This is a genomic window from Amphritea atlantica (assembly GCF_900111095.1).
Lineage (GTDB): Bacteria > Pseudomonadota > Gammaproteobacteria > Pseudomonadales > Balneatricaceae > Amphritea > Amphritea atlantica.
Genome location: NZ_FOGB01000001.1, coordinates 403,701 through 461,371, shown reverse-complemented (window position 1 = coordinate 461,371; position 57,671 = coordinate 403,701). Strand labels below are relative to the sequence as shown.

Sequence of the window (57,671 nt, the reverse complement as noted above, 5' to 3'; positions counted from 1 at the left end):
GGGGATCGCTGATGAGCATCAACCGGGTGATTGCTCCCAGGTTTGCAGTACCATATGGGTGACAATCTTAGCGCCCTGGGGTAATTTATTATCAATTTCAGCAAGAATATCGTGCAGACGCTGCATCTCTGAAAATTCGATATACACCAGAAGATCCACTTCGCCGCTAATACCATGACAGTACTTTACTTCAGGGTACTGCATCACCAACTGAACCAGCGGACGGCATTTATAACCACCGTGCTTAATTTCAAAATAGGCTCTCAGAGGCCCACTTTCGTCGGCCTTAGTCGAGGTCAGCACCTGATAGCCCAGAATCTCGCCCTGCTCCTCCATTCGTTTTATCCGTTCAGAGACGGCTGGGCGGGACAGATTTACCTGTTCAGCAATAGCGGAAACGCTCTGCCGGGCATTTTGCCGAAGTGCGGCGATTATTTTCTGATCAAAACTATCCATGGGTTAACCTGAGTATGCAAAACGTCGGCAATATAGTGAAAAACCTACAGATTGACAGTAAACCACGACGTAACGATTTTAACATCGGTCGTACACTCTACTGACACACTATACGTTATCTGGACTAAAGGATGCCTAGGCTAAATCAAACAATAACCCGCTGGCAAGGGATGGGACTGATTGCCACCACTCTGCTGGGAACCGGGGTCTTTATTCTGCCACAACTGACCATCGTTGCAGCCGGCGATAAAGCGATCTGGGCCTGGGTTATTCTGTTGCTGGGTATTCTGCCACTCACCTGGGTATTTGCCCAACTGGGACGACGCTTCACCCACGCCGCTGGCCCCGCTTATTTTGTTGAGCGGGCGTTCGGCCCCCTAGCCAGCAGGGTTATCGGGTTGCTGTTTCTGTTCTCTGTGCCTCCCGGCGCTGCAGCAGCCCTGGTGATGACATTCAAGTTTCTGGAACCCATCATTACGCTTTCACCAGAACAACAACTCTGTGGCGAGCTGCTGGTTTTTTTACTGCTGTTTTATATTAACCGTCGGGGACTACAGCTCTCGGGCCGTATTCAGATGGGACTGACCCTGACCATTCTGTTGGTGGTTGCCCTGATGCTGGCGACGACACTGATTCAGACACCCATCACCGATGCCACGTCCATCAGGTCTCAGTCTGTTATTATGGGCGATTACAGCGGCCTGATGCAGGCGATAGGGCTGGGTATCTGGAGCTTTCTGGGTATAGAAGCCGTCACCCATCTGGCGAGTGAATTCAAAGATGTGCAAAAAGATTATATCCCGGCAACCCTGACCGGCGTTTTGCTGGTAGGTCTGATCTATATCGGTTGCACCTGGCTATCGATGCAGGCCCCCGATCACCCGCTGGCAATGGTCGGCCTGTTTGAGATGCAGTTTGGCAACAGTGGTCGCTGGATTATCGGAGGCTTAGGCTTTATCAGCGGCATCGCGATGATCAATATCTATTTTGCCAGTCTCTCCCGTCTGGCCTGGAGTTTCAGTCACGATGGCATCCTGCCCCATCAGTTACGCTCACTTAACCAATACAGGGTCCCCACGACAGCACTGATCACCTTTATACTGATCTCTGCACTGATGCTGTTGCTCAGCTATCTGGCCAGAATGAACTTCACCTTGATGGCCCATTGGGTAAACGGTTCCTTTGTGGTGGTGTATTCCGCTTCAATGCTGGCCGCGTGGAAGTTACTGGATAAACGTTGCAGGCCAGCAATAGCGATCAGCCTGATAGCCTGCGGGGTGTTTATCTACTGCCTGGGCAGTGCAATGCTTTACGCACTCTTGCTAGGCTTACTGATAACAATGATCTTGCTGGGACAGCCACTATGGAAACAAACTCATCCCGCCGATGAGAACCTGAAGCCGTAAGCCTGACGCTAGCGGATTCACACGGTCCTGGTAGCTAGATCTGCTCGATAAGCAGATTAATCCATAGCAGTAATACACATAGAATCCCACCACCATACAGGTACATACGATAGAGGACTTTATTACTGGTCAGATGAACCCAGGCCTGTGCAGACCTGAAAAGAACAAACGCCCAGGCAAGTAGAAGCCCCGCCGTGTTCTCCACCCCCGATACGATATACAGCGTGCCAACCACGTAAAAAAGGCAGGGTACCTCAAACATGTTGTTGTAACATCGGCCGGTTTTAATCATCTGCTCAGGCAGGGCTTCACCCTGCATCAGTTTAAAATAGCCTGCAGGAACCTCACCGTTGCGGACGCTGGATAATCTCTCTCTGACCAGCAGAACTCCGATTAAGATTGTTAACAAGGTTACTGCCGCGATTGCATAGATCATGATTTCTAATCCTCCCAATTTAATAACTCTTGATGCTAACAAGAATCTATATATGATAAAGATCATATTTAGATATTTATGAGTAATCGTTATGCCCTATTCAAGGGAACATAAACAAAACAGCAGAGAGAAAATCCTGCAAAGCGCTTACCGGTTATTTTCAACCAAAGGCTTTGACAACGTGACGGTGGACAGGGTGATGCAGGACTGCTCATTGACCCGGGGAGCCTTTTACGGACATTTCAGAAGTAAATCAGAACTGTACAAAGAAGCGCTGAAGTTTGCCGCGTCAAACAGCAAACTGGCCGATATAAAACCTGAAGGACTCTCATCCCGGGAATGGCTGAGCGTGCTGCTGGATGGCTATCTGAGTCTTGAACATGTATATGGGGAAAGGCCCTGCCCTTTGGCTTTTCTGGCGACCGATATCGTCTCCCGGGATAAAGAGACCCATAAAACCTATGCCCAGGTATATACCAGAATGAATCAGCTGATTCTGGACTATGCCGGCAGAGATACGGTGAAAAATAGCCAGGATGTTTTCTCACTCACATCAATGATCATTGGGGCTGTAGCGGTTTCGAGAACTCTGGAGGATCAACAACAGGTACAGCAGATTTTATCATCCTGCCGTCAGCAAGCGCGGTTGATGTTAGGGGGGATATAAAAAAGCCCATTCCCCCCAATACTCAGTCATCCCCTGCCTGTTTATGTCGCGCATAGAAACGTTCCAGCTCCCGCGGTTCCGGTGTCTGCCCGGTAAAGATCTCGACATAGTCTGAGATCCGCTGCAATCGGGTGGAGATATCTTCGTCGGATTTCATCGAAATATAACCGATCTGTGTCAGATAGATAGTACGTGCGCGAACATCGGCTTTCAGCGGTTCATAGCCAAAACGGATAAACATCTGCCGTAACGCTTCCAGGCGCGCTTCATCCGCCAGACCTATCTGCTCGGCAACCTCTGCCGACTGCAATGCCCAGCTGCGAACAGCGAACTCAAACTGAGAATCAAACAGATCCTGATTCAGCCAGCAATCAAATACATTCAGGATCGCTTCCGCAATGGTCTCGGCATAGGCCTGTGACTGCGCCACCAGATTACCACTGTTCTTATCCCGCCACTTCTGCAACAGGGCATTCAACAGTTCGTCCCGATCTTTAAAAAACCAGTAAAAGCTGGTGCGGGATAGCTTCAGCTTTTTAGCCAGTGGTTGAATACGTACCGCATCAACCCCGGTCTCAACCACAGTATCGTAGGCGGCCTGCAACCAGAGGTCTGCCGAACCGCGCCAGCCACTGCCTGCGGATGTTTCGGCATTCGTTTTATCAAGTGCACTGCTCATAGGTTAGGGTTGTTCCTTCTGCTCTGCGGAATCGGATAGATTGGCCGGACAGTCAAAATGTACATAAGTGTCGAAGCTAAGTAAACCTACCGGCGGTGTTGCCGGGTTTAGGGAACAGGACTTTAGCAGTTTACCTGATACAGAGAGAAAAACATCAATGAACAATTTATTGACATATATGTACATTATGTCTATTTTTTAGCAAAACAGAGTGTAGAGAACTTATCTGTAGAGACTTATGTGTAGAGAGTTTATCTACAAAAAACTTATCCGGAGAGGCTGAAATGTCTAACGATCCACTACTGCAACCCTATCAACTCAAACATCTGCAGCTGCGTAACCGCATAATGATCACCTCTCACGAGCCGGCCTACTCAGAAAACGGGATGCCCACTGAACGCTATCGAGCCTATCACGTGGAACGGGCCAAAGCGGGGGTCGCGCTGACAATGACGGCCGGCTCTGCAGCGGTATCGCTGGATAGTCCACCGGTCTTCGATAACCTGCTGGTGTATAAAGATGAGATTGTGCCCTGGATGAAAGATCTGACCGACGAGTGTCATGAACATGGCACCGCAGTGATGATTCAACTGACCCATCTGGGGCGCCGTACCCGCTGGGATAAAGGCGAGTGGTTGCCGGCAGTCTCCCCGTCCCATCACCGTGAACCCTCTCATAAAGCGTTCCCGAAAAAGATCGAAGACTGGGATATCGATCGCATCATCAAAGACTACACCGACGCGGCTGAACGGATGTATGCGGCAGGCCTCGATGGTATCGAACTGCAGGCGTATGGCCATCTGATGGATCAGTTCTGGTCTCCCCTGACCAATACGCTGGATGGACCTTACGGTGGCGATCTGGATAACCGTCTCAGATTTACCTTTGATCTGCTGAAATCGATCCGCCAACGGGTAGGCAATGAATTTATTGTCGGCTTGCGCTATACCGGCGATGAGATGCTGCCGGGCGGTCTGAACGCTGCGGATGGCCTGTCCATCTCGCAACGCCTGAAAGACTGTGGCATGGTCGACTTTCTCAACGTCGTGCGTGGTCACATCGACACCGATGCTGGGCTAACCGATGTGATCCCGATTCAGGGGATGCGTAACTCTCCCCATCTGGATTTCGCCGGCGAGATCCGCTCAGCAACCGACTTCCCGGTCTTCCACGCCGCAAAAATTCCGGATGTTGCCACCGCCCGTTATGCTATCGCCAGCGGCAAGGTCGATATGGTGGGTATGACCCGGGCACATATGACCGACCCCCATATTGTGCGTAAGATCATCGCAGGCAAAGAGGATAGTATTCGCCCCTGTGTCGGTGCCAACTACTGCCTTGACCGCATCTATCAGGGTGGAGCCGCCTACTGTATACACAATCCGGCAACCGGTCGTGAACTGACCATGCCCCACGAGATTGCAAAAGCACCACAGCAGAAAAAAGTTGTTATTGTTGGTGCCGGCCCCGGGGGGCTGGAAGCCGCCCGGGTTGCCGCAGAACGGGGCCATGAGGTAGTCGTGTTTGAAGCTGCCAATGATGCCGGCGGGCAGATCCTGTTAACCTCTCAAAGCCCACGTCGCCATGAGATGATCAGCATCATCGACTGGCGTATGCAGCAGTGTGAGTCGATGGGGGTGAGATTCCACTTCAATACCTATGCCGAAGCCGACACGGTATTAGCGGAAGATCCCGATGAAGTGATTATCGCCACCGGTGGTCTGCCGGATACCGAGGTGCTGCAAAGCGGTAATGAACTGGTGGTTTCAGCCTGGGATATAATCTCCCGCAGTGTCAAACCCGGTACCAATGTGCTGCTGTACGATGATGCCGGTGACCACGCAGCGCTGCAGGCCGCCGAGGTCATCGCCAATAGCGGTGCCAGAGTCGAGATTATGACACCGGATCGCAGCTTTGCTCCCGAGGTGATGGCGATGAACCTGGTACCCTATATGCGTACCCTGCAGCAAAAGGAGGTTACCTTCACCGTCACCTACCGTCTGCACTCGGTGGCCCGTGACGGCAATGAACTGGTGGCGACAGTCGGCAGTGACTACGATGACGGTAGCCGCGATTTTACTCAGAGCCGCCGCATCGATCAGGTAGTCGTCAACCACGGCACCCTGCCGCTGGATGATCTGTACTTCGACCTCAAGCCCCATTCCGTTAACCTGGGTGAAGTGAACTACGATCAACTGATTGCGGGCACCCCTCAGACCCTGGAAAAAAATAGCGCGGGTAAATTCCGCTTATTCCGTATCGGTGATGCGGTATCGGCACGTAATACCCATGCGGCGATCTATGATGCCTTACGACTGGTAAAAGATCTCTGAAACGATTCGAAAAGATTAAAGGCTGGGCAGGTTTTACAGTGAGATGTAAAACCGCCCTGAACGACTGTTGAGGGGGCTCATTTTCAGGGCCTTTTTTTCAGGAGCTCATTTTCAGAAGCTTATTTTCTGAGTCTCAGACTGGCTATCTGAGCTGGCTGTCTTTACTACCGCGGCGATTAATACCAGCCGAGCTGACCTGCTGTTTTTCCAACTCCGACTGACACTTAATACAGAGACGGATGCCGGGAATCGCCTGCCGCCGTTTCTCAGGAATAGGCTGATCACACTCTTCACAGTGGGTTAAGCTTTCCGCCGCACTGGAACCCGCATTTAAACGGCTGCGCGCCAGCGCAACAGCATCTTCAACACTGGCATCAATCTGATCCTGAACGGCGCCATCACGCGCCCAGCCACCGGCCATACTCTATCCTCAACCCTTTTAGAAATAAACTGATCTGATCATCAATCAACAGACGATATAATCTGTGACTTCTTGTAAGCAGCATCCAGCCCCTCTGCGATAGCATCGGCCAGCGGTGAGGCCTGCATCGCATTTAACCCCGCCGCGGTGGTGCCCGCATAGTCAATCATAGCCTTAACCTGCTCTGCTGGCGAAGCCTCTGCCGTGGCCATGACAACCCCACTGGCATGAAAAAGCTGCCGTACCGCCCGTTCGGCTATGGCCGGATCGATACCGGTTTTAACGGCATAATTCACCATGCAATCCGCATAATAGGCGACAAACCCCGGTACCGGGCCGATCAGCGCAGTGAACTGATCGATCTGATCCTCACTGGCAACCTCATCTGTCTGACCAATCGCGTTAAACAGCGCCTGCGTCGCTTCACGATCCTCCGCCGTCACTTCACTACTGGCACACCAGGGGGAGTAAGCCAGCCCTTTTTCCGCCGCAGGATTGGACATCGCCCGGATCACCCGCTCAGCGCCGGTACGATGCTGAAGCTGCTCAATGGTAACCCCCGCGGCCACGGAGATTAGCAATCCGTGGCGAGACTCTACCCGGATATCCAGTGTCGCTGACAGTGCAGGTGGTACCGCGATAATCACGATGTCACAGTGGTCGATCAGATCCTGATTACAGGTGGTAAACTGTATCGCTGCTTTTGATTCCACTGATTCAAAGCCGGCACGATTATTTGAACGGCTGGAGATCCACAGTTTCTCAGGTGCAACAAGCCCGCTGCGAAGTAACCCATGAGCGATGGCCGCACCAAGCTGGCCAGTGCCGCCAATAATACCGATACAACGTTCTGAGATCATGTCGACACAGGCTCCATAAATTCACACAACGAGGCTGATACAGCCACAAAATATAACCACCATTCTAGCGCATCCGCACGGAGAGTTTCCTGTCTTTACGACCGATATCTGCCGCATAACGACCGGGTAACAATAGCTGAAATAAAAACAACAGGATTAAAAAGAAGTTTGAAAAAGGGTGGTGGCAAAAGAGCCATTAAGTGTAGCGAGTCTGAGAAAAGGCAGAAGGCAGCCAGAGCACGACCAGAAAGATAGCCCCGAAAACAGAGGCCCGGATAGAAAGCTCAGTACTGCCCGTTGCAGATAGCTATCAGTTATGTGATGAGAAAGTATCCCTTACTTTGCACACCAGTCCGCCTATGGGGCGGGGTTTCGGGGGAGTAACCTGCTTGTTCAGATAATCAGCCACTGCTTTTTCGGGGTCTGCTTCAGCCGTCAGTACGGCATTGATACCCCGCAGAGCCATTTTATTCACGAAATTATCTCCGGCGCTGGCACCGATCACCACATCACAATCGGCTAACGGGTGGGGCATATCATCCTTATAATAGTGAAACACCAGCTCTCTGGGCAGAGTGATCATCTCGACCAGTTTTATCTGATGTATTGCGTCCGACTGAAAAATAATCCAGCTTTTGCATTTACCGATATGTCCGGCGACCGAAATACCATCTCTGCTGGCAACTGCTATTTTCATCTGAATACCTCAATCAGCACGTTGAATTCATCATTAAACTTCAATCTGCCATTGCAAATCACGGCTCCAGTTTACTTAAGTTCAGCGATCAAACCCTGACCTGAAGCAGTGTTTGGCTACGCCAACCAAAAAAAATGCAGCCTGTGTGGCTGCATTTTCATTCTAAGGTGGTGCAGGCACAATGCTGTGCCCCATACAGTTCGTGCTCAACTCAGGGTTAATCGCGGCATCGCATCTACCGCACTTTCCATCGCTTTGTTCCAGAGTTTGCGCAGATCCCTCATATACTCATCGTCTTCGCCGAATGAACGGTAACGGCCTAAAGTAAGGCTACCATGTTGAAGAATGTAGAGTTCAATCGGAGGGCCAACGGTCAGGTTACTTTTCAGCGTCGCATCCATCGAAATCAGACCGCAGACGATCGCTCTGTCAATGGTGGTGCTTTCCTGAATGACCCGGTCTAATATCGGTTTACCATATTTTATTTCACCGATCTGCAGATAGGGTACCTGACGCGAACTGGCGATATAGTTTCCCTGTGCATAGATCATGTAGAGTCCACTGAGCGAGCCGAGAATCTCGCCAGCCAGCAGAAACGTGGCTTCAAATACCGCTCCCCCACCGGCCTTTTCCTGAACCGCAACACTCACCTTACCGATATACTCGGCAGCCTGATGCATATCCGCAACCGTCAGCAAGCTGGTCTCGGCAGTGTTCTTAATATCCCGTTCGATCGCCGCGATGACCGCCTGAGTGGTCGCCAGATTGCCCGCACTACAGATGACAAACTGACGTTCACCGGGAATACCATACCGCCACATTTTGCTATAGCTGCTAATGTTATCCACCCCGGCGCTGGTGCGGGAGTCGGAAATCATTATAGTTGCTTCATTGGTTCTGATACCCACACAGTAGGTCACGGTTCTCTCCTAAATACCCTGATTATAGGCGGCTGACATTTTATCACCGTTGAATTATTCCTGACGGCAGTACTCAGGCTTCAACGCTGCTCATTATATGAGTTTTACAACGCATACCTATTATTTATTTGCGATGTGAGAAAAAGGCGTACTCCCTATCCACTCTATAGTCTCAGGTATAACCACCGTAAATCAACGCACAAATAAATGAAAAAGCCACCGGCTGAACAGCGGATGGCTTTTCAAGATCAATACAGGGTTCTGTGAAGGTTATTTACCCGAAGTAAATTCCGGATAGGCTTCCATACCACATTCGTGAACATCCATTCCTTCCATCTCCTCCTCTTCGCTGACGCGCAGCCCCATCACTGCTTTGATGATCAGCAGGACAATGAAAGAGGCAATAAACATCCAGGCAAAGGTTACCGACGTACCGATCAACTGGGCCATAAAGGTGGCATCCGGGTTGCTGATCAGTACGGCAAAAATACCCCAGATACCGGCAGCACCATGCACTGAGATGGCTCCCACCGGGTCATCCAGTTTCAGCTTATCCAGTGTCAGCACAGAGATCACAACCACCAGTCCACCCACCGCGCCGATCAGCGATGCTGTACCGGCATCAGGCAGCAGCGGCTCAGCCGTAATTGCCACCAGACCGGCCAGCGCACCGTTGATTGTCATGGTCAGATCGGTTTTACCAAACAGGGCACGGGCAAACAGCGCTGCAACCACCATTCCGGCAGCCGCTGCAGCATTGGTGTTAACAAAGATTTTTGCAACTGCATTAGCCTCTTCAACATTGGCTATTTTCAGTTCTGACCCGCCATTAAATCCGAACCAGCCCATCCACAGAATAAACATCCCCAGAGTTGCCATCGGCAGGTTAGCACCGGGGATCGCCCGTACTTCTCCATGAGAGCCATATTTACCTTTACGCGGCCCCACCAGAATCACTGCGGCCAGAGCGGCAGCTGCGCCCGCCATATGCACCACCACTGATCCGGCAAAATCCAGGAATCCCAGCTCATCCAGGAAACCGCCGCCCCACTTCCAGTAACCCTCCAACGGGTAGATAAAGGAGACCATAAAGACAGCGAAGATCAGGAATGGCCAGAGACGCATCCGTTCAGCCACGGCACCGGAAACAATCGACATGGTTGCAGCGGCAAACACCGCCTGGAAGATAAAGTCCGCCATACTGGAGTAATACGGTGCATCATCGCCACCCGCCACCACAGCGTCTGTGCTGTTATCAGCCCCCAGAAGGAAATCCAGACCGGGAATAATTCCACTGACCGGATCAGCCGGATACATAATGTTATAGCCCACCAGCAGGTAAGCGATACAGGCGATACCATACAGCAGAGCATTCTTATTCAGAATCTCCACGGTGTTCTTGCTGCGGACCAGTCCGGCTTCAAGCATGGCAAAGCCTGCGCCCATCCACATCACCAGCACGGCACATATCAGAAAATAAAATGTATCGAGCGCGTATGACAGTTCAATTGGTAGATTACTCATCTGTTTCTCCTACAATGCAGATGCACCGGATTCTCCGGTACGAATTCTGAAAACCTGATCAAGGTCCTGAATAAACAATTTGCCATCACCAAAAGCACCCGTTCTGGCGGCCCCGGAAATCGCTTCCACAACCTGATCCAGCAGGGCATCATCGAGTGCAATTTCCAGCTTAATTTTGGGTACAAAACTGACACGGTATTCTGCGCCCCGATAAAGTTCAGTGTGCCCCTGTTGGCGCCCATACCCCTTAACTTCAGTAACTGTCAGGCCGCTCACACCAATGGACTGCAAAGGCCCTCTTACCTCTTCCAGTGTGTGCGGCCGGATAATGGCCGTTATTAATTTCATATCTCCTCCAAACTTACCCATAGGGAATATATTATTCTTTAAAGGAATATGTAATATTCATGCCAAGAATATTTTTTTATTTAAAATCATGAAGTTAGATTATCTTTGGCGGGACAACACTCACTCTGGCGCACACTCTTAGTGCGTTGCACCAGTACGAGTCACACAGGTGTGCACTGATTAGCTATCTGAAACCATGCACAGCAGAATAAAAAACCAGCAACACCGGAGGAGGGTGTTACTGGTTTTGGGGGGTGATGAAAGGTTTATCCTCTGCTCTGAGTAAGTCACTCAGGCAGCAGAAAGTTCTTCTTGCCGTGAATCTTTGCAGCTGAGACCGACTGATCCTTAAGGCTGACACCTGAACACTCCAGGCGTATCGATTCATCAATCAGCCAGATCAGTTTTTCGCTGGCCGCTTCGATACTCATTCCGGCAGGGCGGACATTGGAGATGCAGTTACGTCGGGCATCGGTCAGCCCTACCGACGGCTGGTAGGTGTAGTAGATTCCCAGGCTGTCGGGTGAACTGAGCCCGGGGCGTTCGCCCACCAACAGAATCAGCAATTCGGCGCCCAGCAGCTCCGCCACCTCATCGCCAACCGCTACCCGCCCCTGGGTGACAATGGTCACCGGAGCGATACTCAAGCCGCGGTTTGCTAAACGGCTCAGAACAGACCCTGCCATCGCAACAGCGTGATTCTGTACAGCAAGGGATGACAGGCCATCGGCGATCACCAGAGCAACCCTGACACTGTCCGGATGTTTCTGGCGGTATTGCTGCAACTGCTTCACTGAACGCATATCGAGCCGGCGTCCCAGATCAGGACGCTGCAAGTATTCTGTCCGGTCGCGGGCCCGGCTGTGCAGTTGAATGGTTTGGTAGCCTGCGCTATACAACTCCTCCGTTAAGGGTTCAATCTGCAACGCAGTATGCACCGCATCCCGGGCGCTGGCATGATCCATCTGAAATGCCAGCAGAGCGCTGGTTGGCAAACTCACACCGGTACGCCCCTGGGCAATACGGGCAGCGGTATAACGTCGCAGCGCCTGCCAGGGGTTCTCTGTAACAGGGGTTGTTTGCTGCGTTTGTTCTAGCTCATTCATCACCGAACTCCCTGCTCTTTTCTATAAGGACTTCAACAGGTTACTGAAGGTTTCCGGCATGCGCTCAGCCAATCGTCCGGAAGGCTGCGTAATACCGGCCTGCTGCAGCCAGTGATCAAATTCAGGGGCGGGCCTCAGGCCCAGAACTTCACGGATATAGAGGGCGTCGTGAAAAGAGGTGGTCTGATAGTTAAGCATAATATCGTCACCACCCGGGATCCCCATAATAAAGTTGATACCGGCCACCGCCATCTGCGTCAGCAGCATATCCATATCATCCTGATCCGCCTCAGCGTGATTGGTATAACAGATATCACACCCCATCGGCAGCCCCAGCAACTTGCCGCAAAAATGGTCTTCCAGACCCGCACGAATGATCTGTTTACCATCATAAAGGTATTCAGGACCGATAAACCCCACCACCGTATTCACCAGCAGCGGATCAAAATGCCGCGCGACCGCATAGGCGCGCACTTCACAGGTTTGCTGATCCACGCCGTGATGAGCATTGGCCGACAGTGCACTGCCCTGCCCGGTTTCAAAATACATCACGTTGTTACCCACGCTACCCCGCTGCAACTCACGCGCAGCCTGATTAGCTTCACCCAGCAGCGCCAGATTGATACCAAAACTCTCATTGGCGGCCTGGGTACCGGCAATCGACTGGAAGACCAGATCGATCGGAACCCCCCGATTGATCGCTTCGATCTGATTAGTGACATGGGTAAGCACGCAGGACTGGGTTGGGATGCCATAGTGATTAATAATATCATCCAGCATCTTCAGCAAGTCAGTCACTGCCGTATAGTTATCGGAGGCCGGGTTGATACCGATCACCGCATCACCACTGCCATACATCAGGCCATCCAGAATACTGGCTGCCACACCCGCCGGATCATCGACCGGATGGTTGGGTTGCAGCCGTGTAGATAAAACCCCTTTGCCCCCGAGTGAATTTCGAAAAGCGGTTTCATTGCGACATTTTGAGGCCACCAGAATCAGATCCTGCACCCGCATCAGTTTTGATACCGCTGCTACCATTTCCGGTGTCAGCCCCATTGCCAGCCGTTTCAGACTGGCACTATCGGCAGCATCAGAGAGCAACCAGTTACGAAAATCGCCGACCGTCAGATGTGACACCGGGGCAAACGCAACCGGATCATGGCTATCGATAATGAGCCGACTGACCTCATCGACTTCAGGGGGAATGACCTGCTCATGCAAAAATGTCTTGAGTGGCAGGTCGGCCAGCGCCATCTGCGCAGCAACCCGCTGCCGTGCCGATCCGGCTGCCAGACCCGCCAGACAATCACCGGACCGCAGTGGCGTCGCTTTGGCCAGCAGCTCTTTCAGATCAGCAAATTGCCAGCGTTGCTGGCCTGCGGTTGAGGAATAGACAGTCATTGACGCAATACCTTCACACAGACATTTTCAGATAAACATGAAATAAAAATTCCGGAGCAGCCTGAGCTGCCCCGGTGACTTTCACAATCTATAGCTTAGGCTATTTATAATCGATATAGGTGTGATTCTCATGCAATACACTGGCAACCACTGCCCCTACCGTTGCAGCCATCGCCAGCGCCAGAATAATCATCATAACGGATGGGCTGTCAGCAAAGGTGAAGTATGCTTCTGCACCTTCCCAGGTTGTAATAGGACTGGAATTCATCATCGTTCTCCTTATGCAGTTGCAGTAATTTTAGTGGCGGGAAGCTCTTCCGGGGCCGAATATGCAGGCACCGATTCTGGATAAGCCTGCAGCGGAACCTCTACAATATCCAATCCCATCTCTTCCGCTTTTGGCGGTACACGCAAGAAGTTCATCTTCGCCATCACCCAGGAGAGACCGAAGCCTGGCACAAAGCCCAGCAGCGCCATCACTGCCGCACTCATCAGTTGGCCGGAGAAAGACACAGCAGGAGCACCCTCGATAACGTTGGGGAAACCGCTGGCGAAAATACCCAGACCGATAATACCGATCAGACCACCGACACCGTGCACAGCAAAAGCGCCTACAGCATCATCAATTTTGAATTTATTGGTGATAAATTTATCTGCCAGAGGGGAAACGACACCGCCAGTAATACCCAGCAGGAACGCCAGTGGCGGATAGTATAGATCCAGTCCAGGTGCCGCACAGAAGATACCGGACAGTGCGCCGGACATCATCCAGAATGGCTGACGGGTAACAAAGTAAGCACCGATAATACCGCCGGAGAAGGCCATCAGTGTATTAAAGCTAACCGCAGACAGTGTCACCGGAGTACCAAAGATAGTGGTCCACTGAGCACTGCCAGCATAGATGATGCAGCCCCCCAGGAAACCAAAGAAACCCACGATAATCAGCATCAGACCGATAATGGTCATCGGCATACTATGGCCTTTGATATCAACTACAGTGCCATCCGCCAGGAAACGACCGATACGAGGCCCCAGATTAATAGTCACACCCAGTGCGAAGAATCCGGCCACCATATGTACACAGCCTGCTGCGCCAAAGTCGTGGAAACCCCACTCAACAGTCAGCCAGCCGGCTGGATGCCAGCCCCAGGCAGCAGCAAGAATCCAGACCACAGAACCCAGAATAATCGCCAGAATCAGGAATGAGCTCATACGGATACGTTCGATCACAGCACCGGAGAATATCGACGCAGTGGTCGCCGCAAACAGAACGAATGCGCCCCAGAAGATACCGCTGGCATTATCACTCAGGTTTGGCCCCATATTAGTCGACCAGGGCAAGCCTGCTGCAGCCGCTTCATAGTCAGGCGTAAAACCGTTGTACATCGCCAGATAGATCCACCAGCCAAAGAAAAAGAAGGTCGGGATAATAAAGGCAAATGCCAGAATGTTTTTCACACCGGACGCCAGTGCGTTTTTCAGGCGGGATGCACCCATCTCATACGCCAGAAAGCCTGCATGGATAATCACCATCAGGCCGGTACACCACCAATAGAACACCTCCATATTGATGGTGCCCGTCATCTCAATCAGAGTTTGCAACTCCGCAAGTGTAGGGGCTGTCTGCTCCATTTTGGAAACCTCTCATCTGTTAAATTTTCTATTGTTAAGCGTTAGAACTGTGACTCAAACAGTCAAACTTTTATTTATCTATGGGAAACTTTATTTCCCTTAAAGAAATGCAGATATCATACCAATCCGATTATTTATTGATCTATATCAATAAGTTAAAAATATACGCTATAGATTTACACACTTTACTGGCCGGTAAACTGACCCTGTTTGGTGCATCGCATCATTCGGGGTCAATTTATGGCTTCATCGTAGGACAGACGAAACCATCAGCCTTCGCCTTCACGGCGCTGTCCGCAGAAGAAGCCAATGCCATAATCGGATGACTGGAAGGTGATGACCGAACCTTTCGGGAAGTAGAAAATATCCCCTGCCGTTGCCACTACTTCATTGCCCTCTTCATCGGAGATCGTCATCTCGCCTTCGACGATAATCTTCATCTCATGGTAGGTGTACTCATACACCAGCGGTTCATCGGACTTTTCCATACGGAAGAAACCGCTGACGATGGTTTTGTCGGCATCATCGGACACCATTACATCGCCCAGAAAAGCGTTGCATCCCGGACGCTCCATACTCGGTTGTTTCATCTGTGACGCTTGTTTTATGTAGGTCATAGCCATGGGTATTACTCCTTCGAGTTGATAAAAAGTGAATTAACTTCTGACCCGGGTTCGTTCCGGGTCATAGAAAGGCAGCGAGGTGACGCTGACCGCTATTCGTTTACGCTGACCATCCAGCTGCCCGATCTCCAGCGTGGTACCGGGTTCAGCAAACTGAGGTTCTATGCGGCACAGTGCGATCTGACTTTTAATCGCGGGTGAATAGGTAGAACTGGTCACAACGCCCACCGGAAACCGGCCATTAAAGACAGAATCTCCGTGACTCACGGTTTCCTGGCTGTTGATTAGCAGCCCTACCAGTTTTTTCCGGCTGGCGGGGTTTTGAGCGGCTATCGCCTCTCGCCCGACAAAATCATCAGTCTTGGTTTTCAGCGGTACGGTAAAACCGATACCCGCTTCATATGGGTTGGTTTCTGCACAGAACTCGTGATCAGCAAAGATAAGCCCGGCCTCTATCCGCAACATATCCAGTGCATCGAAGCCCAGCGGGGCAATACCATATTGTTCGCCGGTCTCCCAGATACGATCCCAGACCGCGTTTGCTTTATCCGGGTGGCACCAGACCTCAAATCCCAGCTCACCTGTGTAACCGGTGCGGGAGACCATCACCGGAATACCCTCCGGACCATCAAGACGGCCGGTCATAAAGCGAAACCAGCCCAGCTCAGAAACCGGCGTACAAGACTCTCCATTCCAGATAATCTGTTGTAGCAGGTTCCGGCTTTGCGGTCCCTGCACAGCCACGTTGTGTATCTGATCGGTAGATTCCCTCACCTGCACCTGCAACCCCTTTTCAGCAGCCAACTGGCGTAACCAGATACCGCAATAGGAGTCACCACAGATCCAGCGAAACCCGTGCTGCCCCATCCTGAACAACGTACCGTCATCGATCATCCCGCCGGTGCTGTGGCACACCGCCGAGTAGACCACTTCGCCCACCGACATCCGCGCTATGTTGCGGGTCAGAGCATATTGCAGCAGGGTTTCAGCATCAGGCCCCAGCACTTCAAACTTTCGCAGCGGTGTCAGATCGATCATCGCCACCCTTTCGCGACAAGCCAGATACTCGGCTCTGGCACCATAGTTCTGATAATCTGAGGCCACCCAGTAACCGCGATACTCAGTAAACTGCTTGGTCAGGGTGGAGGTGCGGCTATGAAAACCAGTTGGCTTAGTCATACGGGGTTGTTCCTCGGGTGTTATCCGGTATCCCACTGAACGGGGAAACTCACAGGTTGCGGGGTAGATGCGGATATGGATATCGGTTGGGTTCCAGCCGTTGGCCGGATCAATATCGTCGGGACAGGCGGAAGAGGCACAGATCAAATCCCGTGTGGCCCGCAACAGCACATAATCGCCGGCACGGGACCAGGGTTCTTCGAAACCGATGGTGCCGCAGTCGCCAGCCTGGGTATTAAAAAAGAAGTTGATCGCAGGCCAGCCAGCCCGGGGAGCAATACCATAGTCACTCAGGCAGTGATTGAAATTTTCAGTACAATTCAGATGTCCGAAATAACCGCTGTCTTCGTAATATTTACTATTACAGGCAAACAAAAAGCTATCATGCCGACCCACAGTATCCTGCACGACTTCGAGCATGGTTTGCTGCTGTGCATCGGTGAGCTTCGAATGCACACCCGGTTGCGGCAGAGTCAGCCCATTAAGCGTTCGGGTGGCCACCGCATCCAGCGCAACCTCATCCCCCCGGGCCAGCGCCGCAGCATCAAAGGCGATAAAATCACTGCACTGTTTGCCCTCAACATCGATAATCTGAATCCACTCACCCGCTTTCACTTCGTAACTCTTCGCGCTGCATCTGGGCACCCGGAATTCGCAACGAGGCACAGCCAGAGGCAGTGGCAACACAGCATCAGCGGTCGTGAAATGGGCTATCTGTAACGCGGTAACCGGGGATTGCTCAACCACCTGCATATCGCGGCCACAACAGAGCACCACCAGGGTGACCGCAGCAGTAACTTCAAACTCTGGCAGTGTCTGTGCCGTAAAACAGCAGGCCCGCTGCAGTGTTTTTTCACTGACCTCCCAGGCCTGCAACAACGCCTTTAAGCGCAATCCTGAGCCTCCTGGCTGATCCAGTTGCGCCAGGGTATTCACCGCCTTACTGCACGCGTATGAAGGTGACGATGCTTCAATCACACCGCCTTCGGGATCGATAAACAGCAACTCGCACCCCTGCTGCATATCGGCTGAGGTAATACAGATTTTGTCGCCCTGCTGCAGATCAAGGCGCAGAGCCTCCTGCCCCTCCAGCCGATACAACCGCGGTATCCACTCATCCTTCACTCTATCCTCGGCAGGGTGTTGCTGAATCGTCATAGAAAAGCCTCAATTACCTTTTGACCCGATTGTCTTTCGTCTACGGCGCTATGTGAGTGCACTATCGATCTCTTCAGAACTAACTTGGTGCACACAGATCTTCGCTTTGACAGCAGAAATTAATTTCCCATTGGTTAAAAATATTTACTCATGGTGATTTGAGACACAATTCTCAGGAAGGGGTAATCCATAGGGAGTAGCCCCTCATCTATGGCACAAAAACTGCAATGTTAACTCTGGAAGAAAACCTTTCCCTGAGCGGGAAACCAGCAGTAAGGAGGTTCGAATGGCGGTTTCATTGCCACTATGGCTGCACAATTTTCCCCGGCTGTTTCGCGATCAGCCCGCACCACAGAAAGAGATTGTCTGCGCCCCAGCCCTGACACAACTGGTGGTCGATCTGGCTTGCAGCGAAGATATCCGGCTCAGCCTGGAACAGGCACTAAACCGACTGCAAAGCTATATCGGTTTCTATCTTCAGGCGCAGGTCTATCTGATCGGTATGCCGACCCCGCAGCGGGATCAGCTACTGCACGCCGCATCAATCGCCCCGCCAATCGGCCTGGCCGGTCAGTTGCGCTATCAACTGACGGAACATTGCATCAGTGACGCCAATGAGTTGCGCTATAAACTACCGGGCACAGCTCTGTCTGTTCATGCTCTGCAGTTACGCTTTGATGAACAGAGTCCGGCGGGCTGGATGGTACTCTGCTTTAAAGACAGCCTGCCGGATAGCGAGCAGATCAACCGGGTATCGGGCCCGGTTGCCGAGGCACTCAGCGGCGGGCTGAGTAGCTGGTACCGGCAGCAGTCCCGCATCAATGCCGCGATCTCATCAGAGAAAGCCGCCCATGCTGCCGAACTGCATGACTCCATGGCGCAGATTCTCGGCTATATGCGGATTAAGGCATCGCGACTGGCGGATCAGTGTAAGCGCAGATCCGAACCGGAGCTGGCGGCAATCAGTGAAGACCTGTGCCATCAGGCCCAGTGTGCCTATCGCCAGACCCGGGAACTGATCGCCTGCTCAAGGCTTTCTATCGAACAGGGACAGCTGGTTGAGGCGATCAGCCAGGCCATCAGCGAATTCGAACAGCGCAGCGCTATTGTTTTTGAACTGGATAACCGGGTGGGTGCCCAGCTGATCACCGAAGATGACTCCCAGGCGATCTTTATTATTCGTGAAGCCCTTAACAACATCGTCCGCCATGCCCATGCCTCGCATGCCCGGGTACAGCTATTACCCCTGAGTGATAGCTCAATACGGATCCGTATTGAGGATAACGGCAAGGGAATCTGTGCCGAACAGGCCCGCCAGGACAGCTTTGGCATGAAAATCATGCAGGAGCGGGCACAGCGGATCCACGCCAGCCTGTTTATTCTGCCTCGCCCTCAGGGCGGCACCCGTATAGATCTGGTGATTGCGGACACACCCCGATGAATCCAACTAAGTGTGATGATCTTATGAATGAAGTTAGCCTGACCAATGTCATTATTGTTGATGACCATCCCCTCTTCAGACGGGGGGTGGTTGAGCTGCTGAACGACAGTGGCGAGTTCAGAGTACTGGCGGATTTCGATGGTGGGCAACAGCTACTTGAAGCCCTCCCCGGCCTCTCCGCCGACCTACTGCTACTGGATATGCATATGCCGGAGCTTTCCGGGCTGCAACTATTGCAGCAACTTAAACAGCTGGGGGCTGAACAGAAGATCGTGTTTCTCACCGCATCGGATGACAGCAGCGAACTGTTTGAAGCGATCTCGGCGGGTGCACATGGCTATCTGCTGAAAGACTCTGCACCAGAACTGATCATCAGTGGTCTGAAAGGTGTGATGCAGGGCAATATCGCCATGGATCATACCGGTGTCACCATGCTGGCACACCATCTGAGTAAGGGGGATCAACAGCCCCGGGAAATTACAGAGAACAATCACTTCGATCTGACTGAACGGGAACAACAAACGCTGGAGCTAATTACCCGGGGGATGAGCAATAAACTGATCGCCCGGGAACTGGGTATCAGTGATGGCACGGTTAAGGTCTATGTTAAAAACCTGTTGCGCAAACTGAACGTCAGCTCCCGCCTGGAGCTGGCCGCCTGGGCTCATGCAAATCAGCCTCACGCATCAGAGACAGGGGGCGGTCTATGACGGTGCTCAGGCTATTCCGCCGTACACCCAGTGCAGATCTGCCAGCGCTGAGCGAAGTACTCAACAGCCTGGGAGATGCCGTTTTGGTGTTTAACAGCGATTTGCAAATCAGCTATGTTAATGCCTGTTGGAAAAACCTGACGGGGTACACCAGTAAAGAGGCCACCAATACCTGCTTCAGTGACTATATCCATCCGGAAGAGCTACAAAACTGGATCGATATCACCCGGAAAGTTAGCCGGGAGGGCGATAGCCAGTTTCTCTGGTTCCGCCTGATCCGCAAGGATAGCGAGGTACGCTGGTGTGAAATTCGCCTGCAACCGTTGCGCAGCGGTGATCCCTTTCCCCTGACGGCCACCCTTTGCGATATCACCCCCCAGGTTCGGGAGGATGAGATCAGCAAAGCCAGCCATCGCAGCCTGTCTGGATTAGTTAACCGGATACCGGGAATGCTCTATCGGGGGCGTAATGATACCCGCTGGACCATGGAGTATGTCAGTGAAGGGTGCCAGGAACTAACCGGTTACAACCGTGATCAGTTGCTCAATCAGACCCAGCTCTCCATCGGAGGACTGATCCACCCCAATGATGCGGGCAGAGTCTGGGAAACGGTACAACAGGCCCTGCAGCAGCACCGTTGTTTTGAGTTGTACTACCAGATACTCCATGCCGACGGTCAGTACCGTCAGGTGTATGAGAAAGGCCAGGGTATCTACTCCTCCACCGGTGCCGTTCTGGGTGTTGAAGGGATCATTCTCAATATCAGCCCCCCTTCAGAGTAACCCGGGTTACCCCTTTTGACTTATCCACTCTGAGGAATTTATCACCGTCCGATATCTTAATAACCTGATGAAAAGAACGTAATTATCAGGAGATTACAGATGACAAAGCGAGTAGCGATAATCGGTGCCGGCCCCAGTGGTCTGGCTCAACTTCGGGCCTTTCAGTCAGCTCAGGAGAAAGGCGCAGAGATACCAGATATGGTCTGTTTTGAAAAACAGAGCGACTGGGGCGGCTTATGGAACTACACCTGGCGCACCGGTCTGGATGAGCATGGCGAGCCAGTACACGGCAGTATGTATCGCTACCTCTGGTCCAACGGCCCGAAAGAGTGTCTGGAGTTCGCTGATTACAGTTTTGATGAACATTTCGGTAAACCGATCGCCTCATACCCGCCCCGTGAAGTGCTCTGGGATTACATTAAAGGCCGGGTAGAGAAAGCCGGAGTGCGTGACTATATCCGTTTTAACACGCCGGTCCGCAATATCACCTTCGATGACACCAGCAAGCTTTTCACCGTAACCGTGCACGATCACACCACCGATACCGTTTACTCTGAAGAGTTCGACTATGTAGTCTGCGCCTCGGGCCACTTTTCTACTCCACGGGTACCGGAATTTGAGGGTTTCAGCACCTTTGGCGGCCGCATTCTGCATGCCCATGATTTCCGTGACGCACTGGAATTTAAAGACAAGGATATTCTGCTGGTCGGCAGTAGTTATTCCGCCGAGGATATCGGTTCTCAGTGTTACAAATATGGCGCCCGCAGCCTGATCAGCTGTTACCGCACCGCACCGATGAACTACAAGTGGCCGGAGAACTGGGAGGAGAAACCGCTGCTGCAACGGGTAGATACCGATACCGCCTACTTTGCCGATGGCAGCAGCCGTAAGATTGATGCCATCATCCTCTGCACCGGCTATCTGCATCACTTCCCCTTCATCGATGAATCCCTGCGCCTGAAAACCGACAACCGCCTCTGGGCGATGGACCTCTATAAAGGGGTCGTCTGGGAACACAATACCCAGATGTTCTATCTCGGTATGCAGGACCAGTGGTACACCTTCAATATGTTTGATGCCCAGGCCTGGTATGTACGCGATGTCATTCTCGGTCGAATCGAACTGCCAGCGACCAAAGAGGAGATGACCGCCAACAGCATGGAGTGGCGTGAACGGGAACTGCCCCTGAAAACCGCCGAAGAGATGTTTACCTTCCAGGGTGACTATATCCTCGAACTGATTGAAGCGACCGATTATCCCACCTTCGATATCGAAGGCGTGCGCCAGACCTTCCTCGAATGGAAACATCACAAGAAGGAAGACATTATGACCTTCCGTGACTACTCTTTCCGCTCACTGATGACCGGCACGATGTCCCCACCGCACCACACGCCCTGGATCGATGCGCTGGATGATTCACTGGAAGCCTATCTGTCTGATAAGAGCGAAGTTAAGCAGGCAGGTTAACCACTATCCGGGCCGGTCACTGACCGGCCTTTCGTTTCATTAAAGAAACCATCAGGAAACACACTATGAATCGGGTCACAAAAATTATCAATAAAAGCGTCACCCCCATAACTGATGATCTGGAAGGTTGGGAGAAGGTCGACGGTAACCCCACCATGACCACCTGGATCGAATACACCAGCCCCGACGAGTCGATGATCACCGGCTGCTGGGCTGCCACGCCGGGCACCTACCGCGCCACTTACGCCAGCTGGGAGTTTATCCACCTGATCGAAGGCAAAGTGATTATCACCGAGGATGGGCAGGAACCACAGACTCTGATGCCCGGTGATGCGTTTATGGTCGACGCTGGCTTTACCGGCACCTGGGAGATCATTGAACCGGTGTTTAAGCACTTTGCGATTAAGTTGAAATAGAACTTTCAACCAGAGCGCTCATAAACTAAGCAGCGGAATAAAAGCTGCTTAGTTTATACCGATAAAGCAGGATGATTTGCTCTGATAACATCGCGGCAAAACATTTGTACTACGCAGGCAGAGATATCGACAATATGAAACCTATTTGTTAACCGAGTATGGGTCTTCTGCCAGCAGATAAGCCCTCAGATCAGCCTTGCGCGGGTGATCATTCAGCCACGACCTTATCTCTTTAATCTTTTCATATGACTCGTCACCAAACCGCTCCCTGTAGATATCTGCGAATGTCATTTCAGCATTCTGATCACGCAGTGCCCGCTGCCACTCAGCGGTAAAAATCTTATTTAATGAGCCCGCTAATTTCTGCTCCTTCAGATACTGCCACTCGCCTTTGTCCAGCAAGACACCGCCGACACTGGGACTGTAGTCCAACCGGTGATCACTGCTATTGGAAATTTTGTATTTATGCATCAGGGTGCCGGTCATTGGGCAGATTAATGCCTGTTTGCTATCGTCAGCTTCGAACGCATCTTCCTGAACAAAAGCGTGTTCCGGATGACGTTCCTTCCAGGCGACATAATCCTCTATCAATAGCCAGTTGCCACCGCAGTTATCGCAGGTATGTGCGCGAAATAAACCTTCCAGAAAACTGGGGACCAGATTACCTTTCTTACAGATCGGGCATTTCATCCTAAGCATTACCTCACATTGTGCTCAACAGATTAATTTTGGCAGTTAGCTAACGCAGATGCACGCCAGCCCCACTGTATAACAGGCAGGGTAACGGTAAGATTGAGAGAGGAAGTACTGAGCAGTATATCGCCATCTCCTGGCAGAAAAACGAGAATGCGGTTATGCACTCTTAACCTGGCCAGATCTCCTGCCAGCGTTTTTAACCTATCCCTTTGTTATCCTGTTGTTTTACTGACTTTGTATAAACCCTGGCAGCAAAACGGTGTTTCAGTTGCGATTATTGCAGACTAACGGCTGAGGAGTAGAAAATAAACACTAGCGTGACTATTTTGTACTTTACTATGACTCAGAACAGTCTGAATTTTCAGAGGTTAAGGCCCGGTTACGGGAATTGAATAAGTCCTTCTCATCTTCTGCTAACACAACCCGATTGCGGCCACTCTCTTTCGCTTTATAAAGGGCGCTGTCGGCGCGTCCGAGAAAACAGCGCTCGTTCTGATCCGACTCATCCAGCTCAGCTACACCGATGCTGACGGTGTAATTGAAAGAGATGTCATCCTCACTATGCATCGTTATACCCTTTATTTCTGAACGGATCCGCTCGGCTACCTGAACCGCCTGGTTCTGATCACAGGCGGTGAGCAGAATAGCAAACTCTTCCCCTCCCAGGCGGGCAACAACATCAATGTCACGGGCAAACTGATGACTAACAACAGACACATTGTGAATCACCCGGTCACCCGTCAGATGCCCATAGGTGTCATTCACCCGCTTAAACATATCGATGTCCAGCATTAACAGAGACAGCTTTTGCCCTGTGCGTTTGGCTCTGCGAACCTCCCTCGCTAACAATGGGATAAAGTAACGACGATTTCTCGCCCCGGTCAACGTATCCGTCGTCGATAACGCTTCCAACTGTCGCTCAAGCTGGTAGCGCAACAGATAGTGATGGGACTGGACTATCTGAGCCACTATCGCCAGCAATGCCGCAGGCCAGATCAGAGCCGCATATTGAAAATGCTGAAAGTTATCGGCGATCGCCAGCTCACCCGCAAGATGGGGAAGCAGCGTGGCTGACAGGGTATAAATAATATTGGTTATCAGAGAGAAGCATTGAAACACCAGCACCGCGATAAACATGCAATACATGAAACCACCGAGACCATACACAATTCCGTTATCAAGATGGTTCAGGATCAGAATAAAGTTTGCCTCCGCCGCCAGCATTCCCACAACCGTGATAATTGCCAGCCAGGCAGAGCTCTTACGGATAAAATACAGTGTCAGTGAATAGGCTAAAGCCGCCAGAAAAAGCAGCCGCAGAACCCTCGTATTATCGGCACCCACCGGATCGGTCACCCAATCCCATCCCCACAGAGCTGCCCAGAGAACGGACAGAAAAGCCGAGACAATGATGGTAAATCGCCGGTGATCTTCATACTTTTTCTGCAGAAAGTCACGATTAGGAAAAAGCAGAAATCGAAGCCCACCAATGAGAGTATCAGGAAGCTCTGCTGAGGATTTGATCACAGCTTAAACGCCTTACCAGGCAACTGCTGAGAGAGTACGTTATTCATCACATGACCTCCATCATCGCAAACCTGACCGGAGTCAGGTTAAAACTCCACAACACGACAATTATATCTGTTTTAGCTCATTAACAGACAATATAAGTAGTCAAAAGGATAAAAAGAGTTCCCATTCTGAACAGATGATATCTGTCGCCCTGGGCTGATCAAGACTGCAAGATGGCCCGGGCGCCTCAGGAGAGAAAAGTGCGCATCGCTACCATTGATGAAAGGAAAAAACCCTGTTGGTTGTAAAACCTTTTTGCCGCTGTATTATCCTGATCGGTTAGCAGAGTAATACGTTTCACCCCCTGCTCCCGGGCATAACCGATCGCGTGGTTTAACAGTGCGGTGCCGATGCCTGATCCGCGTTTTTCCGGTTCAACCACCATATCTTCCAATAAACAGACCCGGCCACCCAGCGCAGTGGAGATGCTGTATAACAGACTCACCATACCCACCAGCCTACCGGCCTCCCGGCTCACCAGAATGGTGCCGCTATCAGGCGACTCTATTATCGCTTTCAATCCCTGCCGTTGTAGCTGGATATCGGGTTTAAATTCCGACTCCTGCGCAAACAGATAGCCCAGCAAGCGACACAGCTCGGGAATATCATCCGGGGTTGCTAATGATATATTCATCACGCCTCCTGTCAGGAAGATTAGACATTAATCTGAAGATAACTATCAGTTGATGCTCTTAAGCATAACAGGAAGATCAGACTAAACCAGCGAATCCAGCAGCCCATGCATTATCGTCTGGCTCCGTGAGAGAAAAGCCTCACTGAGCAGTTGCTGTTGCGGCTGGACATATTTCCCTTCAGGCAAGCCATGGGGTTCTAGCGCCAGAAAAGCCTCCACGGTTCCGGGCTGGGCTTCCAGATGAAACTGCAATGCCCATACACGCGGCCCCAGACTGAATCCCTGGCAGGGCGTAATGCGACTGGCGGCAAAAGGCCGGGCTCCAGCCGGTAGTCTGAAACAATCTCCATGCCAGCTTAACAAGCTGGCGGTTTCAGGCAGCCAGGTCACATCAGTATCGGTTCTGATAACCGGAAACCAGCCGATCTCCACAGCACTGTTTCGATATACCTCAGCGCCGGCGGCTGACGCAATCAACTGGCCTCCAAGGCAGATCCCGATTATAGTTTTATTGTCTGCAATAGACTGACGAATCAGTTGTTTCTCTTCACACAACCAGGGATAGTCAGATTCATCATTAACACTCATCGGCCCGCCCATAATCAGCAACCAGTCAAATGAGTTTCGCCCGGGGAGTGCCTCCCCATGATCAAGGCGAATAGTCGTCAACGTAAAACCGCTCACTCTGGATGGTTCGCTAAACCAGTCATTCATTGAACCGATCCACTCACCTTCTGCATGTTGCAGTATCAACACCCGAACCATTAATCTTCCTCAGGCAAACACTTTGAGTCCCGCACCACCAGCAATGATCATGAAGATGCAACTGATTCGGATCAGACTACCGGATTCATCGAGAAACATTATCCCGTAGACTGCCAGCATAGCCGCTCCAATGCCGCTCCATACCGCATAAGCAGTACCTACAGGAATAGTGCGCATCGCCAGAGACAACAGTCCAAGACTGATAATGATCAAAGAGATACTGATTACCGAGGGCCATAAACGGGTAAAACCATCGCTGTATTTCAGCCCAACCGCCCAGAGGCACTCCAATATCCCGGCTATACAGAGATAGACCCAACCCATATTTTTCACCCTGACTACTGATTAACCATATAGAAAAACAGGGCTGCAAAACGTTTGCCCCGTAAAAACCTCAGTTTACTGGATCAAACTGCGCCAGATAATCCACGACAGTCCCGTGAAAGCGGGTTAATCCTTTGTAGTTGATCAACGGCTCCGGCAGGGTTTTCATCGCCCGGTGCATCCGCACTGCCCACTCTTTATTGGTCACCAGATCTTCAAGACTGAGCAGATAAGTACGGATGCTAAACATCATCGCATTACTGCGAGGCATCCGGTCTAACACTTGTAACTCAACCCGCAGATAGACTTTTTCACCCACATTTTCAGGCGTTACAGAGGTTCGTTCATGGCCCCATTCGTGATATTTCTCTGGTGAGGTGTCCATTCGGGCATTCACCGTCAGGGTCCAGTTAAGACGACGTACCGGTTTGCCCACAGGGATCGCAATCAGGTATTTCAGCGCCCGTTCGAAGATCCCTTCTCCGTGGGCCATCGGTACCGGACCATGCCACTCTTTAAAACTCATCCCGGCATCAAACGCCAGTGACCAGTCCGCGGGACAGGTGATAATACCCGCATCAAGGAACAGATCACCTTCGCGCTGATCCAGCAAAGCAAAATCCCCCTGCATCTGCCGACCGATATAATCCAGCGGCGGCATCGGCAACGAACTGCTATCCCCAAAGGTAAACTGATCCTTAATATTCAGTAGTTTATTTTCCCAGCTCCAGTGATCGCCGTCGCGGATCAGGCTGAAATAGTCCGGATAATCCTCTGACAGAGACACCATGATCCGTTCAACCATATCCCAGCAGGCCAGATCCATATGGGGCATCGCCAGACAGCGATGCGGCATCTCTTTTAAGACCAACTCACGCTCAGCCATTTCCGACAGATAATGCTCATCAATATCGAGAAAATGCTCATAGGCCGAACCCTCGCCCCCTTTTGGCAGGTGAGGCTCCATATTCACCGAATAACGATATTCATCTTCAGCGAAAGGAAAGGGGAAACGCTCAATCGCTTCAGCACTGTTACTGTAGGTAAAATCATCACGAAAACTCTGAATCTCTTTCGGTGCTACACGCATTGCTCTGCTCTCCTAAATATCTAAAACCAGTCGTTCGCCTGCCGCCCGGGAAACACAGGGCATCATCACCTGGCCCGACTGTTTCTCAGGCTCACTCAGATAGCTATCCCGATGTTCCACTTCACCCTCGGCCACCTTGCAGACACACTGGCCGCAAACCCCAGCCCGACAAAGGTTAGGGATCGCAATATCAGCCCCTTCAAGGGTCTCCAACAAACTGCTATCAGAAGAAACGGCCAGTTCTACCCCACTGCGACTCAGCTCCACCACAAAGGGCTGGCCCGGTTTCGCGCCAGCGAACTCTTCCCAGTGAACCGCACTGGCAGGAATGCCCATTTCGTCCGCAATGGCCCTAACAGAATCAATCAAAGATTGCGGACCGCAGATGTAAAAATGTGTACCCAGAGGCTGCTCTGACAACACCGCGGCGATATCGCAGCGGCTCCCCTGATCAGCATCATAGTTGCTACAATGGTTATCTAAGGTTTCCGCCAGTTCAGCGCTGTAGGCTCCTGTCTGTTTACTACGAAACATATAGTGCAGTTCAAACTCGGTCTCACGCTGCTGCAGTTCCGGCAAATAGGACAGGAAGGGAGTGATGCCTACCCCTCCGGCAAACAACACATGCTTTTTCGCCATCCAATCTGGCGCGAAAAGATTTGCCGGGGGTGAGATCATCAACTGATCTCCCACCGCTATCTGTTGATGCATGTAGAGTGAACCACCACGGGAATCCTCCTGAAGACGAACCGCTATGCGATACTGACTCTTATCCTGAGGGTTACTCATCAGTGAATAGGCATTGCGATAGGCTGGCTCGTTCTCAGCGCCTCCCATCGTCACAACTACATGCGCACCAGGCGAAAAAGGCACCAGCTCAGCATCGATTGCTTCGAGCGTAAACTCTTTGATCATCGGTGCGACCTGCTTAACGGCGGTCACCCTGACCGGGATTTGATCGATAACACTCATTAGCCCACCTCCCTTTTCTCTGGCATATCGCTGCTATCTTCTGCATTGGCCTGATAGCCAAAATAGGCGCTGTGTAGACGGGCAAAATGATCGGTGACTTCGAGACTCAGGCCACACCCGCTGCAGATGAAAGGTGAATAGGTCACTCCCTCCGTGATCTGGTAACAGTGACAGCAAAACAGATGTCGTTCGCGACTGACCGGTACCATCATTCTGATCTGATCAGGACGCAAACCTGCCTGCCGCGCATGGCTGGCCACCCGCCAGATAAAAGGCTCACTGCCAGCCAGGTAGAGAGTGCCTGTTAATGGCATAGCAGCCAGTGATTCAAGCAGCCGGGAATCACTGGCATCGCTGTACACAGCGCTCTCTTTATCAACACCACAGCCATCAAAAAGCGACTGCATCTCTCCGGTTACAGCCTGTTCAGCGATAAAGAGATGAAAGCTGGACTTCGGGTTTAGCTCTACCGGCGAATATGCGGGTTTGCTGACAACCCCATTCAATTGTTCTGTCTGCATCTGAGCCCTCCTGATAAGGTCCGGTTAGCATCATGATGTGCAACTAAAATTCCTGATAAGAATATTATGAGAGGCAGACAGAACCCTCAATTGTCATGAAGAGGTACTTCAAAGGGGGTAACAGGAAGAGAGTCTGAACAGTGTAAAAAGAAAACCGTACTACCAGTGCAACTTTTAACGGCTGTAAGATGGATTAAACTCCCTCTATAGGGCATATTAACCTTCATATTTCCAGTAATAACCAGGCCAGCTTATGCAGACTCTGCCAACGCAGAATAGTGGTTTCTTTGAAATTGCGCGTGAATCGTCAGATATCTCTTTTGAAGAGCTCTCTGAGAGATACCTGACCCCTGAGATACCGGTAATCATTGAGGGCGTTGGGAAAGAGTGGCACGCCCGTGAGTGTTGGAATGAACATTATCTGCATGAGAAACTATCCCAGGAACCCTCTGCATCCACCGCATCACTCTGGTACTGGATGAACCGGGATTCACTGACAGAAGACTACACCACGCCTGATTTTGTCAATCAGAGTCTGGACTCTCCACTGGTATTCCCCCGAACTCAGCATCTGCGATTATGGATTAATAAGAAGGGACATGTCTCTAGCTGGCATTATGATGGTAGCCTGGTTAATGTATTTAATGTGCAGGTAAAAGGGAAAAAAGAGTGGGTCCTTGTATCTCCGCATACCCCACTTGATTGCTATCCATATACCAGCTTTGCCATTATCAAAGGCGATGACGACAAAATGCTTAACGGCAAGGTGTTCACCCGGTTCGTTATCAATGAGGGTGATATTCTCTACATCCCCCCCGTGTGGTTCCATAAAGTTGTTGCCTGCGATGCCGAAAACATTAATCTGAACTGGTTGTTTACTAAAAAAGAAACCACGGCTACCTCAGCAACACTTAAACGAGAGGTTGAGCGTTATATAATCAATGACTACCTTAAAAATCATCGATTTAAACTCGTGAGAACGATGCTTAAACAGTTCAACAGGTATGCACCAGGGTATGTCAAAATCAGCTGGCGCTATCAGGAACTGATCAGAACGCCCTACAGCATCTCAAAAACTGATCTGGTTAAACATATCGCTAAGGAAGCCATTCTACTGGGTAAAACCCTTTGGCATCTAAATAAGATCAAAGCCTATACAAAAACGCTTTCTAAGCCGCGAAAAATACAAAAATCCCTGCCATAGCATCAACTTCAACGCGATGGCAGATACAGAGATATCCCCGCAGCTATCGCCAGAAACAGTGCCGACACCCAGAGACAGGCGGTTAATCCGGCGATCTGAAACAGGTAGCCGGACAGTACCGTACCAAGCAACCGCCCCATCGCATTGGCCATGTAGTAAAAGCCGACATCCATTGAAGCGCCATCCTCCCGAGCATAGCTGACGATCAGATAGCTGTGCAACGAAGAGTTGATGGCAAACACTCCGCCAAAGATCATCAGGCCAGCCAACAGAACGGTTTGAGGATAAAAGTGACTGCTCAGTGACACTGCGATCAAAACAGGTAATAGCAACAGGCCCAAAGCCCAGAAAAAAACCGCCCGTCCTCCGGGAATATGGCCGGAGCGTTTACCAGTGAAATAGGGTGCAACTGACTGAATAATGCCATACCCGATCACCCACAACGCCAGAAAGCCGCCAACGGACCAGTGATCCCAGCCCATAGTACTGGCCAGATAAACCGGCAGCGCCACCACAAACCAGACATCCCGCGCACCAAACAGAAACATGCGGGCGGCCGAAAGGGTGTTAACGGCGCGGCTTTTAGAAAAGACCTGACTGAACTTAGGCGAGGTTTTCGCCCGACCCAGTTCCTGTTTCAACGACACCAGGCTCAGCAACCACACCAGCGCCAGAACAACCGTCATTGCCAGTACCGCGCCCTGAAATCCCAGCAGCGTTAGCAAAACGCCTCCCAGAAAAAAACCAGCGCCTTTCAGGGCGTTCTTTGAGCCGGTGAGTACCGCTACCCACTGATACAGCGTGCCTTGCGCATTGGCTGGCACCAGCTGCTTAACTGAGCTTTTTGCGCTCATCTTGTTCAGGTCTTTAGCGATACCGGACAACGCCTGCGCCAGCATTACCCAGGGTACGGTGAGCATCGCAGCGGGAACTAACAGCATCCCCAGCGCCACCACCTGCATCCCCAGACCGATATTCATCGTCCTGTTAAGGCCGATACGCGCCCCCAGCCAGCCACCCAACAGATTGGTGACAACGCCAAAAAACTCATAGAACAGAAACAGCAGTGCTATATCCAACGGGCTGTAGCCGAGCTGATGAAAATGCAGCACCACCAGCATCCGCAACGCACCATCCGTGAGGGTAAACGCCCAGTAATTACCGGTCACGATGAGGTACTGACGCAGTTGTGGCGTCAACCGGGATAAAACAGAGGACACCACCTACTCCTGTTCTGCCACCAGCCGCACCAACTCGACCGTACGGTTGGCATAGCCCCATTCATTGTCGTACCAGAGGTAGAGTTTTAGCTGAGTACCATTGACCACCATTGTTGACAGCGCATCAACAATGCAAGAGCGGGGATCCGTCTTATAATCCACGGAGACCAGTGGCCGCTCCTCATAGCCCAGTATCCCCTTTAGCTCGCCCTCTGAAGCCTGTTTCAGCAACTGATTGACCTCAGCTTCGGTCGTGCCCCGTTGTAGCTCAAAGACACAATCGGTAATCGACGCGTTTGCCAGCGGTACCCGTACCGCATGGCCATTCAGTTTTCCCTTCAGCTCCGGAAAGATATGGGTGATCGCGGTGGCTGACCCGGTGGTTGTGGGTATCAGACTGCTACCGCAGGCCCGTGCCCGGCGCAGATCTTTATGGGGGGCATCCAGAATCGTCTGGGTATTGGTGATATCGTGAATCGTCGTCATGGAGCCATGCTTAATACCCAGATTCTCATGGATCACTTTTACAGCCGGTGCCAGACAGTTGGTAGTACAGGAGGCGGCGGTGACAATTGGATAGAGCGCTTTATCATAAAGGTGATGGTTAACCCCCATGACGATATTAAGTACGCCCTCCTCTTTCACCGGCGCAGTCACCACGACCCGCTTAACCCCCTGATCAAGATAGGGCTGTAACTTCGCTTTGCTCTTCATCACGCCGGAGGCCTCAATCACAATATCGCAGCCAGACCAGTCGGTATCTTCTATCGCCCTGTTCCGGGTACAGTGCAACCGCTTACCCTGAATAAGCATCTCACTGTTATCAGCGTTCGCTATCGCTGTATGCTTCCAGATCCCATGTACGGAATCGAACATCAGCAGATGTGCCAGCGTTGCCGCATCTCCCGCCGGATCATTGATCTGCACAAACTCCAACTCCGGCCACTCCCAGGCGGCCCGCAGTGCTAATCGTCCCATCCGGCCAAAGCCGTTAATACCCACTTTAATTGTCACCCGCTCTGCCCCCTTTGCAACGACCTTGTATGACGGTTGTTATGGTCAGTTATAGTGTTCTGAATCTGTCTGATTACGGCTGCAACCAGCCGGTAACATCAGCCTGCGTTGGAATACTACCGCTGTGTACCAGCTCTTCGTCGATCACAACTGCCGGTGTCCGCATAACACCGTACGCCATAATCACCTGAACATCGGTCTCTTTCTGCACCATCGCCTCGACACCCAGTTCGGTTGCCAGCTTCTCAATCAGCTCGGCTGTTTTTGTGCATTTAGTACAACCACTACCCAATACTTTGATATTTTTCATCACGCGCTCCTTGGTTTTATCTCCTTTCCCAACAATCACAACACCGGGAAAAGAAAATTAAAGATCCAGCCAATCAGGGTGAAAGCAAACAGCAGCATGGCAAACAGAATCGCCAGTAAACGCCACTGCATCACCTGTTTCAGCAGGATAAATTCAGGAAAACTGGCCGCCACTGTACTCATACAAAATGCCAGGGTTGTGCCGATCGGCAGGCCATTGGTAATCAGACTCTCCATCACCGGGATAACACCGGTCGCATTCGAGTAAAGCGGGATACCTAGCGCTACTGCCGCAGGCACAGTCCACCACTGCCCATCCCCCAGATTAGCTTCTATCCAGCCATCCGGTACAAAGCCATGCAACGCCGCACCCAGACCCACACCGATAATCACCCACTTCCACACCCGGCCAAAGATCTCCAGTGTTTCATCACGGGCAAACTGATGCCGTTCAGCCATCGACAGAGTCGATGCTGAAGCAGAACTGACCGGTCCGCTCTGTTTGCCTCGCTCCAGCGCTTTTGCAGCAAACGACTGCAACCAGCGTTCAGCCTTAATGGCGTCGAGGAAAAAGCCCCCGGCGATTCCAACAGCCATTCCCACCAGAATATATACAGCGGTAAACTTCCATCCCAGCAGACTCAATAGCAACAGTACCGCAACTTCGTTGATCAGAGGCGAGGTCAGCAGAAATGCCATGGTAATACCCACCGGTATCCCGGCTGACGTGAACCCGAGAAAAACCGGGATGCTGGAGCAGGAACAAAAGGGTGTCACCGCACCAAAACCAGCGCCCATCAGATAGCCTGCTCCACGATGTTTTCCAGCCAGAAAATCCCGCACCCGTTCAACATTGAGTGACGCCCTCAGAAGTGCGATCAGGTAGATCATCACCACCAGCAGGACAAAGATTTTCACCGTATCTTCAACAAAGAAGTGCAGCGCCTGTCCCATCCTGGTATCTGCTGACAAACCCGCAAGATGGTAAACAAGCCAGTCGGCTAAGCGGGTGAATATTTCGAACATGGAGCCTCCTCTGTTTAACAGAATGTTCTGTTACGGTCCGGACGGTCGCCCATCTGAGTTAAGCGCTGTTTCTCTTCAGCAATATAGCCCGGGTTTGTCACCATAGTTTCCCAGAGAATATTGCGGCACCAACCGGGAAGGTCCGGGTTGAGCCGGTAGAATACCCACTGACCGTGACGCCGATCACTGAGCAAGCCCGCTTTTTTCAGTTGCGCCAGATGGCGGGATACTTTCGGCTGACTCAGTTCTAACGCGGCGATCAGTTCACAGACGCACAGTTCCTTCTGCTGTTTAATCAGCAACACCGACTTCAGACGGGTTTCATCCGCAAGACACTTAAACAGATCAACAGGATGCATCGTACATATACCCAAAACCATATATATGTTTAATCATATATACAAAATGACCGATATTAAAGTGAAGAGTTGATGAATTCCCCCCCGAATGGCAGCTCCTTGACGCCAGTCATCATCCCAGGAATCAGTTATGCTATTCTCTGTCGCTCACACTCTTTCGGATCGATTCATGCATTCTCTGAAAAACAGCGCTGAGCAATACCTGTCTGAGCACGCTTCACCGGCAAAGGTTGCAACAGAAAAGCTAAAGCCTAATAAACCGATACAGCATCAGAGCATTCCAACGGATGAAACGCTGGTCTATCAGATTGAAAATAATCTCTATATCAATCTGACCGACCGCTGCACCCTGGCCTGCCAGTTCTGCCCAAAGCATAATGGCAGTACTGAGGTAAAAGGCTACGATCTGGCGCTGGAAGTCAGGCCTGAGGCACAACAGATCATCGATCTGATTGGGGATCCAACACAGTATGATTGTGTCGTGTTCTGTGGTTATGGAGAACCTACGTTGCGTCTTAAGCCGCTACTGGAGATCGCTCATTGGGTTAAGCGGCACGGTGGACAAACCCGGTTAAATACTGATGGCCTTGGCAATCTGGTTAATAAGCGTAACATTCTGCCAGAGCTGGGCCAGTGTATCGATGCTTTATCTGTCTCCCTGAATGCCCAGAATGAAGCAGTCTACATCCATCACTGCCACCCCATACTTCCGGGTTCATATGCTGCAATGCTGGAGTTTGTTGCCCTCGCTCCCGAGTACATCAGTGATGTCAGCGCCAGTGCAATCAACGGGTTGGACGGAGTCGATATCGACGCCTGCAGAGAACTTGCGCGACAGCGAGGGGTAACGTTTAAGCAACGGGAACTGGATATTGTCGGTTAAGAGGTGGGTAACAACGCGTCAAACTCTTTCCTGACACCACTGAACAAACTCCGCCTGGGGCATCGGTTTTCCCAGACAGAAACCCTGTGCCAGATCGCACCCCTCCTGTTTCAGCAGAGCCAGTGTTTCCATATCCTCCACCCCTTCTGCTGTCACCTCTAAACCGAGGTTATGCGCCAGATTGATGGTGGCATTTACGATGAGGGCATCACTTTCATCACGCAAAATATCGGCAACAAATGAACGGTCGATTTTAAGCTCTTTCAGAGGCAAACGTTTCAGATAAGAGAGCGATGAGTAACCGGTGCCGTAGTCATCGATAGAGAACTGAAATCCCATATCATGGATACGATGAATAATAGCCATTGCGGCATCAGGGTCGGTCATGATTGAGCTTTCGGTAATCTCCAGCGTTATCCAGGCCGGGTTGATACCAACAGCCCCTTTAATACCAGAGATAAGATCGGGCAATTCTGGATTATTGAGATCTTTAGCGGAAAGATTGATCGACAGCGCAACCTCCAGATCAGCCTGATGCCATTCGGCACACTGAGCAAAGCCTTCCTGGATCACCCACATGGTCAACCCCTGGATAAGCCTGGAGCGTTCCATCAGCGGGATAAACTGGTCCGGATAAAGTAAACCATACTTCGGATGATTCCAGCGCACCAAAGCTTCAGCGCCCAGCACCCGGTTATCCAACACGCTGATTTTAGGCTGATAAAAAAGCTCCAGTTCGCGGTTCTCTATCGCATGGTGAAGCTCACTCATCAGTGTTAACTGTTTGGGACTATGAGCATCAAACGAAGAATCGTATACCGCACTACCCTTATTAGCGTTCTGAGCCATATAGAGCGCAATCCCGGCTCGCTGAACCAGCGTATCAACATCCGTACCATGGTGGGGAAAATGCACAATACCTACATTAACCTGGGCCGCCAGTTTGATCTGCTCGATATAGAACACATCGTGCAGCACCCGGTGAACACTATCCGCCAGCTCCAGTACCGCTTTCTCATCCAGATTTTCATTCACCAGCAGACTGAAGGTGTTATTTTCCAGCCGGGCGATGGTAAACGGTGCAGGAAAGGCACTTTCAAGACGTACAGCAATCTGCTTGATCAGGCTGTCACTGCTGTTGCGGCCCAGGGTATCGCTGATCTCTTTATAGTTGGAAACCTCCACCAGAAGCACAGAAAAAACAGTATGCCTGCGGGGTGAAACGATCAGCTGTTCAACCCGATCATAAAACAGCTCTTTGTTTGGCAGATCGGTCAGCAGATCATGGGTCACACTGTGACGGGCCTGCTTCTCAAAACTATCGGCTTTATCCCGCAACTCCTGAGTCTGGTCCATCACCATAGCGCTGGCTTCATAAGCGAGTACGGTACTGGAATACTGTCCCCAGAAGGCGAATACAAAGGGGATCCCATCGAGAATCCAGAGTGCGAAGTTAGTCTTCTGAACGGCAACTATACTGGCAATGCTGATAGTACCGAACTCAAGATACGCCACGGTAACATTGGCGATAATCAGCGCCAGGAGGGCAACAGAGATCCCCTGCCAGGCGGTTTTTGACACCCGGGAACGGAATACCTTGACATTATTATGCAGAAAATCACTGGTCGATCCTTTCATCACCGCCACAACTAACTCCTTGTTGTAAAAGCCCTCTGTTTAAACAGCGGGTACCCGAGATTAGCACTAAACGCTCATCTGGAAAACTCTCAGATTGAAAATGTACGTAATCCTGTAAAGCCAAAGCATTTGCGATATGCCCCTCAACCGGCTGGCTCATATCCTGCTGAAAGAGCAAGTAGAAATAATCACGGTATTACACGAAATGGTGAACTGTTTATACCGGGAATGAGTGGCGTCTGAACGAAAAAAGCCCCTCACAGGGAGGGGCATAAAGCCGGTGATAGAAACACACTATTCCGACAGATCAACAATCCCGCGGAGAAAGGATTGCAGAGGTGAAGTATCACTGAAATATAACAGCGATACTTCACTGAGAGATCACCTGAGCAGCCGTGAGTTACTCAGATGCTGCGATCAGACTGGCGTTCCCCCCTGCAGCAGTAGTATCAATACAGAGGTGGCGTTCGAGAGTGAAACGCTCAGATGCATTACGCTCAGTAATCAGGGGGATTAATACCCCGTCACGGGACGCCAGAGCTACACGGTAAGCTTGCAGAACAGCCGTGTCGGCACAGCTGGCAACCGCAGCGAACCCGGATACTGTCGCCAAAGCCTGAGGCTCCACTAACCCACTGATCGCACGGACCGGTAAACCACCGGCGATAGCGGCCTGACATTCGGCCTCAGCCCCGGGAGCGATAACCACAACGGCATTACCCTGTGACAGAGCCAGAAGCGCATGATGCATAGCACTTTTCAGATCTGGTCCGAGACAGAGCACAGTGCCTCTGGCATGGGTGGAAAGCACATTAAGCTCCCCGGTCGGTCCGGGCATTGGCTGGGGTTCATGCTCCAGTGAAGAGAACAGGATATCTGCCCCGTTGAACAACTCTTTAAGCTTCTCAATCCGGCGGGTATCCATAGCCCACTTACTATTGTTCAGGCTATCGATGGCCGGTTGCAGGGCCCCCGCGGTAACCGCCGGAATCAGCTTAGACGGTACCGGTGCAGCAGTTTCAGTCTGCATAAAGCGCTTCACGTACTCAGGCCCACCTGCTTTTGGTCCGGTGCCGGACAAGCCTTCGCCACCAAATGGCTGGGATCCCACAATGGCCCCAATCTGGTTACGGTTAACATAGATGTTACCGACCCTGATACGGTTGCAGATCTGCGCTACACGGTTATCAACCCGGGTATGCAGACCAAAGGTCAGACCGTACCCGGTGGCGTTAATCGCATCGACCACTTTATTGATATTCTCTGCCTCAAAGGTAACAACATGCAGCACCGGTCCGAAGATCTCCTCCTCCAGTTCAGAGATACTGTCGAGTTTGATGACGGTTGGTGCGACAAACAGCCCCTGCTCGGGGATTGAGAGAGATTTCAGGACCCGTCCCCTGGCCGCATACTTGGCGCAATGAGCCTCTATCTTAGCTTTTGCAGCCTGATCGATGACCGGGCCTACATCAGTGCTCAGCAGTGCGGGATCACCCAGTCGCAACTCATCCATCGCACCGAACAGCATCTCCAGCAGGTTGTCAGCAATATCTTTCTGCAGATAGAGAACCCGCAGCGCGGAACAGCGCTGTCCGGCACTCTGAAAAGAGGACGCCAGAACATCACGTACGACCTGTTCAGGCAGTGCAGTGGAATCGACGATCATGGCGTTCATACCACCGGTTTCAGCCACCAGCGGTGCGTCAGGAGCCATATTTTCCGCCATCACCCGGTTGATCCGCTGTGCCGTTACCGTAGATCCGGTAAAGCAGACACCCGCGATACGGCTATCAGAGGTCAGCGGGGCGCCGACAGCAACACCACTACCCGGCAGCAACTGGATCACATCGGCAGGAATCCCGGCCTCATGCATCAGCTCAACGGCCCGGGCTGCAATCAAAGGCGTCTGATCAGCGGGCTTAGCCAGAACGGCATTTCCGGCAGCGATAGCAGCCAGCACCTGACCGGAGAAGATAGCCAGCGGGAAGTTCCAGGGAGAGATACAGGTAATCACACCACGCGCTTCACCGGCGGACTCATTACGCTCAGCTTCATTGGCATAGAAACGGGCAAAATCCACCGCTTCACGCACTTCGCCTACGGCATCACGCAGGGTTTTACCCGCTTCACGGGTTGCCAGTGTAAACAGTTCCGGTGCATTCTGCTCAAACAGATCAGCCACTTTACGCAGGCAATCAGCGCGTTCTGAAGCACTTTTCTGTGACCAGCTTGCATAGCCATTCTGAGCGGCGACAATTGCCGTTTCAATATCTTCAGGGGATGCAGTCACTACCTGACCGACACAGTCTTCAGGCAATGCAGGGTTATAATCTGCACTGCTTTCGCCCCCCTGTGAAGCACCTGCAATCACCGGGGCAGCATGCCACTGTGCGGTTTTGAATTGAGCCTGTTGCGCCTCAAGCTCGGCAATGGCTACCGGATCGGTAATATCCCAGCCCTTCGCATTCTTACGCTTGTCGCCAAACAGAGCAACCGGGCGGGAGATAGCAGTACTGCTGATATTCTCTCCCATCGCTTCAACCACAGAAAACGGATCACGGGCGATATCTTCAGGTTTAATCCGGGTATCGACAATCTGGTTGACGAACGAGCTGTTTGCACCGTTTTCCAACAGCCGGCGTACCAGATAAGCCAGCAGATCACGGTGAGCACCTACCGGTGCATAGATACGGCAACGGGTACCTTCACCCTTCAACACCGTATCGTGCAATGATTCACCCATGCCGTGCAGGCGCTGAAACTCAAACTGCTTGTTATCCAGATCACGGGCCAGATGCAGAATACCGGATACAGAGTGAGCATTGTGAGTGGCAAATTGCGGATAAATGCGATCGGTCATCGCCAACAGTTTTTCGGCGCAACACAGATAGGAGACATCGGAGTTGACCTTCCGGGTGAACACCGGAAAACCATCCAGACCCAACTCCTGAGAGCGCTTAATCTCAGCATCCCAATAAGCCCCCTTCACCAGACGCACCATAATTTTACGATCCAGGCGGGTCGCCAGGGCATAAAGCCAGTCAAGCACAAAAGAGGCACGGGGGCCGAAAGCCTGTACCACAATACCAAAGCCATCCCAGCCAGCCAGAGCCTCATCGGACAAAACCGCTTCGATAATATCCAGCGACAGATCCAGACGGTCCTGCTCTTCAGCATCGATATTGAAGCCCATGTTAGCTTCTTTCGCCTGCAGGGCCAGGGTTTTAGTACGTTCAACCAGTTCAGTCATCACCCGTTCTCTCTGACCAAACTCATAGCGGGCATGCAGCGCAGAAAGCTTAACAGAGATCCCCGGATTCATGCGGATATCAGAGTGGATGCACGCCGGAGCCAGCTTCCCGATAGCAACACTGTATGCCTGATGATAGCGCAGTGCATCGGCATCGGTACGCGCGGCTTCACCGAGCATATCGTAAGAATAGGAATAACCCTGTTTTTCCAGCTTACGGGCATTCTTGGTCGCTTCCTCAATCGTACGGCCGAGTACAAACTGGCGGCCCAGCTCTTTCATCGCCTGGCCCACGGCAGTACGCACAACGGGCTCACCCAGGCGCTTAACCATGGCGCGTAGCGTCTGCGTAACTCCTTTATCTTCAGCAGGCGCAATCAGCTTACCCGTCAGCAACAACGCCCAGGTTGAGGAGTTCACCAGTGAAGATTTGGATTTACCCAGGTGCTCGCCCCAGTTACCCGATGCCACTTTATCTTCAATCAACGCATCGATTGTCATTGAGTCAGGCACCCGCAGCAGTGCTTCCGCCAGACACATCAGAGCCACACCCTCTTTGGTGGTGAGGCCGTATTCACCCAGAAATTTTTCCATCATCGAAGGCGAACTTTCATTACGAACTGTGGTTACCAGTTGCGCAGCATTGGCAGAGATCTGCTTACGATCTTCTGCTGTCATACGCGCATTTGCCATAAGACCACGGATAACCTGAGTCTCGTTTGCAAGGTAGTGCTCACGTATTTCGGTACGGCACTGGTCAGTTGTTTTTGTCATAGTTTCACCTTTTAAAAATCTGCTTGAAAACAGCTCTGCTCTGGTTCTGCTGTTTGCGTATTTACCCATTTTCATTGCAAGAACGATTCATGTACCCCATTCTAAACAGTCCCATAAAGTCGTTTTCACTATAAAGTTATATTTTTTAAGTAATTGTCATATTTTTTAAACAAAAACAAAAATTAAGTCTCGTTAAGTAAAAAATATTTAGACAATTAACCCTAAAGAATCACGTTAAAAAACATCTTATAGACATAAAAAAAGCCCCTAATGGGGCTTTATGCTATTCAGAATAAGTCTAGTCTTTTATTTCCGCTACGACACTTTCAAAACGCTCAGTCACGGATCGGGCCGGAGCCGCTGTCGCCAGAGTTGCAACAACAATAGCGATGAACGCGAATACAACGCCAGGAATAATCTCATACAGATCAAACCATCCGCCAGTCAGCTGCTTCCATACCACAACTGTGACACCACCGACAATAATCCCCGCCAACGCTCCTGCCGTGTTCATACGTTTCCAGTACAGCGACATAATCAGGGCCGGGCCAAAAGCAGCCCCAAAACCAGCCCAGGCGTAAGACACCAGACTCAGCACCTTGGAATCTTTATCCAGCGCAAAGAAAGTCGCAATAACCGCTATCGCAATCACCGCAAAACGACCAACCATGACCAGTTTTTCCTGGGAAGCTTCCTGATTGAACAGGGCTTTATAAAAGTCCTCAGCCAGTGCAGAGGAGGACACCAGCAGCTGAGAGTCTGCAGTACTCATAACGGCCGCCAGAATTGCCGCCAACAGAATCCCGGCAATCAGCGGATGGAACAGCGCATCAACCATAACCATAAAGACGGTCTCATTATCCCCCAGACCATCAGGCAGATAACCGATGGCTGCCAGCCCGATCAGGCAAGCCCCAGCCATGGAAAAAGCTGACCAGATAACCGCAATGCGACGGGCGGAGGGAACAGCGTCTTTGCTGGAAATCCCCTTAAATCGCGCCAGAATGTGAGGCTGACCAAAATAACCCAGTCCCCAGCCCAGCAGCGACAACGTACCGATAAGCGTGATAGAGCTGCCATCCGCCTCGGTAAACATATTCAACAATTCAGGATTTTTGGCGTTGACGGCCGCCAGCGTCTGGCTCATCCCCCCCAGCTCACCAATGGCAAACAGAGGTACCAGCAACAGGGCGCCAACCATCAGCAGGCCCTGCACCACATCGGTCCAGCAAACCGCCAGATAACCGCCAAACAGCGTATAGGAGATAACAGCAACAGCGCCCAGCAATACCGCCAGGGTATAATCGAATCCGAATACTGTTTCAAACAGCTTGCCACCTGCAACCAGGCCTGAGCTGGTGTAAAACAGGAAAAAAACCAATACAAAGAAGGCCGATACGACACGAAGACTGCGGCTGCTGTCATTAAAACGCTTTTCGAAAAATGCTGGCAACGTCAGCGAATCTTCAGCCTGCGCGGAATAGACCCTCAGTCGCTGCGCAACGATCAGCCAGTTCAGCCATGTCCCCACCAGCAGACCACCCGCCAGCCAGAACGATCCATAACCTGCAGACATTGCATAACCTGGCAACCCCATCAGTAGCCAGCCACTCATATCGGATGCACCGGCACTCAGCGCACTGGGAAATGCTCCGAGATTCCGCCCCCCCAGTACATAATCAGAAAGATCCTTGGTGCGACGATAAGCAACAACCCCTATCGCCAACATCAGAACCAGATAGATAATAAAGGTCAGTGTTATTATCATGCATAAGCCTCATCGATTTTAGAATCTGCTAACCACATCTGCGCTGGCAAACTACATAGCCGTACAGTGCACAGGTTGCAGATTCAATTATTGTTATAACCGGTATCGCCACCGGCATTTTGTATGTTTCAGACAGGCTCAGAAAGCCTGCTTCCCCCCATCTGCCACCTCAGTGAGCAAACGCTGAAACACAGAGTCTGTGCTGCGATACTATGTAGTACCCAAATGCAGACAGTGAAGCGACATAGCTTACAGAACAAAAAGCAGCCTTTTTTCCTATTTAAACAAAAATAAAAGAACATCCTTTTATTTAAGTGAGATTTTGTAGGTTTTTATTCAAACAGAGTACCGCATCACAGACACCTGCTTTTCAGACATAAAAAAAGCGGAGCCGACAGATGCCGACCCCGCTTTTTACAATGATGGTTGCGTTAACGAAGTTCGAGCAGCACACTCAGCGCCACTGCGAAAATCGAGCAGTCAATCAGTTTGGTATTCTGAATATCCTTGAGCGTGTAATGCCAACGCTCCAGATGCACCGCCCGCTCCTGCTGCCAGCGCTCCAGCCGCTGTTTGACACTACTTCCCGGCTCCCCTGTCTGCAGAACTTTCAGTGTCAGTGCCCGATGCTGGTTATCCAGTTCAATCCGATAACTGTTTTTGGCCAGTGCCTGCCAGTGGTTAACCGCAACAAACTGACGGATCTGCTTATCCAGCCAGATCAGATTGAGGCTGGTCCCCACACCAAAATAGGTGCTCGCTACCTGCTCAACATCCTCATTGGTTTCGCGGGCAACATCGATCACATCCAGCAACCAGTAAATATTTTCACTGGCGGCACAGAAGGCTGCCAACTGACCCGGAGTTCCCGCTCCGGTATAACTCTCATATTTTTCCTTCAGACGATCGGCTGGAATCACTTTATGGATCTGTTTATCAGAAACCACTACCTGGTCAATGGCTGGTTTATAAACCTCCAGACAGCCCTGCATACTGAGACTGTCACGATGATGTCTCAGCAACCACTGCGTACCCCGGCCAAGCAGCTGAATCAGGTCCCGCATCATGGCAACCTGCAGATCCGCTGGTATCTGATTGTCCAGTGCTTCAATCTGCTGCCACTGATGCTCAATATTAAAGATCTCACGGGCTGCCATATATGCCGCTGCGATCTGAGCATAGCTGACACCGATCGCCGTACTGAGGTTATTTACAAAGGTGATTCCCATCCGGTTAATCAGATCATTGGCGATCTGAGTGGCGGTAATCTCCCGATGCAGACGGTGGTTATGCATTGCCTCAGGAAACTCCTTCAGCAAACGCGCCGGAAACGCCGTCTCCATCTCTCTGGAAAAGCCTTCATCCTCGGTAATCCAGGAATTAATCAGCGCCTGCTTCAACTCAATCCGCGCATAACAGATCAATACTGACAACTCGGGCCGGGTTAACCCCTGCCCCTGCTCGCGGCGCTGTATAAGCTGTTTCTCCGTGGGTAAAAACTCCAGCTCCGGATTCAGTTTACCCTCCCGTTCCAGGCTTTTAATCAGGCGGATATAATCATCGAGGGACTCCCGGGAAAAAGCCTCAGCGATATTCAGTGCCTGCGCCTGTCGGTAGTTGTTTTTCAGCACCAGCTCTGCGACATCATCGGTCATATCACGTAACAGCTGATTACGCTGTTTCATCGTCATATCACCCTGGCTGACCAGTTCATTCAGCAAAATCTTGATATTCACTTCGTGGTCGGAACAGTCCACACCGCCGGCATTATCGATAAAGTCGGTGTTAGACGAACCGCCATTGAGAGCAAATTCGATCCGTCCTAACTGGGTGAACCCCAGATTGCCTCCCTCGCCCAACACTTTGCATCTCAGCTCACAACCATTGACCCGCACGCTGTCATTAGCTTTATCGCCAACATCGGCATGGCTTTCCTGAGTCGCTTTAACGTAGGTTCCGATACCGCCGTTCCACAACATATCAACGGGGGCTTTCAACAAGGCGTTGATCAGATCATTCGGGGCCAGGCGATCAGCGGAGATCGCAAAGCGCTTTTTCATCTGGGGTGAAATATCGATCCATTTAGCCGACCGGGCAAACACCCCTCCACCTTTACTGATCAGCTTGCTGTTATAATCTGCCCAACTGGATCGTGGCAGTTCAAACATCCGTTTCCGTTCAACAAATGCGCTGGCAACATCAGGATCGGGATCGATAAAGATATGCATGTGGTTAAACGCCGCTACCAGACTGATCGTTTCAGAGAGCAACATACCATTACCAAACACATCACCCGCCATATCACCAATACCAATCACAGTAAACGGCTCAGACTGAGTGTTGACCCCCTTCTCCCGGAAGTGAAGTTTAACCGACTCCCAGGCCCCCCGGGCAGTAATCCCCATTCCCTTATGGTCGTACCCCTGACTGCCGCCGGACGCAAACGCATCACCCAGCCAGAAACCATACTCTTCGGAAATCGAGTTAGCGATATCGGAGAAGGTTGCGGTGCCCTTATCTGCGGCAACCACCAGATAGGGGTCATCCTCATCATGGCGCACCACCGATTCAGGGTGAACCACTTCACCGGCAATCAGGTTATCGGTGATATCCAGCAATCCGCGAATATAGGTTTTATAACACTCGATACCCTCGGCCTGAATCACTTCCCGATCAGCGGTATCCGGCATCCGCTTACAGATAAAGCAGCCCTTGGCGCCCATCGGTACGATGACCGAGTTTTTCACCTGCTGAGCTTTCACCAGCCCCAGCACCTCGGTGCGATAATCCTCCATCCGGTCGGACCAGCGCAGACCACCCCGGGCAACTTTACCCACCCGCAGGTGTACCCCTTCAATGCGGGGTGAATAGATAAATACTTCGAACTTCGGTTTCGGTTGCGGAATATCCGGAATCGACTGAGAATCAATTTTGAAAGAGAAGTATGATTTATCTTCTCCTGCTTTCTGCTGGTAAAAGTTGGTTCTCAGGGTCGCTTTAATGACCACCATAAAGCGACGCAGGATCTTATCATCATCAAGGCTGCTAACCCCGTCCAGCGCGCTGAGGATATTCTGCTCGATTTTCTCTTCCTGACCAGGATTCTGTTGGCCAGGTTGAAAACGGCAGCGGAACAGCTCTACCAACTGCCGGCTAATGTCAACATTACGCACCAGAACATCCGCCAGAAACGGCTGAGAGAAGCCGAAACGCAGTTGTTTAATATAGCGACCATAGGCTCGCAGCATGGCGACTTCACGCCAGTTGAGGTTGCCGCAAATAACCAGACGGTTAAACTCATCACTGTCAGCCTGCCCATCCCAGACTCTGGCAAAGGCTTCCTGCAGAATCACTTTCACCTTATCCAGCTCAACCACGGCCTGCGGTCCGTAACTAACCCGGAAATCGCTGATCCAGAACTGTTTACCATCCCGGTCAGTCACCACATAAGGGTGTTCACTCAGCACTTTAAGCCCCAGGTTTTCCAACAGCGGGATCACTTCGGACAACACCAGAGGACGATCAACACTGAACAGCTTAAACTTCAGAATCCCCTCTGCTTCTTCAAATGAGCGGTAAAAACTCATGGCAATCGCATCCGGCGACTGCAGATAAGAGATATGCTGGAGATCATACACTCCGTTACCCGTGGAGAAGTTCTCTTTATAAGCAGAGCTGAAACCACCACTGAAACGGTTGACAAAGCGGCTGCCCTTCTCTTCGCCGTAGGTTTCAATCAGGTTGAGATTCAGATCATCATCCCAGGAACGTGAAATCTCCAGAATCCTGGCTTCAATGGCTCTCAGATCAACTTCAACCTGCTGATCGGGATCCGCATAGATAACGAAATGGGTGCGGGACAAAACCGATTCAGAGATCTGAGAGTTGGCTTCATAATCCCGCCCATGCAACCCTTTATACAGCAGGTTTAATACCGAGTTTCGCAGTTTGGTGGTATACAGGTCGCGGGGGATATAGTAGAGGCAGGAATAAAAACGCTTACTGGTATCCTGGCGGACAAACAGGCAGGCCCGACGACGCTCCTGCATATTAAAGATACCAAAGCTGGTCTGCTTCAGATCGCTGGTTTGTGCCAGAATCAGCTCTTCCCGGGGCATATCGGTCAGGATCTGCACCAGTGCTTTATGGCTGTGACCACCCGGTTCAAAACCACACTCAGAAAGAATACTGATCAGTTTCAGCCGCACTACAGGAATCCGCAACGGATTGGTCAGGAAGACCGAAGAGGTATACAGGCCGTAGAAACGACACTCTCCGCACACCCGCCCCTGCTCATCAAACCGCTTAATTATGACCAGATCCCGGTACACCGGCCGGTGCACCGTGGAGCGCACCACATCTTTACTGAACATTGCCACCTTCTCAGCCAGCACAAACTGCTGTTCCAGATGACTCAGCTCTTTACATACCGTCGTGTTGCGCTGGGTACCCAGTTGCGAACCTTTAACCGTATCAGCAAAAACCTTTCCCTCTTCCTGGCGAATAGCAACCTCTTCATAGCCCTGGAAGATAAAGTTCTCATCCATTAACCAGTCCAGCAGTTTACGGATCTCTTTAATCTCAGGGTTGTTTGCATCACGCAGCCGCAACTCCTCTTTAATTTCCTGCCCTTTCTCTTTGATGGGCAGAAAATCATCGACCACGGCTTTCACATCAGCCAGCACTCTTAACAGACCATCACGTATCTCATCCAGAGTTGCCTGATCGGAGTGACGTTCAATCTCCAGATAGATCAGCGATTCAACCTGAGTATTTTCATCACGTTCACGGGCCGATTTAAGATTTTTAAGCTTGTGGGTGCGGGTTCGTTCGCATGCCAGGACACAGTTATTAATGCTCAGTATCGCCAGCTCACGACGATTGAGTTCCATTCTGACGGAATCCACCAGAAACGGCACATCCACATTGTGAACCTGTATCACCGTATGGTTTGAGTGCCAGCCGTGCTGTTCGTAGTCGGGGTTGAAAACTCTGACATCGGGGTCTGGTGCTTTGTAATCCTGCAGCAGTTGCCAGTATGACAACGCTGTAGCGCAGAGATATTCAAGTGAACGGCTCTGCAACTCTTCCGGCGCAGCGACACTAAAAAACTTTTGTGTGAACAGTTGCATCGATGCTTGCATACTCTTGCTCGCCTGAGCAGAGAGCTTTTCGCTGATCAGATCGATAATCTGAGATTTGGTCAGTCCCAATAAATCATGCATTTTGTATAGACTCCAGATAGCACTCGCGACGCCCGGCAGGTACCGGATTGTTATTATTCTCTGTATCGGCTGATACAACGCCCAAGAAACAGAGGTGTTGGCGCTGATACCCCATTTTTCTTATTCCTGTATGAGTAATAGGATAGGCATAAAAAACGGGACGTATTAGTTAATATCAAAGTATAGGAAAAGAATAGAAGTCTTTTTCACTGTATTTTTATTTTTTTTAGCCGTATCCTTCTCATAACGATCAAATAAACAAACGAACAACCAGAACTGTGAAATCGTATGGATAATTTGGATAAACTGGACAAGCTGGATATGGCGATTCTGCGTGAGCTGCAGAAACATGCCCGTATCACAGTCACAGAACTGGCTTCTCGGGTCGGTCTGTCGAAAACACCCTGCCAGATCCGTATGAAGCGTCTGGAAGAACAGGGTTATATCCTCGGTTACATCGCTCTGGTCGACCAGAAAAAACTCGGGACAAAGCATGTCGCCTTTGTTCAGGTAACGCTGAGTGATACCAAAACCAAAGCCTTGCACGCATTCAACGCTGCCGTTCGTGAAATTCCTGAGATCGAACAATGCCATATGATCGCCGCTAATTTTGATTACCTGCTTAAAGTCCGCACCACAGGAATGGAGTCCTATCGCGAAGTGCTCGGGGAAAAAATCTCCTCTCTGCCCTATGTCACTCAAACCAGCACCTTTGTCGTGATGGAAGATGTCAAAGACATCGAATCGAAGCTGCTTTGATCTGTTCTGAGACAACACGTTGAGCCGCACCTCACTTATTCTGGCACTCTCTGTGGTGCTGATGTGGTCCACTGTGGCCACCGCATTTAAGCTGACATTGTCTATCATCAGCCCGTTGCAGATGCTCTGGATCGCTGTAACCACGACCTTTGTTATTCTCTCGGTAGCCACCATTGCGCAGCGTAAACTTCCCCTGGCACGCCAGTATCTGCAAGAGTCACCCGGTTACTTTCTGCTGTTAGCACTGCTCAATCCAACCCTTTATTATCTGATTCTGTTCGCCGCATACGATAGGCTACCAGCGCAACAGGCCCAGGCACTGAACTATACCTGGGCGGTGGTGCTGAGCATTCTCGCAGTACCGTTTCTGGGACAAAAATTCACCCTGAAAAACGTGATCAGCATTCTGCTGGCTTACGGCGGAGTGCTGGTTATCGCGACCCGGGGAGATCTGCTGGCACTGGAGTTCAGAAACCCCCTGGGGGTCGCTCTGGGGCTGGGCAGTTCAGTTTTTTTTGCCAGTTACTGGATTCTGAATACCCGCAAGCCCAGAGACGCCGTCGTCTCACTACTACTATGTTTTGGCCTGAGCCTGCCCATTCTGAGTGTCCTTCTGCTACTGCAGGGTGAAATGACGTTGATCCCCTGGCAGGCGGTCGCTGGCGGCATCTATATCGGCACCTTTGAAATGGGGTTTGCCTTTCTGCTGTGGATGCAGGCGATGCGAATGACCGATAACACAGCCCAGCTAAGCAATCTGGTCTATCTGTCGCCACCTCTGTCTCTGATATTGCTCGCTACAATTGCCAACGAACCGATCATGATCTCAACCGTTATCGGCTTGATACTCATCATCGGTGGGGTGCTGTTTCAGCAACTGAAACGCTAAGGCTAAACCAGCTCCCAGCTACGCAATCAGTGAGTCGATCAAATCGACGGTCTGCTCCCGTTTTTCTGAATCTGTGATCTGATCAAGACCAAACAGATAGTTCAGTGCCGTTCTGGCACTACTGCGCAGGTCATTAATGGTGACACTGTGATGGTATCGTCTGACATCCTCATAATAGCGATTCAGGCGCGAATCACCACGTAGCTGCCGGGAGAACAGGTCGGCGTCAGCCATATGCTCAACCAGCCCCTCAACCAACGCTTCACCATTGGAATCCGAGGTGAACAGCCCGATAATGGCTCCGACCAGGCCCACGATCAGGGCCGCTACAAATAGCACCGCGGCCAATGGGGGCACTTCTATTGTTCCTGCAGACATCCACAACATAAATCCAGCCAGACTCAGAACACCACTGGCCAAGCCAAAGCCTGCCACCGTCATACCGGCATAATCCCGGGTGCGATACTCTTCGGCCATCAGCGCAGTGCTGGAGGCGATCGCTGCCAGAGATCCAATAATGCCCAACACCCGGCTTGTCCCGGCGGTTCCGAGTACGCCCTGACGAACAAACTTAAACCGCTGTAGCGCCTGGATCAGCGAGTTAGCAAAGTTGGAAAACTGAGCCACCGTGTCTCCCCATAAGCGAATTCGGGTAATCATACTGTCAGTCGTGGTAGTCGCGGCACTGACGAAAGCATTGAGAAAGAGGATGCCGGTAATCATCGACATGAAAACGCCCCAGCCTGGGCTGCTCATTACCTCGGAGTTGACTACCCCCCGACTCCACTCTTTCACCTGTAAGACCTCTTCAGGATCGGATGAGCTCAGGCGACGGATAAATTCACCCTTATTCGAACCCACCATGCCAATTAACTCAGCGGTGACCTCGACTGTAAGGTCACGCAAAATACGCCCGGCACTGGGAGCGAGTGAAGCCATCTGTATTATTTTTGGCATTGATGCTTCCATCACCACCATCAGTAACGACGGTGGTCCCGGCAGGTTACCGGCAATGGTTGGCACAATACTCAGCTTTCCGGCAACGGTAGCCAGACAGGATGGATTGACAAAACTGCGCCACTCATTACTGACAATCATCTCCAGGGCCGGCTGCAAACGTTCAGTTATCAATGTTTCAGCATGATTGCTGGTCATGAGAACCCGGTAACAGGCACCCAGCTTGCTATAGACACCATGCATAAAACTGCTGGTAATCATTGAATCACTATCGCAAGCCTGGGCCAGTAGTTCATTCAAACGACTGTCACCTTCCAGCATTGAATACAGACTATCGGTATCCCGTCTGATCGCCTGCTGCAGTGAGCGGGCTCTCTGAGTGGGCTCGCGTCCAAATGTGCTGTCGGCATGACCTTTCAGCGTATTGAGTTTACTCTGCAGCGTATCGATCTTCGCCTGCTCAGATGAGGAGTAAGCTGAGTCGGGGTTAACCTCAGCCAGATCGATAAACTCCATTAACAGCTCAAGCGCTCCCAACTCCTGTCTGTATGGCTGCAGAATCCTCCCCAGCGCCTGTTGATTTGCAGCGACCCGCTCCGCTTTAGCCATAGCGTCATCCATCTCAGCAGACAGTAACGCGCTGAGTTGCTGAATATCTGCGGAAACCAGAGCGGTACGATTCAGGGCGATCTCCTGCTCCAGGGCTTCACTTCTTGGCAAAATCAGGCGGTAATTCCTGCCAGAGGGTAATCGCCAGCGATGATAAACAGGCACACCTGAGCCGCCCTGCCTGATCTCTCGCAAAGCGGCAACCTGATCCTCGACCGTGGTCGCATCTCCCCCCACATAACGCCGGTAGAGAAACGCTCTGACATGACCATTAGGCCCCGCATGCCAGTCCAGAATACGGTTAAAAAGGGTCGCGCGTTCAAGATGCAGCACCTGCGCCAGTTCGCCGATAGTGGTCGGACCATTCGCCTGACGATAGGCATCCAGCTCGACCCGAACCAATGGATAATCGAAATTGGCGATTCGATAGAGAAATACACCTGCGGTCCGGGTTCGCTCATTGCGTTCCACATTGCGGACATCATCAATCTGCTGGTTATAAATCTCAGAATAGTTCACCGCATCACTGATACAGGCAAACTCCTGACTGACATCAGCGCCCGGAGTACTGGCTTCGCACACATCATTGCACATCGGTTTACTCCTTAACGTTTAACTAACACCGGGACCTCAGGCTGGCAAAGCGGGATTTACCAGCTCGTGTTTCGGTTGGGGTTATTAATCGGGCTCTTCATCTCCATCTGTCGCAGGATCCGGTTCTGTATCGAACTGACTATCCCCTGGAGGCATCGGAACTGCGTTGGGGTCAGGCCATGCCGACTGCTGATCCAGATTCCGTTGTAGCTGTTGGGAGTTTTGTCCCGGCATATCATGCAGCATTCTCATGGTTGAGATCAGACTGCTGAAGCCCTGTTGATTCTGCCGACTGTTATTGATCAGGCTCATTGAGCTGACCCGGCCTAAACCTCCGGCTATCGGATTTTGCAGATCAAACATCTCCCCAGCCGGCGCATTTTGTTGCTGTGAAATGCGTCTTAACAGCGATTCGATCCGCTGACCTCCATTACTCATTCCAGACTCCTCAGGCGCTTATACGCCTACCAAGATGTGTTTGCCTGCATCGATAAATGACCCAGCCACAGGCGTCGTCGAGGCAACAATATCGCTGTCTTTTGCGTTTGCCCTGGAAACCTTGTACTCGATACCGATCTTCTCCAGCAGCGCTTTAGCTTCTCCCAGAGGAATGCCTGACAGCAGCGGAACAACCTGCATGTTATCAATCTCCAGCGGCGCAGGAACTGGTCTGAATGTCAGTTTCAGCGTGCTGGCGCCCTCTATTTTGAAGTCATACTGATTCTGATATGAAGCATCAACCGAGGTACCTCTGATCTCAGTTTTAACTTTCCGGTCGCTGCCTGTTGTCTGCTGTATCGTCAGTGCCATGCTGATCTCGGCTTCAGCCTCCGGTATCACATACCAGGTGGGCCGGTAGCCGATACGGCGCATCTCTTTCAGCAGCTCATCATCCAGACTGTAGATCTGTTTCAGATTCTCAATGGTTTTTGCATCGATCGCATATTGCGCCTGAGCAACACCAATCCCCATCTCGGCAATCATGTCGCCCAACGGGGCAGCCAGTACGGTTGAAAACGGGTTATCTGCCATAATTGTCTCCTTGATAATCAGATACCGACACCAATGATCAGAATGATCTGAGTATCAGGTTGCAATGGGGTATTTGCTTTCGGATGCTGACGAATGATCTGCCCGGCGGAAAAAGGATCTTTTTCAGATAACTGCTGTTCATACCAGAACAGCTGATCCTGTAATCCATCCAGTTTTCGCTCGGCAAGCTGGCGGGTATAGCCCGTAACATCAGGCATTGTAAGATCGGTAGCGGCGGGAGTTTCGGTATCCCCGGTATCGGTCAGATCAATATCGAAGCTGACGTTGCCAAAGCAGTTTGAGGGGATACGGGCAAGGTCATCCGCACTTTCAAACAACATCAGATCGGTGTGGTTAGCTGACGCCACAACTTTCAGATCGACGCTGGCTTTGCTGATGCGATAGCCTCCCTGTTTAACCAGTTTGTCACTGGCACGAGAGATCGCCTGGGATGTAGAAAAGATCAGATCTTCACTTTTAACGGTTGTTGATTTGATCGGGACTGTAGCCCCACCCCGGCTAATCCGCTCTTCCAGCTCCGCTATGCGGTTGTCTTTCAACTTAAGCTGGCCCTTAAGATCGGTCACCAACCCCTTCTGTATGTTGAGCATCTCAACTGTGGGCCGTTTATTGAGCTCAACCTCCAGCTGCTTACGCTGTTGCTCTTTCAGTTCCAGCTGACGGCTGATCTCACTCAGTTGTCCGCTCCCCCTCTCCAGCTGGGTAATCCGCTCGTCCCTCGCCTTAAGTTGCGCGGTTAAATCCCTGACCTGAGTTTTCTCGGCATTCAGCATCTGCACAGTGGGACGGCTCTGCAGCTCTGTCTCCAGTGACTTGCGCGCCTTTTCTTTGCTCTTCAACTGCTCCGTCAGATTTTTCGTCTCATTGGTCAGTTTTAGATTCTGAGTTTCTAATAACCTGAGCTTATTAGTATCAGCAGCGACCGCTGTGGCACCTGCAGTAACTGCCGGAATAGCATGTAAAGTGGTTGTCGCCAGCGTCAGCACAGGCTCACTGCTCAGTTTTACCGTGCCGAAATCAATGGTCGCCTGGCTGTAGGATTTTGGGGTATTACTGGCATTCACCCACTTATTATTCAGTTTAACCTTCAGCAGAACGCGGGGTAAAAAATCACTGATACGGGTATTAGTCGACATAGTCAGTGCACCGTTTGCACTGCTACGCCCCGATGCAATGAGCTTTGTCCCGCCATTCAGGGTATAGAAAAACAGCTGTGCATCGGTACTGCCCAACGCTTTATTATCGCTGTTCCGTAATGCGGCTTTGATTTTGATTGCCATAGGTCATCATCCCTGCTCAAAGCGGTACAAAAGTGTCTGAGTCTGCCCGAAAAGATCGGCTATCAGGGCGATAATCTGCCCTTCTGACTCCTGATTGGAGATCATCAGCTCCGTTGAAGCTTTGCCCTCCTGATTCAACGCCAGAGAGGCCTGTTCAAGTCGGGTGGCGGGTTTTAACGGGGTCTTATTGAGCTTTTCCGACAGCTCGCGATCAATATTTAGCTCCACAACAGCCCCCTGCACCGAGTGACCCGGGGCCGCCTGAACAACAATGTTAACCTGAGCTTTGCGCGCACTCTTCTTCTCAACACTGAGGCTGAGCTGAACCTGCGCCACGGTAGAATCAAGCGGAGCTGCAACAAACACCCCTTTGATAATACTGGTGGCAGAGCTACTACTGTGTTGTTGTGATGCTTTCACCGGTAAAAATTGCACCCGGGATTTTTTCTGCAGTGGCAGGCGTCCACCCGACCCGGACGATGCCGGCGCCTCTGACGCAGTCATCTGCAGTTTGAGTTCAAACTCCATACGGGGGATGTGGTAGACCATGCTTTGCTGCCCCATCGCATTCATGACCGGATATTGATTCAACCGGCTTTGAGCCTTACTCAGCCCATCCGCCAGATTGATCAGAAAATCATCCAGATTTTGCCCTTTCGCTACATCATCCATTCAAATCTCTCCAGGTCCTGATCAACTGAAAAATTGCATTCGTTCCTGTTTGGCAGCCTTTCGTCTCTCTTCCGCGCGAACCGCTTGCCGCTGCCGGGATAATTCGGCCAGGCGTTGCTCACGCTGTGTTTCAGCACGGCGGATAAGCGATTCAAGCATATCCTCCTGCTGCTGCCGCGCCTGCATCCGCGCCTCTGCCAGAGCCGCTTTCTGCATCACCTGCAAGCGGGCTCTCCGGGCCTGCCATTGCTGCTGTTCCTGCCGCTGAGCCACACTGGCCTGTTGCAGACGCTGCCTTTTAGCCATCTCCCGCACCGTCGCCTGTCTCAGTTCCTGACGCTGGTGTAACGCACGTTTCAGTATTCGTTGCTGTCGCTGATAGTTCTGATCGAGCTGCCGCTGAAGCTCTTTTAACCTGATCAGCGCCTTATGCCGTTGCGCCCTCTGCTTTTCCAACTCCAGTTGACTCAGACGCTGCTGCAACTGCAGAGTCTGAGTTTTTTTCTGCCTGAGTTTTTCATGCCGGGCGAGCTCAGCCTCTTTCAGCCCCCGTTCAAGTTGCAAACGTGATAGCTGTCGTTGATTAAGCTGCTGCCTGACACGGCTGCGATTTTCCTCCAGACGCTGCGCTTTGTGTTTATCTGCCAGCCGGGATTCAGCACTATGCTGGGGCATCACAAAGCGCTGTTCATTCCAGTCCGGCAACGGCGTGCTGCCCGTCAGTTGATCCAGCTGCTGCTCCAGCTCCCGCTGACGATTGACCAGTTGTTTCAGCTCATCCGGAACATCGTCCATCTCCAGCAGGTCAGTTAACGCACGCTGCCGGGGCTGCTCACTGCTGCCGCTATTCCGCCCGGATGAATCTAACGCTGGTTGATCATCAGCGGGGTCGGCTACAGCTTCGAGCGAGGTCCAGTCAAGATACTCGGTCGCCATCAGACTATTCCCTAAAACTTATCCCTTAATAACTAATCCCTTAACGGCTCATCCCTTAACAACTATTCCCTTAACGGCTTAGCCATCGGCAGGCGCTGGCTTGTTACGTTCTACAATCGCCCTGATCCGCTCCTCCAGTACAGCGGGTGCCGGGGTCGGTAATATCTTGGTTCTCATCAGGCTTGAGCCTTCGGCGCTATAGTTAAACTTATTGGCATACCGGGCACTGACCGATGTTGTCCTGGCCCGCGCCATCCCCATGCCTAAGAAACCACCGGCCATCGCACTGATGGTTTTAGTCGATGATTTGCGCTCAAACTCTGAACTCTGCGTGAAGCTGATCGAGACTTTTATCTCTATCAGTGATTCAGTGAACTGATAGAAGGTTGGGGTAAACCCAAGCTCAATCAGCGACATCTCCTCACCATCAAACTTCACCAGCGATTTCTTGGTAACGGTGGTTATATCGCCGGTAATCGGATCAACTTCTGGCACCTCATACTCACCGCCCATCATCTGGGCCAGTCTGAGACTGGTTTCATCCATCGCATACTGCGCTTCGGCAATCGCAAGCCCCATGCTGGTGATCATCTCGCCAAAGGGGACATCGCTCAGTTCACGTCCGATACTTGGTCTGGCCATAACTGCTCTCCTTCAGATTGCGTGATTAACCATCAGCTTCTTCGTCCGTCTCAAACAGATCTCTTACCCGCTCTTCAAAAATGGCAGGTGGTGGAATAGGCACCAGATTACAGCGCAACAGACTCGCACCCTCTGCGCTATAACTGTATTTGCTGGAGTAGGTTGCATCCACGGTGGTGGTTCTCAGCTTGGAACTACCGCCAAAAAAGCCACCGAAAGCAGGCTTACTACGGCTGGTCCCCGTGGTTTTGGTATTGCGGGTATAGGAGCTTTCACGCACAATCTTAATCGCTATTTTGACCTCGATAATATTGTTGGTGAACTGATAAAACGTTGGTGAAAATCCCAGCTCCAGCATGCTGACTTTCTGCGCTTTATCATCCTCATCGGTACCAAAATAGACCCGCGTATCTTCGGTTCCGGTAACCGTGCCGGCCTCATCCAGAATAGGCACCCGCCCGCCCATCATCTGAGCTACGCGGATACTGGCCTCATCCAGTTCATACTGAGCATCTGCAATTGCAAATGCCATCTCTCTTATCATCTCCCCCATGGGGACATTAAGTAGTTCCTGACCGATCGACATAGTTCTCTCCTTGCTAACCTGTAGCTGTTAGATCATCTTTATTCGGTATCAGTGGGCTGAGCAGCCTGCTGCCTGCTGGCAATCCAGTTCTGAAAGGCATTGGGCGGTGGAATGGACGAGATCCGGGCAGTAATTGAGCTACTGGCCTCGGACGAAAAGCTGTATTTATTGCTGAATTCGGCACTGACCGTCGCGGCAAACATGACAAAATAGTAAGCTCCACCAACGGTTGCCGAGGTGCCGAATTTGGTTTCAGTGGTGGTCGATGTTGACAGCGACACTCTGATATCGATGGTGGCCTCATTGAAATGATAAAACACCGGAGCAAATCCCAGTGATATCAGTGAAACCTTCTCACCATCGCCTATATCAACACCATGCTCTTCAGCATCGCCCAGCTGCATCGCCATCTGAATGGAGTTGTTGTCCAGCTCCCGCTGAGCTGATGCAATCGCCGTCCCTAACTGGGTCAACAGACCCGGGAGTGGAGATTTTTCCAGTGAGGCCATCACTTTGCTATTGGACATAGATCAATCCTCTGTCAGCCTGGATCTGCCGGGGTTGGATCAGTAGGATCTGCCGGATCAGCGGGGTCTGCCGGCGTCGGATCGGCAGGGTCTGCCGGCGTCGGATCGGCAGGGTCTGCAGGTGCAGGCTCAACTGGATCTGGCGTTGGTGCCGGGCCATCAGGCGCAGTGATTGATCCCCCACCCGAGGCGGCATGATTACGAATAGCATCAAGAAACGCCTGAGGGGGTGGAACCGATTTCATGGTGGTTTTTATC

Annotated in this window: 54 protein-coding genes (1 of these 54 only partly in view); 12 read left to right on the top strand and 42 right to left on the bottom strand. The window is 51.4% G+C overall.

Features of this window, described 5'->3' with window-relative positions:
• Positions 1-18: 18 nt before the first annotated feature.
• Positions 19-456, bottom strand: a complete 438-nt coding sequence (locus tag BMY09_RS02065; RefSeq protein WP_091353252.1) for an Lrp/AsnC family transcriptional regulator — start codon at positions 454-456, stop codon at positions 19-21.
• Between the two features lie 131 nt (positions 457-587).
• Between BMY09_RS02065 and yjeH the strand changes: the two genes are divergently transcribed.
• The gene (gene yjeH / locus BMY09_RS02060) at positions 588-1,862 is read left to right on the top strand and encodes an L-methionine/branched-chain amino acid transporter (RefSeq protein ID WP_091353249.1); all 1,275 of its coding nucleotides are present in this window, start codon (positions 588-590) and stop codon (positions 1,860-1,862) included.
• A 34-nt stretch (positions 1,863-1,896) separates the two neighbouring features.
• Here yjeH and BMY09_RS02055 read toward each other — a convergent pair whose 3' ends face one another.
• Positions 1,897-2,298 (bottom strand): MAPEG family protein, encoded by a 402-nt coding sequence (locus tag BMY09_RS02055; protein ID WP_175483414.1) that lies wholly within the window; start codon positions 2,296-2,298, stop codon positions 1,897-1,899.
• Positions 2,299-2,389: 91 nt separating this feature from the next.
• Between BMY09_RS02055 and BMY09_RS02050 the strand changes: the two genes are divergently transcribed.
• Entirely contained in the window at positions 2,390-2,965 is a 576-nt protein-coding gene (locus BMY09_RS02050; protein ID WP_091353243.1) for a TetR/AcrR family transcriptional regulator, read from the top strand.
• A gap of 22 nt (positions 2,966-2,987) precedes the next feature.
• On the opposite strand, the gene BMY09_RS02045 is transcribed toward BMY09_RS02050, so the two are convergent.
• On the bottom strand, positions 2,988-3,644 hold the full coding sequence (locus tag BMY09_RS02045) for a TetR/AcrR family transcriptional regulator (RefSeq protein WP_091353240.1): 657 nt from the start codon (positions 3,642-3,644) through the stop codon (positions 2,988-2,990).
• Positions 3,645-3,928: 284 nt separating this feature from the next.
• Here BMY09_RS02045 and BMY09_RS02040 point away from each other — a divergent pair, with 284 nt between their 5' ends.
• Positions 3,929-5,977 (top strand): NADH:flavin oxidoreductase, encoded by a 2,049-nt coding sequence (locus tag BMY09_RS02040; protein ID WP_091353239.1) that lies wholly within the window; start codon positions 3,929-3,931, stop codon positions 5,975-5,977.
• A gap of 142 nt (positions 5,978-6,119) precedes the next feature.
• Here BMY09_RS02040 and BMY09_RS02035 read toward each other — a convergent pair whose 3' ends face one another.
• From BMY09_RS02035 to BMY09_RS01985, 12 genes are all read right to left on the bottom strand, one after another.
• Positions 6,120-6,398: a DksA/TraR family C4-type zinc finger protein gene (locus BMY09_RS02035; protein WP_091353237.1), complete on the bottom strand. Its 279-nt coding sequence runs from the start codon at positions 6,396-6,398 to the stop codon at positions 6,120-6,122.
• 41 nt (positions 6,399-6,439) lie between these two features.
• Positions 6,440-7,258, bottom strand: coding sequence for a pyrroline-5-carboxylate reductase family protein (locus BMY09_RS02030; RefSeq protein ID WP_091353234.1), 819 nt, complete (start codon positions 7,256-7,258; stop codon positions 6,440-6,442).
• A gap of 310 nt (positions 7,259-7,568) precedes the next feature.
• Entirely contained in the window at positions 7,569-7,955 is a 387-nt protein-coding gene (locus tag BMY09_RS02025) for a NifB/NifX family molybdenum-iron cluster-binding protein (RefSeq protein WP_091353232.1), read from the bottom strand.
• Positions 7,956-8,161: 206 nt separating this feature from the next.
• On the bottom strand, positions 8,162-8,875 hold the full coding sequence (locus BMY09_RS02020) for an Ntn hydrolase family protein (RefSeq protein WP_091353229.1): 714 nt from the start codon (positions 8,873-8,875) through the stop codon (positions 8,162-8,164).
• Between the two features lie 270 nt (positions 8,876-9,145).
• Positions 9,146-10,399 (bottom strand): ammonium transporter, encoded by a 1,254-nt coding sequence (locus BMY09_RS02015; protein ID WP_091353226.1) that lies wholly within the window; start codon positions 10,397-10,399, stop codon positions 9,146-9,148.
• A 9-nt stretch (positions 10,400-10,408) separates the two neighbouring features.
• Entirely contained in the window at positions 10,409-10,747 is a 339-nt protein-coding gene (locus BMY09_RS02010) for a P-II family nitrogen regulator (RefSeq protein ID WP_091353930.1), read from the bottom strand.
• Positions 10,748-11,034: 287 nt separating this feature from the next.
• Complete coding sequence (gene eutC, locus BMY09_RS02005) at positions 11,035-11,853, bottom strand: ethanolamine ammonia-lyase subunit EutC (protein ID WP_091353223.1); 819 nt, start codon at positions 11,851-11,853, stop codon at positions 11,035-11,037.
• Between the two features lie 21 nt (positions 11,854-11,874).
• Positions 11,875-13,257, bottom strand: coding sequence for an ethanolamine ammonia-lyase subunit EutB (locus tag BMY09_RS02000; protein WP_091353221.1), 1,383 nt, complete (start codon positions 13,255-13,257; stop codon positions 11,875-11,877).
• A 100-nt stretch (positions 13,258-13,357) separates the two neighbouring features.
• Positions 13,358-13,528: a hypothetical protein gene (locus BMY09_RS22105; RefSeq protein WP_175483409.1), complete on the bottom strand. Its 171-nt coding sequence runs from the start codon at positions 13,526-13,528 to the stop codon at positions 13,358-13,360.
• Positions 13,529-13,536: 8 nt separating this feature from the next.
• Positions 13,537-14,889, bottom strand: a complete 1,353-nt coding sequence (locus BMY09_RS01995; protein WP_091353218.1) for an ammonium transporter — start codon at positions 14,887-14,889, stop codon at positions 13,537-13,539.
• 269 nt (positions 14,890-15,158) lie between these two features.
• A complete protein-coding gene (locus BMY09_RS01990; RefSeq protein WP_217647371.1) occupies positions 15,159-15,512 on the bottom strand; it encodes a cupin domain-containing protein in 354 nt (117 codons plus the stop codon).
• Positions 15,513-15,545: 33 nt separating this feature from the next.
• Positions 15,546-17,849: a DUF1989 domain-containing protein gene (locus tag BMY09_RS01985; RefSeq protein WP_091353217.1), complete on the bottom strand. Its 2,304-nt coding sequence runs from the start codon at positions 17,847-17,849 to the stop codon at positions 15,546-15,548.
• Positions 17,850-18,135: 286 nt separating this feature from the next.
• Here BMY09_RS01985 and BMY09_RS01980 point away from each other — a divergent pair, with 286 nt between their 5' ends.
• From BMY09_RS01980 to BMY09_RS01960, 5 genes are all read left to right on the top strand, one after another.
• The gene (locus BMY09_RS01980) at positions 18,136-19,290 is read left to right on the top strand and encodes a sensor histidine kinase (protein ID WP_091353214.1); all 1,155 of its coding nucleotides are present in this window, start codon (positions 18,136-18,138) and stop codon (positions 19,288-19,290) included.
• Positions 19,287-20,000 (top strand): response regulator, encoded by a 714-nt coding sequence (locus tag BMY09_RS01975; protein ID WP_245756480.1) that lies wholly within the window; start codon positions 19,287-19,289, stop codon positions 19,998-20,000. Before BMY09_RS01980 ends, BMY09_RS01975 begins: the two co-directional genes overlap by 4 nt.
• Entirely contained in the window at positions 19,997-20,782 is a 786-nt protein-coding gene (locus BMY09_RS01970) for a PAS domain-containing protein (RefSeq protein ID WP_091353212.1), read from the top strand. The genes BMY09_RS01975 and BMY09_RS01970 overlap by 4 nt, the downstream gene beginning before the upstream one ends.
• A 99-nt stretch (positions 20,783-20,881) precedes the next feature.
• Complete coding sequence (locus BMY09_RS01965) at positions 20,882-22,249, top strand: NAD(P)-binding domain-containing protein (RefSeq protein WP_091353209.1); 1,368 nt, start codon at positions 20,882-20,884, stop codon at positions 22,247-22,249.
• Positions 22,250-22,314: 65 nt separating this feature from the next.
• Positions 22,315-22,665 carry a cupin domain-containing protein gene (locus BMY09_RS01960; protein ID WP_091353207.1) on the top strand — a complete coding sequence of 117 codons (351 nt, stop codon included), beginning with the start codon at positions 22,315-22,317 and terminating at the stop codon, positions 22,663-22,665.
• Between the two features lie 141 nt (positions 22,666-22,806).
• Here the strand turns inward: BMY09_RS01960 and BMY09_RS01955 are convergent, their stop codons facing one another.
• From BMY09_RS01955 to BMY09_RS01920, 8 genes are all read right to left on the bottom strand, one after another.
• On the bottom strand, positions 22,807-23,355 hold the full coding sequence (locus BMY09_RS01955) for a TFIIB-type zinc ribbon-containing protein (RefSeq protein WP_091353205.1): 549 nt from the start codon (positions 23,353-23,355) through the stop codon (positions 22,807-22,809).
• A 342-nt stretch (positions 23,356-23,697) separates the two neighbouring features.
• Positions 23,698-24,888, bottom strand: a complete 1,191-nt coding sequence (locus BMY09_RS01950) for a GGDEF domain-containing protein (RefSeq protein ID WP_091353202.1) — start codon at positions 24,886-24,888, stop codon at positions 23,698-23,700.
• Positions 24,889-25,120: 232 nt separating this feature from the next.
• Positions 25,121-25,567, bottom strand: coding sequence for a GNAT family N-acetyltransferase (locus BMY09_RS01945; RefSeq protein WP_091353201.1), 447 nt, complete (start codon positions 25,565-25,567; stop codon positions 25,121-25,123).
• An 81-nt stretch (positions 25,568-25,648) separates the two neighbouring features.
• A complete protein-coding gene (locus tag BMY09_RS01940) occupies positions 25,649-26,332 on the bottom strand; it encodes a type 1 glutamine amidotransferase (RefSeq protein WP_091353198.1) in 684 nt (227 codons plus the stop codon).
• A 9-nt stretch (positions 26,333-26,341) separates the two neighbouring features.
• A complete protein-coding gene (locus BMY09_RS01935; RefSeq protein WP_091353196.1) occupies positions 26,342-26,656 on the bottom strand; it encodes a DMT family transporter in 315 nt (104 codons plus the stop codon).
• 70 nt (positions 26,657-26,726) lie between these two features.
• Entirely contained in the window at positions 26,727-27,746 is a 1,020-nt protein-coding gene (locus tag BMY09_RS01930; protein WP_091353194.1) for a heme-dependent oxidative N-demethylase family protein, read from the bottom strand.
• A gap of 12 nt (positions 27,747-27,758) precedes the next feature.
• The gene (locus BMY09_RS01925; RefSeq protein ID WP_091353192.1) at positions 27,759-28,718 is read right to left on the bottom strand and encodes a PDR/VanB family oxidoreductase; all 960 of its coding nucleotides are present in this window, start codon (positions 28,716-28,718) and stop codon (positions 27,759-27,761) included.
• Positions 28,718-29,239, bottom strand: a complete 522-nt coding sequence (locus tag BMY09_RS01920; protein WP_091353189.1) for a dimethylamine monooxygenase subunit DmmA family protein — start codon at positions 29,237-29,239, stop codon at positions 28,718-28,720. The genes BMY09_RS01925 and BMY09_RS01920 overlap by 1 nt, the downstream gene beginning before the upstream one ends.
• Positions 29,240-29,492: 253 nt before the next feature.
• On the opposite strand from BMY09_RS01920, the gene BMY09_RS01915 reads away from it, so the two are divergent.
• Positions 29,493-30,443, top strand: coding sequence for a cupin-like domain-containing protein (locus BMY09_RS01915; protein WP_091353186.1), 951 nt, complete (start codon positions 29,493-29,495; stop codon positions 30,441-30,443).
• A gap of 8 nt (positions 30,444-30,451) precedes the next feature.
• Here the strand turns inward: BMY09_RS01915 and arsJ are convergent, their stop codons facing one another.
• The 5 genes from arsJ to BMY09_RS01890 form a co-directional block, all read right to left on the bottom strand.
• Positions 30,452-31,663: an organoarsenical effux MFS transporter ArsJ gene (gene arsJ / locus BMY09_RS01910; RefSeq protein ID WP_091353182.1), complete on the bottom strand. Its 1,212-nt coding sequence runs from the start codon at positions 31,661-31,663 to the stop codon at positions 30,452-30,454.
• Between the two features lie 3 nt (positions 31,664-31,666).
• Positions 31,667-32,677, bottom strand: a complete 1,011-nt coding sequence (locus BMY09_RS01905; RefSeq protein ID WP_091353178.1) for an ArsJ-associated glyceraldehyde-3-phosphate dehydrogenase — start codon at positions 32,675-32,677, stop codon at positions 31,667-31,669.
• 73 nt (positions 32,678-32,750) lie between these two features.
• Positions 32,751-32,987, bottom strand: coding sequence for a thioredoxin family protein (locus BMY09_RS01900; protein ID WP_091353175.1), 237 nt, complete (start codon positions 32,985-32,987; stop codon positions 32,751-32,753).
• 35 nt (positions 32,988-33,022) lie between these two features.
• Positions 33,023-34,012, bottom strand: coding sequence for a permease (locus tag BMY09_RS01895; RefSeq protein WP_091353172.1), 990 nt, complete (start codon positions 34,010-34,012; stop codon positions 33,023-33,025).
• Positions 34,013-34,026: 14 nt separating this feature from the next.
• A complete protein-coding gene (locus tag BMY09_RS01890) occupies positions 34,027-34,371 on the bottom strand; it encodes a metalloregulator ArsR/SmtB family transcription factor (RefSeq protein WP_091353170.1) in 345 nt (114 codons plus the stop codon).
• A 169-nt stretch (positions 34,372-34,540) separates the two neighbouring features.
• On the opposite strand from BMY09_RS01890, the gene BMY09_RS01885 reads away from it, so the two are divergent.
• The gene (locus BMY09_RS01885) at positions 34,541-35,254 is read left to right on the top strand and encodes a TatD family nuclease-associated radical SAM protein (protein WP_091353168.1); all 714 of its coding nucleotides are present in this window, start codon (positions 34,541-34,543) and stop codon (positions 35,252-35,254) included.
• 18 nt (positions 35,255-35,272) lie between these two features.
• Here the strand turns inward: BMY09_RS01885 and BMY09_RS01880 are convergent, their stop codons facing one another.
• From BMY09_RS01880 to BMY09_RS01865, 4 genes are all read right to left on the bottom strand, one after another.
• Entirely contained in the window at positions 35,273-36,892 is a 1,620-nt protein-coding gene (locus BMY09_RS01880) for a putative bifunctional diguanylate cyclase/phosphodiesterase (RefSeq protein ID WP_245756487.1), read from the bottom strand.
• Positions 36,893-37,292: 400 nt separating this feature from the next.
• Complete coding sequence (putA, locus tag BMY09_RS01875) at positions 37,293-40,916, bottom strand: bifunctional proline dehydrogenase/L-glutamate gamma-semialdehyde dehydrogenase PutA (protein ID WP_091353918.1); 3,624 nt, start codon at positions 40,914-40,916, stop codon at positions 37,293-37,295.
• A 298-nt stretch (positions 40,917-41,214) separates the two neighbouring features.
• Positions 41,215-42,684, bottom strand: a complete 1,470-nt coding sequence (gene putP / locus BMY09_RS01870; protein WP_091353166.1) for a sodium/proline symporter PutP — start codon at positions 42,682-42,684, stop codon at positions 41,215-41,217.
• A 431-nt stretch (positions 42,685-43,115) separates the two neighbouring features.
• Positions 43,116-47,909, bottom strand: coding sequence for an NAD-glutamate dehydrogenase (locus tag BMY09_RS01865; protein WP_091353164.1), 4,794 nt, complete (start codon positions 47,907-47,909; stop codon positions 43,116-43,118).
• 297 nt (positions 47,910-48,206) lie between these two features.
• On the opposite strand from BMY09_RS01865, the gene BMY09_RS01860 reads away from it, so the two are divergent.
• A complete protein-coding gene (locus tag BMY09_RS01860) occupies positions 48,207-48,668 on the top strand; it encodes an Lrp/AsnC family transcriptional regulator (protein WP_091353915.1) in 462 nt (153 codons plus the stop codon).
• 19 nt (positions 48,669-48,687) lie between these two features.
• Complete coding sequence (locus BMY09_RS01855; protein WP_091353162.1) at positions 48,688-49,557, top strand: DMT family transporter; 870 nt, start codon at positions 48,688-48,690, stop codon at positions 49,555-49,557.
• An 18-nt stretch (positions 49,558-49,575) separates the two neighbouring features.
• Here BMY09_RS01855 and BMY09_RS01850 read toward each other — a convergent pair whose 3' ends face one another.
• The 10 genes from BMY09_RS01850 to BMY09_RS01805 all read right to left on the bottom strand — a co-directional run.
• Positions 49,576-51,717, bottom strand: coding sequence for a hypothetical protein (locus tag BMY09_RS01850; protein ID WP_091353160.1), 2,142 nt, complete (start codon positions 51,715-51,717; stop codon positions 49,576-49,578).
• An 84-nt stretch (positions 51,718-51,801) separates the two neighbouring features.
• Positions 51,802-52,155 carry a hypothetical protein gene (locus BMY09_RS01845; protein ID WP_091353157.1) on the bottom strand — a complete coding sequence of 118 codons (354 nt, stop codon included), beginning with the start codon at positions 52,153-52,155 and terminating at the stop codon, positions 51,802-51,804.
• Positions 52,156-52,173: 18 nt separating this feature from the next.
• Positions 52,174-52,749, bottom strand: coding sequence for a PASTA domain-containing protein (locus BMY09_RS01840; RefSeq protein WP_091353155.1), 576 nt, complete (start codon positions 52,747-52,749; stop codon positions 52,174-52,176).
• A gap of 17 nt (positions 52,750-52,766) precedes the next feature.
• The gene (locus BMY09_RS01835) at positions 52,767-54,050 is read right to left on the bottom strand and encodes a PASTA domain-containing protein (RefSeq protein WP_091353153.1); all 1,284 of its coding nucleotides are present in this window, start codon (positions 54,048-54,050) and stop codon (positions 52,767-52,769) included.
• 6 nt (positions 54,051-54,056) lie between these two features.
• Positions 54,057-54,722 (bottom strand): hypothetical protein, encoded by a 666-nt coding sequence (locus BMY09_RS01830; protein ID WP_091353150.1) that lies wholly within the window; start codon positions 54,720-54,722, stop codon positions 54,057-54,059.
• Between the two features lie 21 nt (positions 54,723-54,743).
• A complete protein-coding gene (locus tag BMY09_RS01825) occupies positions 54,744-55,658 on the bottom strand; it encodes a coiled-coil domain-containing protein (RefSeq protein WP_091353146.1) in 915 nt (304 codons plus the stop codon).
• 78 nt (positions 55,659-55,736) lie between these two features.
• Positions 55,737-56,300 carry a hypothetical protein gene (locus tag BMY09_RS01820; protein WP_091353143.1) on the bottom strand — a complete coding sequence of 188 codons (564 nt, stop codon included), beginning with the start codon at positions 56,298-56,300 and terminating at the stop codon, positions 55,737-55,739.
• Between the two features lie 25 nt (positions 56,301-56,325).
• Positions 56,326-56,886, bottom strand: coding sequence for a hypothetical protein (locus BMY09_RS01815; RefSeq protein ID WP_091353141.1), 561 nt, complete (start codon positions 56,884-56,886; stop codon positions 56,326-56,328).
• Between the two features lie 38 nt (positions 56,887-56,924).
• Positions 56,925-57,413 carry a hypothetical protein gene (locus tag BMY09_RS01810; protein ID WP_091353138.1) on the bottom strand — a complete coding sequence of 163 codons (489 nt, stop codon included), beginning with the start codon at positions 57,411-57,413 and terminating at the stop codon, positions 56,925-56,927.
• A gap of 14 nt (positions 57,414-57,427) precedes the next feature.
• Positions 57,428-57,671, bottom strand: the final stretch of a protein-coding gene (locus BMY09_RS01805) for a hypothetical protein (RefSeq protein ID WP_091353135.1). It continues 422 nt past the right edge of the window; 244 of the gene's 666 nt are visible here — the last part of the coding sequence; its start codon lies beyond the right edge, outside the window; it ends in the stop codon at positions 57,428-57,430.

Excerpts from the sequence above, each read along its gene's own strand:
- putA (WP_091353918.1), bottom strand. The coding sequence starts at position 40,916 with ATGACAAAAACAACTGACCAGTGCCGTACCGAAATACGTGAGCACTAC.
- BMY09_RS01990 (WP_217647371.1), bottom strand. The coding sequence starts at position 15,512 with ATGGCTATGACCTACATAAAACAAGCGTCACAGATGAAACAACCGAGT.
- BMY09_RS02055 (WP_175483414.1), bottom strand. The coding sequence starts at position 2,298 with ATGATCTATGCAATCGCGGCAGTAACCTTGTTAACAATCTTAATCGGA.
- BMY09_RS01915 (WP_091353186.1), top strand. The coding sequence starts at position 29,493 with ATGCAGACTCTGCCAACGCAGAATAGTGGTTTCTTTGAAATTGCGCGT.
- BMY09_RS02025 (WP_091353232.1), bottom strand. The coding sequence starts at position 7,955 with ATGAAAATAGCAGTTGCCAGCAGAGATGGTATTTCGGTCGCCGGACAT.
- BMY09_RS02015 (WP_091353226.1), bottom strand. The coding sequence starts at position 10,399 with ATGAGTAATCTACCAATTGAACTGTCATACGCGCTCGATACATTTTAT.
- BMY09_RS01930 (WP_091353194.1), bottom strand. The coding sequence starts at position 27,746 with ATGCGTGTAGCACCGAAAGAGATTCAGAGTTTTCGTGATGATTTTACC.
- BMY09_RS02050 (WP_091353243.1), top strand. The coding sequence starts at position 2,390 with ATGCCCTATTCAAGGGAACATAAACAAAACAGCAGAGAGAAAATCCTG.
- BMY09_RS22105 (WP_175483409.1), bottom strand. The coding sequence starts at position 13,528 with ATGATGAATTCCAGTCCTATTACAACCTGGGAAGGTGCAGAAGCATAC.
- BMY09_RS01980 (WP_091353214.1), top strand. The coding sequence starts at position 18,136 with ATGGCGGTTTCATTGCCACTATGGCTGCACAATTTTCCCCGGCTGTTT.
- BMY09_RS01970 (WP_091353212.1), top strand. The coding sequence starts at position 19,997 with ATGACGGTGCTCAGGCTATTCCGCCGTACACCCAGTGCAGATCTGCCA.
- BMY09_RS01865 (WP_091353164.1), bottom strand. The coding sequence starts at position 47,909 with ATGCATGATTTATTGGGACTGACCAAATCTCAGATTATCGATCTGATC.
- BMY09_RS01965 (WP_091353209.1), top strand. The coding sequence starts at position 20,882 with ATGACAAAGCGAGTAGCGATAATCGGTGCCGGCCCCAGTGGTCTGGCT.
- BMY09_RS01880 (WP_245756487.1), bottom strand. The coding sequence starts at position 36,892 with ATGAAAGGATCGACCAGTGATTTTCTGCATAATAATGTCAAGGTATTC.
- BMY09_RS02010 (WP_091353930.1), bottom strand. The coding sequence starts at position 10,747 with ATGAAATTAATAACGGCCATTATCCGGCCGCACACACTGGAAGAGGTA.
- putP (WP_091353166.1), bottom strand. The coding sequence starts at position 42,684 with ATGATAATAACACTGACCTTTATTATCTATCTGGTTCTGATGTTGGCG.
- BMY09_RS01840 (WP_091353155.1), bottom strand. The coding sequence starts at position 52,749 with ATGGCAGATAACCCGTTTTCAACCGTACTGGCTGCCCCGTTGGGCGAC.
- BMY09_RS01835 (WP_091353153.1), bottom strand. The coding sequence starts at position 54,050 with ATGGCAATCAAAATCAAAGCCGCATTACGGAACAGCGATAATAAAGCG.
- BMY09_RS02000 (WP_091353221.1), bottom strand. The coding sequence starts at position 13,257 with ATGACTGTCTATTCCTCAACCGCAGGCCAGCAACGCTGGCAATTTGCT.
- BMY09_RS01830 (WP_091353150.1), bottom strand. The coding sequence starts at position 54,722 with ATGGATGATGTAGCGAAAGGGCAAAATCTGGATGATTTTCTGATCAAT.
- BMY09_RS02045 (WP_091353240.1), bottom strand. The coding sequence starts at position 3,644 with ATGAGCAGTGCACTTGATAAAACGAATGCCGAAACATCCGCAGGCAGT.
- BMY09_RS01920 (WP_091353189.1), bottom strand. The coding sequence starts at position 29,239 with ATGCAGACAGAACAATTGAATGGGGTTGTCAGCAAACCCGCATATTCG.
- BMY09_RS01820 (WP_091353143.1), bottom strand. The coding sequence starts at position 56,300 with ATGGCCAGACCAAGTATCGGACGTGAACTGAGCGATGTCCCCTTTGGC.
- BMY09_RS02030 (WP_091353234.1), bottom strand. The coding sequence starts at position 7,258 with ATGATCTCAGAACGTTGTATCGGTATTATTGGCGGCACTGGCCAGCTT.
- BMY09_RS01815 (WP_091353141.1), bottom strand. The coding sequence starts at position 56,886 with ATGTCGATCGGTCAGGAACTACTTAATGTCCCCATGGGGGAGATGATA.
- BMY09_RS01975 (WP_245756480.1), top strand. The coding sequence starts at position 19,287 with ATGAATCCAACTAAGTGTGATGATCTTATGAATGAAGTTAGCCTGACC.
- BMY09_RS02065 (WP_091353252.1), bottom strand. The coding sequence starts at position 456 with ATGGATAGTTTTGATCAGAAAATAATCGCCGCACTTCGGCAAAATGCC.
- BMY09_RS01845 (WP_091353157.1), bottom strand. The coding sequence starts at position 52,155 with ATGAGTAATGGAGGTCAGCGGATCGAATCGCTGTTAAGACGCATTTCA.
- BMY09_RS01960 (WP_091353207.1), top strand. The coding sequence starts at position 22,315 with ATGAATCGGGTCACAAAAATTATCAATAAAAGCGTCACCCCCATAACT.
- BMY09_RS01985 (WP_091353217.1), bottom strand. The coding sequence starts at position 17,849 with ATGACGATTCAGCAACACCCTGCCGAGGATAGAGTGAAGGATGAGTGG.
- BMY09_RS01810 (WP_091353138.1), bottom strand. The coding sequence starts at position 57,413 with ATGTCCAATAGCAAAGTGATGGCCTCACTGGAAAAATCTCCACTCCCG.
- yjeH (WP_091353249.1), top strand. The coding sequence starts at position 588 with ATGCCTAGGCTAAATCAAACAATAACCCGCTGGCAAGGGATGGGACTG.
- BMY09_RS01825 (WP_091353146.1), bottom strand. The coding sequence starts at position 55,658 with ATGGCGACCGAGTATCTTGACTGGACCTCGCTCGAAGCTGTAGCCGAC.
- BMY09_RS01885 (WP_091353168.1), top strand. The coding sequence starts at position 34,541 with ATGCATTCTCTGAAAAACAGCGCTGAGCAATACCTGTCTGAGCACGCT.
- BMY09_RS01925 (WP_091353192.1), bottom strand. The coding sequence starts at position 28,718 with ATGAGTGTTATCGATCAAATCCCGGTCAGGGTGACCGCCGTTAAGCAG.
- BMY09_RS01890 (WP_091353170.1), bottom strand. The coding sequence starts at position 34,371 with ATGCATCCTGTTGATCTGTTTAAGTGTCTTGCGGATGAAACCCGTCTG.
- BMY09_RS02035 (WP_091353237.1), bottom strand. The coding sequence starts at position 6,398 with ATGGCCGGTGGCTGGGCGCGTGATGGCGCCGTTCAGGATCAGATTGAT.
- BMY09_RS01945 (WP_091353201.1), bottom strand. The coding sequence starts at position 25,567 with ATGAATATATCATTAGCAACCCCGGATGATATTCCCGAGCTGTGTCGC.
- BMY09_RS01995 (WP_091353218.1), bottom strand. The coding sequence starts at position 14,889 with ATGGAGCAGACAGCCCCTACACTTGCGGAGTTGCAAACTCTGATTGAG.
- BMY09_RS01900 (WP_091353175.1), bottom strand. The coding sequence starts at position 32,987 with ATGAAAAATATCAAAGTATTGGGTAGTGGTTGTACTAAATGCACAAAA.
- BMY09_RS02040 (WP_091353239.1), top strand. The coding sequence starts at position 3,929 with ATGTCTAACGATCCACTACTGCAACCCTATCAACTCAAACATCTGCAG.
- eutC (WP_091353223.1), bottom strand. The coding sequence starts at position 11,853 with ATGAATGAGCTAGAACAAACGCAGCAAACAACCCCTGTTACAGAGAAC.
- BMY09_RS01935 (WP_091353196.1), bottom strand. The coding sequence starts at position 26,656 with ATGGGTTGGGTCTATCTCTGTATAGCCGGGATATTGGAGTGCCTCTGG.
- BMY09_RS01940 (WP_091353198.1), bottom strand. The coding sequence starts at position 26,332 with ATGGTTCGGGTGTTGATACTGCAACATGCAGAAGGTGAGTGGATCGGT.
- BMY09_RS01850 (WP_091353160.1), bottom strand. The coding sequence starts at position 51,717 with ATGTGCAATGATGTGTGCGAAGCCAGTACTCCGGGCGCTGATGTCAGT.
- BMY09_RS01895 (WP_091353172.1), bottom strand. The coding sequence starts at position 34,012 with ATGTTCGAAATATTCACCCGCTTAGCCGACTGGCTTGTTTACCATCTT.
- BMY09_RS01955 (WP_091353205.1), bottom strand. The coding sequence starts at position 23,355 with ATGAAATGCCCGATCTGTAAGAAAGGTAATCTGGTCCCCAGTTTTCTG.